We start from the raw sequence: 56909 nt of genomic DNA on the forward strand, positions 1-56909 counted from the left end.
AGGTTCATCCCCGTACGTGGTCACGGTCAGGCCGATGAGCCCCGACTTGCCGGTACGGAGGGTCCGGGCGGCGGCCGAGGGCCGGTAGCCCAGCCGGTCGGCGACTTCCCGGACATGGCGCCGGGTGGCGTCGGGGAGTCGCCCCTTGCCGTTGAGGGCATCGGAGACGGTCGTGATGGAGACTCCGGCGGCGGCGGCCACGTCTCTGATTCCGGCCCGGCCCGGCCGACTGCCTCGCCGTGAGGTTTCCGCGCGGCTCACCTGGTGCTTCCCTGCTGCTGTCATGGCGAGCCGATAGTAGGGCTCATGCGGTGGGGTAGTGCGGACGCATATGCACGCGTTGACAGGCACGTTTCTGCATGATCATTTAACATCAATTGCTTTGGAAACCAAGGGTGTTGAGCGCTCTCATGGCAGTACGTGTCTTGTCGGCGCGCATGAGCCTGCCAAGTGGTTGATGTTGCGAAGAGGTCTCAACTCACCTGCACGGGGGATGCGCGCCACGGCGTGCACCACCGGCGCATAGATATATGTGCAGCGCGCCCCTGGATTCGTACGCCTTGGTGCGGCGATGCCCCTGATGCCGTTGGGACGGGGGACGTCAGGGACGGCCGCCGCGGTCGTGGCTATACGCAGCGGCGCCGAATCCTCATAAGGTGAGGAGTATTGGATGTCGGCGGCGGTCATGGGCCGCCGGTCTTCACGAGGAGGACTGCGGTGAGCGAGACGAGCCCCAAGCTGCGCGCCGAGCTGGAGGGGATCCCCACCTACAGGCCGGGTAAGCCCGCCGCGGCAGGTGGTCCGGTGGCCTACAAGCTGTCCTCCAACGAGAACCCGTATCCGCCGCTGCCGGGCGTGATGGAGACCGTGACGGCGGCGGTCTGCACGTTCAACCGCTACCCGGACATGGCCTGTACGGCTCTGATGAACGAGCTGTCCGAGCGGTTCGGCGTACCGCTCTCCCACCTGGCCACCGGTACCGGTTCGGTCGGTGTCGCCCAGCAGCTGATCCAGGCCACCTCAGGCCCGGGCGACGAGGTGATCTACGCCTGGCGGTCGTTCGAGGCGTACCCGATCATCACGCAGATCAGCGGCGCGAGGTCGGTCCAGGTGCCGCTGACGCCCGGGGATGTGCACGACCTCGACGCGATGGCCGACGCGATCACCGACCGGACGCGGCTGATCTTCGTCTGCAACCCCAACAACCCGACCGGCACGGTGGTGCGCCGGGCGGAGCTGGAGCGCTTCCTGGACCGGGTCCCGCGTGATGTGCTGGTGGTCCTCGACGAGGCCTACCGCGAGTTCATCCGCGATCCCGAGGTACCGGACGGCGTCGAGATCTACCGTGACCGGCCCAACGTCTGCGTCCTGCGGACCTTCTCGAAGGCGTACGGCCTCGCCGGCCTGCGTGTCGGCTTCGCCATCGCCCACGAACCGGTGGCCGCGGCGCTGCGCAAGACAGCGGTGCCGTTCGGCGTGAGCCAGCTCGCGCAGGAGGCGGCGATCGCCTCGCTGCGGGCCGAGGATGAACTGTTCGGCCGGGTCGGCTCGCTGGTGTGCGAGCGCACCCGTGTGGTGGACGGGCTGCGCTCGCAGGGCTGGACGGTGCCCGAGACCCAGGCCAACTTCGTGTGGCTGCGGCTGGGGGAGCGCACGGTCGCCTTCGCGCAGGCATGCGAGCAGGCAGGTGTGGTGATCCGGCCGTTCCCGGGCGAGGGCGTGCGGGTGACGGTCGGGGAGGCCGAGGCGAACGACATCTTCCTGAAGGTGTCGGAAGGGTTCCGTAAGGAGCTGTAGGTCCGCGAGCCAGGTCAGGCGTCCAGGAGTTCCACGCGTACGGGGTCGCCGTCCCGCACGGTCGCGAGCAGACCGGGGTCGCCGTCGAGGCGGCCGAGGGCATTGCACGGGTCGGCGAGGCGGCGCTCGCCGTCCCGTGAGATCGGCGTGGGGTCCGTAGGGGAGGGTGAGGGCATCCCCCTCGGTCCAGAAGGCGACGGTGCTCGCCTTGTCGACCCCCTGGGTGCCTGTTTCACGTGAAACAGGCACTCCTGTGTCGCATGCCACCGATTCAACAATATGTTGAAGTTCGGGTCAAGGGGGCGATCGACTGTGACGGGGGAGACAGGGGCCCCCTCCAGGGCTCGAAAGTCCGTGCTGCATAATGGCTTGTGAATGTGAACGCTTTCACAAGCGTAGTGTAAGGAGCGGCGACGTGGACCTGGCTTTGGCGCCGGAGACCCTGGCGCGATGGCAGTTCGGCATCACCACCGTGTACCACTTTCTGTTCGTCCCCCTGACGATCTCACTGGCCGCGCTCACGGCCGGACTGCAGACGGCCTGGGTGCGGACGGAGAAGGAGAAGTACCTCCAGGCGACGAAGTTCTGGGGCAAGCTCTTCCTGATCAACATCGCGATGGGTGTGGTCACCGGCATCGTGCAGGAGTTCCAGTTCGGCATGAACTGGTCGGACTACTCACGGTTCGTCGGTGACGTCTTCGGTGCGCCGCTGGCCTTCGAGGCCCTGATCGCCTTCTTCTTCGAGTCGACCTTCATCGGCCTGTGGATCTTCGGCTGGGACAAGCTGCCGAAGAAGATCCACCTGGCCTGCATATGGATGGTCTCGATCGGCACGATCCTGTCGGCCTACTTCATCCTGGCGGCCAACTCCTGGATGCAGCACCCGGTCGGCTACCGGATCAACGAGGCGAAGGGCCGCGCCGAACTCACCGACTTCTGGCTGGTGCTGACCCAGAACACGGCCCTCGCCCAGGTCTTCCACACGCTCACCGCGGCCTTCCTGACCGGCGGCGCCTTCATGGTCGGCATCGCCGCCTTCCACCTGGTCCGCAAGAAGCACGTCCCGGTGATGAAGACCTCGCTGCGGCTGGGCCTCGTCACCGTCGTCATCGGCGGTCTCCTCACCGCGGTCAGCGGTGACGTACTCGGCAAGATCATGTACCAGCAGCAGCCGATGAAGATGGCCGCGGCCGAGGCGCTGTGGGACGGCGAGAAGCCGGCTCCCTTCTCGGTCTTCGCCATCGGCGACGTCGACAAGGGCCACAACAAGGTCGCCATCGAGATCCCCGGCCTGCTGTCCTTCCTCGCGAAGGACGACTTCACCTCGTACGTGCCCGGCATCAACGACGTCAACAAGGCCGAGCAGGAGAAGTACGGGCCCGGCGACTACCGGCCCAACATCCCCGTCGCGTACTGGGGCTTCCGGTGGATGATCGGCTTCGGCATGACGTCGTTCGCCATCGGTCTGGCCGGGCTGTGGCTGACCCGCAAGAAGTTCATGCTGCCGCAGCACCTGAGGACGGGCGACGACGAGGTGCCGCATCTCGCGCTGCTGCCGAAGAAGGCGCTCGGCCCGACCCTCACCAAGTGGTACTGGCGCATCGCGATCCTCACCCTGGGCTTCCCGCTGATCGCCAGCTCCTGGGGCTGGATCTTCACCGAGATGGGCCGCCAGCCGTGGGTCGTCTACGGACTGTTCCAGACGCGTGACGCGGTCTCCCCCGGTGTCTCCCAGGCCGAGGTCATCACGTCGATGATCGTCTTCACCACGCTGTACGCGATCCTCGCCGTCGTCGAGGTCAAGCTGCTGGTCAAGTACGTCAAGGCGGGTCCGCCGGAGCTCACCGAGGCCGACCTCAACCCGCCCACGAAGATCGGCGGCGACTCCCGTGACGCCGACAAGCCGATGGCCTTCTCGTACTAGGCCGAGGGAGCTGCACAGTCATGGAACTGCACGACATCTGGTTCGTCCTCATCGCCGTCCTGTGGACCGGCTACTTCTTCCTCGAGGGCTTCGACTTCGGGGTCGGCGTGCTCACGAAGCTCCTCGCCCGGAACCGGCCGGAGAAGCGGGTGCTGATCAACACCATCGGCCCCGTCTGGGACGGCAACGAGGTGTGGCTGCTCTCGGCGGGCGGCGCGACCTTCGCAGCCTTCCCCGAGTGGTACGCCACGCTCTTCTCCGGCTTCTACCTGCCTCTGCTGCTCATCCTGGTCTGCCTGATCGTCCGGGGCGTGGCCTTCGAGTACCGCGTGAAGCGGCCCGAGGAGAACTGGCAGCGCAACTGGGAGGCAGCGATCTTCTGGGCCTCGCTGCTGCCCGCCTTCCTGTGGGGCGTGGCCTTCGGCAACATCGTGCGGGGGGTGAAGATCGACCAGGACTTCAACTACGCCGGCGGCGTACTGGACCTGCTCAACCCGTACGCGTTGCTGGGCGGTCTGGTCACGCTGGCGCTGTTCACCTTCCACGGGACGGTGTTCGTCGGGCTCAAGACCGTCGGGGAGATCCGGGAGCGGGCGCGGAAGCTGGCGCTGCGCGTCGGGCTGGTGACCGCCCTGCTGGCGCTCGTCTTCCTGCTGTGGACGCAGGCCGACCTGGGTGACGGTTCGTCGCTCGTGGCGATGGTCGTGGCCGTGGCGTCGCTCCTCGTGGCCCTGGCCGCGGCACGGGCCGGGCGTGAGGGCTGGGCGTTCGCCCTGTCGGGGCTCACCATCGTGGCCACGGTGGCGATGCTCTTCCTGACGCTCTTCCCGAACGTCATGCCGTCGACGCTGAACCCGGACTGGAGCCTGACGGTCACCAACGCCTCGTCCAGCCCGTACACGCTGAAGATCATGACCTGGTGTGCCGGGATCGCCACTCCGGTCGTCCTGCTCTACCAGGGCTGGACGTACTGGGTGTTCCGCAAGCGGATCGGTACGCAGCACATCGCCGAGACCGCGCACTGAGGTGTGTTTCACGTGAAACCAATCGATCCGCGTCTGCTCCGGTACGCCCATGCCACCCGGGGCTTCCTTGTGGCGGTCGTGGCCCTGGGCGCCGTGGGAGCGGGGCTGGTCATCGCGCAGGCGATGCTCATCGCCGAGGTGGTGGTCGGCGCGTTCCAGCACCGCATGGCGGTGTCCGAACTCGGCACTCCCCTGCTGCTGCTGGCAGTCGTCGCGGTCGGACGGGCGCTGGTCGGCTGGCTCACCGAGCTCGCCGCGCACCGGGCGAGCGCGGCGGTGAAGTCCGAGCTGCGGCGGCGGTTGCTGGAGCGCTCCACCGAGCTGGGGCCGGGCTGGCTGAGCGGGCAGCGGACCGGTTCGCTGGTCGCCCTGGCCACCCGAGGCGTCGATGCCCTCGACGACTACTTCTCGCGGTATCTGCCGCAGTTGGGTCTCGCGGTGGTCGTGCCGGTGGCGGTGCTGGCGCGGATCGTCACCGAGGACTGGGTCTCCGCGGCCATCATCGTGGGCACCCTGCCGCTCATCCCGGTCTTCATGGTGCTGATCGGCTGGGCGACCCAGTCCCGGATGGACCGTCAGTGGCGGCTGCTGTCGCGGCTGTCCGGGCACTTCCTGGACGTCGTGGCGGGACTGCCGACGCTGAAGGTCTTCGGGCGGGCCAAGGCACAGGCCGAGTCGATCCAGCGGATCACCGGCGAGTACCGGCGGGCGACCATGCGGACACTGCGGATCGCCTTCATCTCCTCCTTTGCCCTGGAACTGCTCGCAACGATCTCGGTGGCTCTGGTCGCCGTGACGATCGGCATGCGGCTGGTGCACGGCGAGATGGACCTGTACATCGGTCTCGTCATCCTGATCCTCGCGCCCGAGGCGTATCTGCCGGTGCGGCAGGTAGGGGCCCAGTACCACGCGGCGGCGGAGGGGCTCGCGGCAGCCGAGGAGATCTTCGAGGTCCTGGAGACACCCGTCCCGGCGTCCGGCCACGAGGCCGTGACGGAGGATGCGCTGTGGTTCGAGGGGGTGACCGTCCGGTACCCGGGGCGGTCGGCGGACGCCGTCTCGAACGTGTCCTTCGGTGTGCAGCCCGGGGAGACGGTCGCGCTGGTGGGGCCGAGCGGTGCCGGCAAGTCGACGCTGCTGAGCGTCCTGCTGGGGTTCGTGCGTCCGGCCGAGGGGCGGGTGCGGGTCGGGGGAGTCGATCTCGCCGAAGCCGACCTGGAGCAGTGGCGCTCCCGGATCGCGTGGGTGCCGCAGCGTCCGCATCTCTACGCCGGGACGATCGCCGAGAACGTACGGCTGGCGCGGCCCGGCGCCGACGACGGCTCCGTACGGCGGGCGTTGCGGGACGCCGGGGCGCTGGAGTTCGTCGACGCGCTGCCCGAGGGCGTGGACACCGTGCTCGGGGAGGACGGCGCCGGGCTGTCCGCCGGGCAGCGGCAGCGGCTCGCGCTGGCCCGGGCGTTCCTTGCGGACCGGCCCGTGCTGCTGCTCGACGAGCCGACGGCGGCGCTGGACGGGGCCACCGAGGCCGAGGTCGTCGCGGCCGTGCGGCGTCTTGCGGCCGGCCGGACGGTGCTGCTGGTGGTGCACCGGCCGGCGCTGCTGGAGGTCGCGGACCGGGTCGTACGGCTGGCGGAGCCCGGGACCACCGCTGCCTTGCCCGTGGCGTCCGCCGCGGCCCGGGGGGCCGGAACGCGACCCGTCGAGATGGAACCGCCCCTCCCGGCCGAGCCTGCCGAACCGTCGGCTTCTGGCGGTGTCCTCGCACGCGTCCGCGCCATGTCCGCTGCCCGGCGCGGGCGGCTGGGACTCGCACTGCTGCTCGGGAGTCTCGCGCTGGGGAGTGCAGTGGGGCTCATGGCCACCTCCGGGTGGCTGATCTCGCGGGCCTCGCAGCAGCCGCCCGTGCTGTATCTGATGATGGCCGTCACGGCGACGCGTGCATTCGGGATCGGGCGGGCCGTGTTCCGCTACGCGGAGCGGCTGGTGTCGCACGACGCCGTGCTGCGGATGCTGGCGGACACCCGGGTCGCGGTGTTCCGCAGGCTGGAGCGGCTGGCGCCGGCCGGGCTGCGCCGGGTCCGCCGGGGTGACCTGCTCTCCCGGCTGGTCTCGGACGTGGACGCCCTGCAGGACTACTGGCTGCGGTGGCTGCTGCCGGCCGGGGCGGCCGTCGTCGTGTCGGCCGCGTCGGTCGGCTTCACGGCATGGCTGCTGCCCGAGGCCGGCGCGGTGCTCGCGGCCGGTCTCCTGGCGGCGGGGGTCGGCGTGCCGCTGATCACCAACGCGGTGGCGCGGCGGGCCGAGCACAGGCTGGCGCCCGCCCGCGGGGTGCTCGCGACGCGGATGGCCGATCTGCTCACCGGCACCGCGGAGCTGACCGTCGCCGGTGCCCTGCCCGTGCGGGCCGCCCAGGCCCGCGAGACCGACGGGGCGCTCACCCGGATCGCCTCGCGCGCCGCCACCGCCACGGCCCTCGGCGACGGTCTCACCGCGTTGATCTCCGGCCTGACCGTCACGGCCGCCGCCCTGGCCGGCGCGCAGGCGGTCGCCGCCGGGCGGCTCGACGGCGTGACCATGGCCGTCGTCGTCCTGACCCCGCTCGCAGCCTTCGAGGCCGTACTCGGGCTGCCGCTCGCCGTGCAGTACCGGCAGCGCGTGCGCCGGAGCGCGGAGCGGGTGTACGAGGTGCTGGACGCGTCGGCGCCCGTGAGGGAGCCGGAGCGGCCCCGGAAGGCGCCCGCGTCGCCGTTCCCGGTCGTTGTCGGAGGGCTGACCGCCCGGTACGCCGGGCAGGACCGGGACGCGCTCGCCGGACTCGACCTGGCCCTCGAGGAAGGCCGCCGGATCGCCGTCGTCGGCCCGTCCGGCTCCGGCAAGACCACGCTGGCGCAGGTGCTGCTGCGGTTCCTCGACGCGGAGACGGGTTCGTACACGCTGGCGGGCGTGGACGCGTACGGGCTGCACAGTGACGACGTACGGGAGCTCGTCGGGCTGTGTGCGCAGGACGCGCACCTCTTCGACAGCTCGCTGCGCGAGAACCTGCTGCTCGCCAGGAAGGACGCCACCGAGGCTCACCTGCGCGCCGCGCTCGGCCGCGCTCGGCTGCTGGACTGGGCCGACAGCCTGCCTGACGGGCTCGACACGCTCGTCGGCGAGCACGGGGCGCGGTTGTCGGGAGGCCAGCGGCAGCGACTGGCGCTGGCCCGGGCGCTCCTCGCGGACTTCCCCGTCCTGGTGCTCGACGAGCCGGCCGAGCACCTCGACCTGCCGACCGCGGACGCGCTCACCGCCGATCTGCTGGCAGCCACCGAGGGCAGGACGACGCTGCTCATCACGCACCGGCTGGCGGGCCTCGAAGCGGTCGACGAGGTGCTCGTGCTGGACCAGGGACGGGTGGTGCAGCGCGGTCCGTACGCGGAGCTGATGGCGGTGGACGGGCCGCTGCGCGGGATGGCCGAGCGGGAGGCGGCGGTGGAGTCGCTGGTGGCAGCGCGGTAGCGGCCGAGGACGGCACGCACTGGGCCGTTCGGCGCAACCGGTCCCCCAGGCGTACGACGTGAACAAGACCAGGCCGGCGGAGCTGGGCGACGATCGCTGACATGCGCTCATATCGCCGTCATCGGCTGCTGGTTCCGGTCCTGCTGTGCGCGCTGGCCGTGCTCGCGGCCCGGCCGACGGCAGCGCACAAGGCACCCGGGAACGGCACGGGGACCGACGCGGACACTGGCCTCAGCGCCGAAGTGGCGCGGCTGTACGAGGAGGCCGCGGTGGCGACACAGCAGTACGAGGCCGGCCGCAAGGAGGCCGAGGAGCAGCGGGAAGAAGCCCAGCGGGCGGAGGCACTCCTGGACGCGCAGCGGCGGCACATCGCCGCCCTGCACGAGGATCTGGGCCGGATCGCCCGGGCCCAGTACCGCGGCAGCGGTGGTCTGCCGGTGGCCGCGCACATGATCCTCGCCGACAACCCCGACGGCCTGATGCGAGGTCAGCACGCTTTCTCACAGGCGGACCTCGCCGTCAACAACGCGATCGCCAAGAACCAGCGCGCCGAGGCCCGGCTCGCGGCGGACGAGGCCAGGGCCGCGGCCCAGTGGCAGGCGCTGGACAAGCGCAACACCCAACTCGCGGGTCTGAAGGCGGACATCGAGCGGAAGCTGGAGACGGCCCGCTCGGAGCTCCAGGGGCAGGCGGACGCCGCGGTCTCCGCGGGGGCGTGCCGCGGAGCCGTCCGGCTCGACCAGCCGGAGACGGGCTTCACCGCCGGCGAGTGGGTCGCGCCGGTCGAGACGTACGAGCTGTCGGCGTCCTACGGCAGCGGCGGTGAGCGCTGGTCGAACCGGCACACCGGGCAGGACTTCGCCGTGCCGATCGGCACGCCGGTGCGGGCGGTGGGTGCGGGCCGGGTGGTGAAGGTGTCCTGCGGTGGTGCCTTCGGCATGGAGATCGTGCTCAAACACGCGGGCGGCTACTACACGCAGTACGCCCATCTCGCTTCCCTCGCGGTCGACCAGGGGGAGCACGTCAGCCCCGGCCAGTGGATCGGCCAGTCGGGCACCACGGGCAACTCCACCGGGCCGCACCTGCACTTCGAGGTCCGGGTCACACCGGAGTCGGGCTCGGCCGTGAACCCGGTTCCGTGGCTGGCGGCACGCGGGGTGTCCCTCTGAGACCCCCCTGCCCCCGACGGCTACGGCAGTTCCGTCAGCAACTGCTCGATCACGACCGCCACCCCGTCCTCGTTGTTCGCGACCGTCCGGCCCGAGGCAGCGGAGATCACGTCCGGGTGCGCGTTGCCCATCGCGTACGACCGGCCCGCCCAGGTCAGCATCTCCACGTCGTTGGGCATGTCACCGAAGGCGACGACCTGCTCGTGCGAGATACCGCGTTCGGCGCAGCACAGGGCGAGGGTGCTGGCCTTCGAGACTCCCGGGCCGCTGATCTCGAGCAGGGCGCTGGGGCTGGAGCGGGTGACGTTGGCGCGCTCGCCGATGGCGAGGCGGGCCAGGGTCAGGAAGGCGTCGGGGTCGATCTCGGGGTGGTAGGCCAGGATCTTCAGCACCGGCTCCGCGGCGGCCGGGTGGTCCGGGCCCAGCAGCTCCTCGGCCGGGGCGAGGCTGTCCGGTATCTCCATGTGCAGCTTCGGGTACGCCGGCTCCTGGTAGAAGCCGTACGTCTGCTCCACCGCGTACACCGTGCCCGGCGCCGCGTCTCGCAGCAGCTGTACGGCGTCCAGGGCGTTCCCCCGTGCCAGCTCCCGCACCTTCACGAACCGGTGGGCACCCGGGCCGCCGTGCAGGTCGACCACGGCGGCGCCGTTGCCGCAGATGGCCAGACCGTGGCCGTGCACGTGGTCGCTGACGACGTCCATCCAGCGGGCCGGGCGGCCCGTGACGAAGAAGACCTCGACGCCCGCCTCCTCGGCGGCGGCCAGCGCGGCGACCGTACGCGGGGACACCGACTTGTCGTCGCGCAGCAGGGTGCCGTCGAGGTCGGTGGCGATCAGCCGCGGCGGGAGGGTCTCGGCCGCGGTCTCGGGCTGTCGGGTCGCTGAGGTCACCCGGACATTGTCCCGCACACACCTGCACGGGCGTGCGGGGCTCCGCACAGGTGAGTGGATACCGCCCTCACCAGGGCCCCTCACCAGGGCCCCTCACCAGGGCCCCTCACCAGGGCCCCTCACCAGGGGCCCGTAGCCGGGAGCCCTGTCGAGGGAGCCCCTCACCAGAGGCTCCTCGGCACATCCGCCCGTGCTCAGTGCAGCTGCGCCGGCGCCTCCATCGCGATCTGCTCGAAGACCTTCTCCTCCGCCGCGAACGGCGAGTCGGGGATCGGCCAGTGGACCACGATCTCGGTGAAGCCCAGCTCCGCATGGCGTCCGGCGAAGTCCACGAACGCGTTCAGGGACCGGAGCGGGCCGCCCCGGTCCGGCGTGAAGCCGGTGAGCAGGACCCGGTCGAGGCCGGACATGTCCCGGCCGACCTCGGCGCAGATGTCGTCGAGCTTCTCCGCCTGCCCGCGAATGGCCTGAATCGACTGTTCGGACGTGCCGTTCTCGTACAGCTTGGGGTCGCCGGTGGTGACCCAGGCCTGCCCGTACCGGGCGGCGAGCCGCATCCCGCGCGGCCCGGTCGCCGCCACCGCGAACGGCAGCCGGGGGCGCTGCACACAGCCGGGGATGTTCCGGGCCTCGTGGGCGGAGTAGAAGTCGCCCTCGTACGACACGGAGTCCTCGCTGAGCAGCCGGTCGAGCAGCGGGACGAACTCGGCGAGGCGGTCGGCCCGCTCGCGCGGTGTCCACGGTTCCTGGCCGAGCGCGGTGGCGTCGAAGCCGGAGCCGCCCGCGCCGATGCCCAGTGTGATCCGCCCACCGGAGATGTCGTCGAGAGAGATCAGCTCCTTGGCCAGGGTCACCGGGTGCCGGAAGTTCGGCGAGGTCACGAGGGTGCCCAGCCGCAGCCGTTCGGTGACGGCCGCGGCGGCGGTCAGGGTCGGGACGGCGCCGAACCACGGCCCGTCCCGGAAGGTTCGCCACGACAGGTGGTCGTAGGTGTACGCGGTGTGGAACCCGAGCTGCTCGGCCCGCTGCCACGTGTCACGACCGCCCTCGTGCCAGCGGAGGTAGGGCAGGATCACGGTGCTCAGACGCAGGCTCATGCGTCGAGCGTAAGGGCTCTCGTCGGATGGTCCCGCCTCGCTGAACTGCGACGCCACCTTCGGGTGGGAACGCCCGGCCGATGAGCGATCAGCCCAGACTGATGTCTCCGTGATCGGTGACGGACTCAGCGCGCTAAGCGGAGGGACCGTGGTCAGGAATGGGCTGGGGACGGCCCGGTTGCGCGGCGACCGTGTCCGGCTCATCGGTATCTGAGCGGGCAACCGCGCTCTTCAGCCATGGGGAGTGTCCAGGCCGCGCGGTCGCCTTCGTGCCGACGGTGGTACGGGAGGGTCACGGTGCTCGGACGCGGACTCATGGCGTCGAGCCCGGGGGGCACCCGTGTTTCACGTGAAACAGCCGTCGTGAGCGTCTGGTCGCACCAGCAGGTCAGCGCGACCCGGGAAAGCGCAGGTAGCGCGGCGGTACAGCCGGGATCAGCCACACTCCGTTCGCGCTGACGTGGAAGACATGGCCGTCGGCGTGCATGGCGGCCGCGTCGACTCCCAGCACGACCGGCCGCCCTCGGCGGGCTCCGACGCGGGTCGCCGTCTCGCGGTCGGCGGAGAGGTGCACGGCGTGCCGGTTCATCGGCCGGAGGCCCTCGTCCTGGATCGCGTCCAGATTGCGGGCGACAGTGCCGTGGTAGAGGTGTGCGGGCGGGGTCGCCGTGGGCAGCCCGAGGTCCACCCCGACGCTGTGGCCCTGGCTGGCGCGGATCCGGGTGCCCTCGACGGCGAAACGCCGCTTGTCGTTGGCGGCGACGACATGGTCCAGTTCGTCCCGGGTGAACCGGAAGCCGTGCGTGGCGGCCGCGGCGATCAACGTGTCGATCTCGGCCCAGCCGGCCTCGTCGAGCGTGAGCCCGATGCGTTCCGGCTGGTGACGCAGATGCTTCGACAGGTACTTCGACACCTTCACGGTGCGTCTTTCGTCCATGCCCTCAGAGTGCGGGAGAGACGTGAATCACGCGATCGAGTTTCACTTCCCAGGTTTGATCCACAACCAAGTGGTGTTATCCACAGAGAGAATGGGCGTCTCTGTGGACAACTAGCCTTGCTGGAGCGGACTTTGGTGGCCCGTCACACCGGTGGCTTCACCCGCGCGATGCCCCGCAGTGCCCCCGGCGCCCACCGCGACAGCCACCGCGCACCCCGCGCCTCCGGCGTGACCGGAACCACCGCCTCGTTGCGCGTCACGGCCCGCAGGATCGCCCGAGCCACCTTTTCCGGCGGGTAGTTGCGCAGACCGTACAGACGGGCGGCGCGCTTCTGCAGCAGCTTCTCCTCCCGGGTGTCGACCCCCGCGAAGTGCGCCGTCGACGTGATGGCCGTGTTGACGAACCCGGGGCAGACCGCCGTCACGCCGATCCCCTGCCCGGCCAGCTCCGCCCGCAGGCACTCGCTGAGCATCAGCACGGCCGCCTTGGAGGTGCTGTACGCGGGCAGCGCCCGGGACGGCAGGTAGGCCGCGGCCGACGCCACGTTGACGATGTGGCCGCCCTGCCCGCGCTCGGCCATCCGCCGGCCGAGGAGCCGGCAGCCGTGGATGACACCCCACAGGTTGACGTCGAGGACCTTCTTCCAGTCCTCCGGCGTGGTGTCGAAGAAGGAACCGGACAGTCCGATCCCGGCGTTGTTCACGAGGACGTCCACCACTCCGTACTCGGTGGTGACCTTCTCGGCGAGCTTCTCCATGGCCTGCTCGTCGGAGACGTCGACCGTCTCCGCCCAGGCCTCGGGGGCGCCCAGCAGGCGGGACGACTCGGCGGTGCGGGCCGCAGCCTCCGCGTTCCGGTCGACGGCCACCACGCGCGCCCCGGCCCCGGCGAAGGCGAGCGCCGTCGCCCGCCCGATACCGCTGCCCGCCCCGGTGACCAGCACGAGCTGCCCGCCGAACCGCTCGGCGTGCGCGCCGCTCACCGCCACCGGAGACCGTCCGCTCCCGACCGACATCACGAATTCCTCGATCCATGAGGCCAGTCGGTCAGGACGGGTCCGCGGGACCCAGTGCCCCGCCCGGATCGTCCTGCGGGTCAACTGCGGAACCCACTGGTCCAGTTCGTTGTGGAGCCGCTCCGAGAGGAACCGGTCCTCCAGGGGCGTGATGATCTGCACGGGCGCGTGGGCGTGCGCGTCCGGGCGTGGCCTGCGCAGCCGGGGCCGGACGTTGTCCCGGTACAGCCAGGCCCCGTGCGCAGCGTCCGACGGCAGGGACGAGGTGGGGTAGTCGCCCCGGGGCACCTTCTCGACCCGCTCCAGCACCCGTGGCCAGCGCTTGCCGAGCGGGCCGCGCCAGGCCAGCTCGGGCAGCACGGGAGTGTGCAGCAGGTAGACGTACCAGGACCGGGCGCCCTGCCCGAGAAGCTGGCCGGCCCGGCGCGGGGTCGGCCGCTTCACGCGCCGGCCGATCCAGTGGCCGTAGTGGTCGAGGGACGGCCCGGACATCGAGGTGAAGGACGCGATGCGTCCCTCGGTGCGCCTCACGGTGGTGAACTCCCAGCCCTGCACCGAGCCCCAGTCGTGCCCGACGAGGTGCACCGGCGCGTCCGGACTCACCGCGTCCGCGACGGCCAGGAAGTCGTCCGTCAGCTTCTCCAGCGTGAACCCGCCCCGCAGCGGCCGCGGCGCCGTCGACCGCCCGTGGCCGCGGACGTCGTACGCCACCACGTGGAAGTGCCCGGCGAGCCGCTCGGCGACCTCGGACCACACCTCTTTGCTGTCGGGGTAGCCGTGCACCAGGACGACCGTCGGCCGCTCCGGATCACCCAGCTCGGCCACGCACAGCTCGACTTCGCCGGTCCGCACCCTGCGCTCCCGCGCACCCGTGAGCAACGTCATCCGGCGAATCTGGCAGTTGTTAGAGAGTTCGTCAACAGGGAGCTTCCCCGTCGTGGTAACCCTCGAGAACCAGCTCCCCTAGGGGCCCGTAATACTCAGGGCTGACCCGAAGACAGCTCTGCGGAGTGATGACCACCACGCGCACGGCCCCTACCTTCAAAGGGTGACTGTGATCGCGACCGAAAGCCTGAGCAAGCGGTTCCCCCGGGTGACCGCGCTTGACCGGCTCTCCGTGGACGTCGGGCCCGGTGTGACCGGACTCGTCGGAGCCAACGGAGCCGGCAAGTCCACACTGATCAAGATCCTGCTGGGTCTGTCCCCCGCCACCGAGGGCCGCGCCGAAGTGCTCGGTCTCGACGTCGCCACCAAGGGCGCCGCCATCCGCGAGCGGGTCGGCTACATGCCCGAGCACGACTGCCTGCCGCCCGACGTCTCGGCCACCGAGTTCGTCGTCCACATGGCGCGCATGTCCGGCCTGCCGCCCGCGGCCGCGCGCGAGCGCACCGCCGACACCCTGCGCCACGTCGGCTTGTACGAGGAGCGCTATCGCCCCATCGGCGGCTACTCGACCGGCATGAAGCAGCGCGTCAAGCTCGCGCAGGCCCTCGTCCACGACCCGCAGCTGGTCTTCCTGGACGAGCCGACCAACGGCCTCGACCCGGTCGGCCGCGACGAGATGCTCGGCCTGATCCGCCGCATCCACACCGACTTCGGCATCTCGGTCCTGGTCACCTCCCACCTGCTGGGCGAACTCGAGCGCACCTGTGACCACGTCATCGTCGTCGACGGCGGCAAGCTCCTGCGCTCCAGCTCCACCACGGACTTCACGCAGATCACCACCACCCTCGCGATCGAGGTCACCGACACCGACGAGCACCCGGACGGTACCCGCGCGGTCCGCGAGGCGCTGCACGCGCGCGGGGTGAGTGCCGAGGACGGCAGCGGCCTGCCGGGCGCCGGGCACGTCCTGCTGCTCACCGCTCAGGGCGAGGAGACGTACGACCTGGTCCGGGACGTGATCGCGGACCTCGGACTCGGCCTGGTGCGCATGGAGCAGCGCCGGCACCACATCTCCGAGGTCTTCACCAGCAGCGACGAGCGCGAGCAGCGGAAGGAGGCGGTCGGCCATGGCGGTTGAGCACGCCACGGGGACACCCGCCCCGGCACCGGGTGACCAGACCCGCATCCACAACATCGGCTACCGCAACTACGACGGGCCGCGCCTCGGCCGCGCCTACGCCCGACGCTCCCTGTACTCGCAGTCCCTGCGCGGCTCCTACGGCCTCGGCCGCTCGGTGAAGTCCAAGGTGCTGCCGATGCTGCTCTTCGTGGTGATGTGCGTGCCCGCGGCCATCATGGTCGCCGTCGCGGTCGCCACCAAGGCCAGTGCCCTGCCCCTGGACTACACGCGCTACGCGATCGTCATGCAGGCGGTCATCAGCCTGTACGTCGCCTCGCAGGCACCCCAGTCCGTCTCACGGGACCTGCGCTTCAAGACCGTTCCGCTGTACTTCTCGCGGCCCATCGAGACCGCCGACTACGTCCGCGCCAAGTTCGCGGCGCTGGCCTCGGCGCTGTTCGTCCTCACGGCCGCTCCCCTGCTCGTGCTCTACGTGGGCGCGCTGCTGGCCAAGCTCGACTTCGCCGACCAGACCAAGGGATTCGCTCAAGGACTCGTCTCCGTGGCACTGCTCTCACTGCTCTTCGCCGGCATCGGCCTGGTCATCGCGTCCTTCACCCCGCGCCGCGGCTTCGGCATCGCCGCCGTGATCGCCGTGCTGACCATCACCTACGGCGCGGTCTCCACCCTGCAGGCCATCGCCGACGCCCAGGGCAGCGGCGACGCCGTGCCGTGGATCGGGCTGTTCTCGCCGATCACGATCATCGACGGTGTGCAGTCCGCGTTCCTGGGCGCGACCTCCGCCTCCCCCAGCGGGGTGGGCCCGGACAACGCCGAGGGCGTCGTCTACGTCCTCGTCGCACTCGGCCTGATCGCGGCGAGCTACGGCCTCCTGATGCGCCGCTACAAGAAGGTGGGCCTGTGACCACGCTCAACATCGACCACGTCTCCCGCTGGTTCGGCAACGTGGTCGCCGTCAACGACATCACCATGACCATCGGCCCCGGCGTCACCGGCCTGCTCGGCCCGAACGGCGCCGGAAAGTCCACCCTCATCAACATGATGGGCGGCTTCCTGGCACCCTCCACCGGCACGGTCACCCTCGACGGCCAGGCCGTGTGGCGCAACGAGCAGATCTACCAGCACATCGGCGTCGTCCCCGAGCGGGAGGCGATGTACGACTTCCTCACCGGCAGGGAATTCGTCCTGGCCAACGCCGAGCTGCACGGTCTGGGCGCCAAGGCGGCCCAGAAGGCCCTGGCCACGGTCGAGATGGAGCACGCGCAGGACCGCAAGATCCAGACGTACTCCAAGGGCATGCGCCAGCGCGTGAAGATGGCGAGCGCCCTCGTCCACGACCCCTCGCTGCTGCTGCTCGACGAGCCCTTCAACGGCATGGACCCGCGCCAGCGCATGCAGCTGATGGACCTGCTGCGCCGCATGGGCGACGAGGGCCGCACGGTGCTGTTCTCGTCCCACATCCTCGAAGAGGTCGAGCAACTCGCCTGGCACATCGAGGTCGTCGTCGCCGGCCGGCACGCCGCCAGCGGTGACTTCCGGAAGATCCGCCGCCTGATGACCGACCGGCCGCACCGCTACCTGGTGCGTTCCAGCGACGACCGCGCCCTCGCGGCCGCGCTGATCGCCGACCCGTCGACGGCCGGCATCGAGGTCGACCTCGCCGAGGGCGCGCTGCGCGTCCAGGCCGTCGACTTCGGCCGCTTCACGGCCCTGCTGCCGCGGGTGGCCAGGGACCACGGCATCCGGCTGCTCACGGTCTCGCCGTCCGACGAGTCCCTCGAGTCCGTCTTCTCGTACCTCGTCGCGGCGTAGGAGGCCCTGATGTACGACCCCACAGTCGCCCGGCTCACCTACCGGGCCCTGCTCGGCCGGCGCCGGGCCCTCATCCTGGGCGCTCTGCCCCTGCTGCTGATCGTGATCGCCGTGGCGGTGCGCGGCCTGGCCGGGGCGGACGACCAGACGGCGTCCGACCTGCTGGGCGGACTCGCCCTCGCCACGATGGTGCCGATCATCGGCGTCATCGCCGGAACGGGCGCGATCGGCCCGGAGATCGACGACGGCTCGGTGGTCTACCTGCTGTCCAAACCGATCAAGCGGCCGTCCATCATCTTCACCAAGCTGATCGTCGCGATCGCGGTGACCATGGTGTTCTCCGCGGTGCCGACGCTCATCGCCGGATTCGTCCTGAACGGCAACGGACAGCAGGTCGCCGTCGCCTACACCGTGGCCGCACTGGTCGCGTCCATCGCGTACGCGGCACTGTTCCTGCTGCTGGGTACGGTCTCCCGGCACGCGGTGGTGTTCGGTCTCGTCTACGCGCTGGTCTGGGAGGCCCTGTTCGGCTCCCTGGTGCCGGGGGCGCGCACGCTGAGCGTCCAGCAGTGGTCGCTGGCGGTGGCCCAGAAGGTGTCCGGTGGGGACCTGGTCTCCTCGGACGTGGGCCTGACCACGGCGACGGTCCTGCTGGTGGCCGTCACGGTGCTGGCCACCTGGTTCGCCGGACAGAAGCTGCGCTCCCTGACACTCGCCGGCGAGGAGTGACGTGCCCCGGCCTTGACGGAGGCTTCACCTCTGCCAGGGCACACTGGGCGGACGGACTGTAAGGAAACACAACGGGAGTTGGACGGCTGGGAGGGGCGGCGATGGCGGGCGAGAGGGCTCAGTACGACGACCGCGGAGACGAAACCCGGGGCGACCTCGACGGTGTCGTACTGGACGAGGACTTCATACGCTCCGCCGGGGCCTCCGAGCCGTCCGCCCGTGCCCGGATGCTCGCCGCGAAGTGGCGCCGCGAGGAACCGGAGCCGCAGCCCTGGCGCTCCGACGAGCCGCCCGCGGGCTGGTTCTTCAGCAAGGCCCGGCGGCGCAGGTGGCGCAGGAAGTAGCCGGACCGCCGCCGGTCGGACCGCCGATTTAATCGGTGGCGTCCCCATCGCCCTGAGGGCAGAGTGGTTGTCGTCACGGCCGGGCCAGGAGCCCGGCGCCACGGTCTGGGAGAGGAGCGGGACGATGTCCATGCACGGCAGTACGTCCAGCTCCCTTCAGGGCAGCCCGCGGCGGGATCCGGAGTAGTCACTACCCTCCGTGGAACCCGCCCCACACGGGGAGCTGCCCGGGGCGGCCGCTTCGAGCACGCGAGTCGCACATCGCGTGGGTCGCCCACCCGGAGGATTGGCCGAGTGGTAAGGCACTGGCTTGCTAAGCCAAGGTCGGGCCTGAAAAGCCCGCGCACGTTCGATTCGTGCATCCTCCGCCGAGCACCATCCCGCGACGGGCGACAGGCCCGACGCTCAGCCCAGCAAGCGCTCCAGCACCACCGCGATGCCGTCCTCGTCGTGAGAGGACGTCACCTCGTCGGCCACCGCCTTCAGTTCCTCGTGGGCGTCCGCCATGGCGACGCCGTAGGAAGCCCAGGCGAACATCGGTATGTCGTTGGGCATGTCCCCGAAGGCGATCGTGTCGGCCGCCTTCATACCGAGCCGGCGGGCCGCCAGGGACAGGCCCGTCGCCTTGGACAGGCCCAGGGGGAGGAGCTCGACGATGCCCTCACCCGCCATCGTGACGGTGACGAAACCGCCGGCGGTCCGCGTCGCCGCCTCGCAGAGCTCGTCGTCGGTCAGCGTCGGGTGCTGGATGTACAGCTTGTTCAGGGGCGCCGACCACAGATCCGACGCGTCCGTGAAGGGCGTGGCAGGCAGGGTGCCCTGGACCGCGTAGCCCGGGCCGACCAGCACCGCGCCGTCGAGGCCGTCGCGGCTCGCCGCCAGGTACAGCGGGCCGACCTCCGCCTCGATCTTGGCCAGCGCCACCCCGGCCAGCTGCCGGTCCAGCGTCACCGACGTCAGCAGGCGGTGCGCGCCGGCGTCGTAGACCTGCGCGCCCTGGCCGCAGACCGCCAGGCCCTGGTAGCCGAGTTCGTCGAGGATGTGCCGGGTCCACGGAACCGCGCGGCCGGTGACGACGATGTGCGCGGCGCCCGCCGCGGTGGCCGCGGCGAGCGCGTCACGGGTGCGCGGCGACACCGTCTCGTCGGAGCGCAGCAGCGTCCCGTCGAGATCGGTGGCGACGAGCCGGTACGGGAAGCCGCCCGGGGAAGCCGTGTCGCTCACTTGGCCACCGGCTCCAGGACCTCCCGGCCGCCCAGGTACGGGCGCAGCACCTCGGGCACGCGCACCGAACCGTCGGCCTGCTGGTGGTTCTCCAGGATCGCCACGATCGTGCGCGGGACGGCGCACAGCGTGCCGTTGAGCGTGGCGAGCGGGCGGACCTGCTTGCCCTCACGGACACGGATCGACAGGCGGCGGGACTGGAACTCGGTGCAGTCCGAGGTCGAGGTCAGCTCGCGGTACTTGCCCTGGGTCGGGATCCACGCCTCGCAGTCGAACTTGCGGGAGGCCGAGGAGCCCAGGTCGGCGCTCGCCACGTCGATCACGCGGTACGGCAGCTCCAGCGAGGTCAGCCACTGCTTCTCCCATTCCAGCAGGCGCTGGTGCTCGGCCTGCGAGTCCTCGGGAGCGACGTAGGAGAACATCTCGACCTTGTCGAACTGGTGCACGCGGAAGATGCCCCGGGTGTCCTTGCCGTGCGAGCCGGCCTCGCGGCGGAAGCAGGGCGAGAAGCCCGCGTAGCGCAGGGGGAGGCGGTCGGCGTCGAGGATCTCGTCCATGTGGTACGCCGCGAGCGGCACCTCGGACGTGCCGACCAGGTAGAGGTCGTCGTCGGCGAGGTGGTAGACGTCCTGCGCGGCCTGGCCGAGGAAGCCCGTGCCCGCCATCGACTGGGGGCGGACCAGCGCCGGGGTCAGCATCGGGGTGAAGCCGGCCGCGGTGGCCTGCGCCATCGCCGCGTTCACCAGGGCGAGCTCCAGGAGTGCGCCCACGCCCGTCAGGAAGTAGAAGCGCGAACCGGAGACCTTCGCGCCGCGCTCGACGTCGATCGCGCCGAGGATCTGGCCGAGCGCCAGGTGGTCCTTGGGCTCGAAGCCCTCTGCGGTGAAGTCGCGGATCGTGCCGTGCGTCTCGAGGGTGACGAAGTCCTCTTCGCCGCCCACGGGCACGTCCGGGTGGACGAGGTTGCCGAGCCTCTGGAGCAGCTCCTGGGTCTCGGTCGCCGCCGCGTCGCGGTCCGCGTCGGCCGCCTTGACGTCGGCGGCGAGCTGGCTCGCCTTCTTCAGCAGCTCGGCCTTCTCGTCCCCGCTCGCCTTGGGGATGAGCTTGCCGAGTGCCTTCTGCTCGGCGCGCAGCTCGTCGAAGCGGACGCCGGACGACCTGCGCCGCTCGTCGGCAGACAGGAGGGAGTCGACGAGCGCGACGTCCTCTCCACGGGCGCGCTGCGACGCACGCACACGGTCGGGGTCCTCACGGAGCAGGCGAAGGTCAATCACGCGCTCAAGGCTACCGGTGTGGGCTGACCGCCCACGACTCACTATGACCGCCGCGGCATACATACCGTTATGTGCGAATGACGTGCGGTGTCAATGAAGCGGCCCGTCGTCCCTGGCGCGAGGCATCCGAAGGGCGCCGAGTTGACGTGAATCCCTTGCGGGGAGCGGAACTTGGGCGTGAGTTGTCCACAGGGATCCACGCGCCCAGAAAAGTTATCCACAGGCTGTGTGGAAGATCTGTGGACTCCGGAATTGATCACTCCGGAAGGCTCGATCACCCCCACGAATTCCCCGCGCAAACCCGCTTTACCCTCACTTTCGAGTAGAAAGAGGTCACCCCGAAGAGTTACGCAAGGGGAAACAGTGGACGAAGGGTGACCTGCCCGTCGATGGACGCATCGGGGGTCCGTAGGGTGATTTGTCGACTGACTCATGGTTCGTTGTCGACTTGTCCCCAGGTCGAGAAGCGGACCTGTGGATAACTTCTGTGGACAACGAATATCAGCAGGTACGACGGGCCTAGAAACGGCCGTCCTGGCACCGCGCGACCCAGTCCGCCGCCCCCGCGAACTCCTCGTCGGAGGTCCCCAGCCGTGGCGGCTGCACATCCCCCGGCTGCATGTCCGCACGCGGGTAGGAGCCGAGGTAGCGCACCTGGAGGCAGATCCGCTTCAGGCCCATCAGGGCGTCGGCCACCCGGCGGTCGGAGATGTGGCCCTCGGCGTCGATGCAGAAGCAGTAGTTGCCGATGCCCGCACCGGTGGGCCGGGACTGGAGCAGCATCAGGTTGATACCGCGGGTGGCGAACTCGCCGAGCAGGTCGCGCAGGCCGCCGGGGTGGTCGTCGCGCTGCCACAGCACGATCGACGTCTTGTCCGCGCCGGTCGGCGCCGCGGGCCGGGCGGGCCGGCCGACCAGGACGAACCGCGTCTGGGCGTTCTCCGCGTCGTGGATCCCGGTCTCCAGGGCCTCCAGGCCGTAGCGGGCAGCCGCGAACTCACCGGCGAAGGCGGCGTCGTACTGGCCCTCCTGGACCAACCGGGCGGCATCCGCGTTCGAGGCGGCCGACTCCCAGTGCGCGTCCGGGAGGTGCTTCTTCAGCCAGTTGCGCACCTGCGGCTGCGCGGCCGGGTGGGCGGAGACGGTCTTGATGTCCGACAGCTTCGTGCCGGGGCGGACCAGCAGTGCGAAGGTGATCGACAGCAGCACCTCGCGATAGATCATCAGCGGAGCGCCGGCGACCAGCTCGTCGAGGGTGGTGGTGATGCCGCCCTCGACGGAGTTCTCGATCGGCACGAACGCGGCTTCGGCCTCGCCGGCCCGTACCGCGTCGAGCGCGGACTGGACGGACACGTACGGGATCAGCTCCCGGGTGGCGGCCTCGGGAAGCGTGCGCAGGGCGACTTCGGTGAAGGTGCCCTCGGGGCCGAGATACGCATAGCTCGCTGGCATGACCTCACCCTAATGGGCCCACGGAAGCGCTATCCCCCACAAGCCCGCACAGGGATGAAGTCTCACCCCTCCAGCAACTTCTGCCCCACGTATTCGCCCTCCGCGGCCCCGCCCGGCACCGCGAACAGCCCGCTCGACTCGTGCCGGATGAACTGTGACAGGGCGTCGCCCCGGTCGAGCTTGCGCTGCACCGGCACGAAGCCGCGCAGCGGGTCGGCCTGCCAGCAGATGAAGAGCAGCCCCGCGTCGGGCACCCCGTCGGTGCCGATGCCGTCGTGGAAGGAGAACGGGCGGCGGAGCATCGCCGCGCCGCCGTTCTGGTCGGGCCGTGTGATGCGGGCGTGTGCGTTGATCGGGACGACCAGGTTGCCCTTGGCGTCGGTCTTCTCCAGGTCCATCGCGGTCGTCTCCGTGCCCCCGGACAGCGCCGCCCCGTCGGACTTGCGGCGCCCGATCACGTCCTCCTGAGCTTTGACGGAGAGCTTCTCCCAGTCGTCGAGGAGCATGCGGATCCGGCGTACGACGGCGTAGGAGCCGTTCGCCATCCAGGCCGGTTCGCCCTTCTCGGGGACGAAGATGCGCTGGTCGAAGTCGGTTTCGCTCGGCTTCGGATTGCGGGTGCCGTCGATCTGGCCCATCAGGTTGCGGGCGGTCATGGGATGGGAGGTGGCGCCCGGTGAGCGGTTGAAGCCGTTCATCTGCCACCGCACCCCGGCGGCCCGGCCCGCGTCCTTCTGGATCGCGCGCAGGGCGTGGAAGGCGACCAGGGCGTCGTTGGCGCCGATCTGCACCCAGAGGTCGCCGTTGCTGCGGTTCTTGTCGAGGTGGTCGGAGGAGAACTCGGGCAGCGGGTCCAGGGCGGTGGGACGTTGCTTCTCCAGGCCCGTTCTGGCGAAGAAGCTGTGACCGAAGCCGAAGGTGATCGTCAGTGACGAGGGTCCGGCGTCGCGGGCCACGTCGGTGTCGCCGTGGGCACTCGGCTCGCCCGCCATCAGCCGCCGTGCCGTCTCCGACCAGCGACGGAGCAGGGCGGCGGCCTCCTTGCGTCCGGCTCCGGCCGACAGGTCGAAGGCGACGACGTGGCCGCGTGCCTGGAGGCCGTCGGTGATGCCGGGCTGATGTTTCCCGTGAAACATCGCCCGGTCCGTGCCGAGCGAGGTGAGGGGAGCGGCGGCCTCGGAGGGAGCGGCGGCGTATCCCACGGCGGCGCCCGTCGTGCCGAGGACGAGACCGGTGGCACCGGCGGTGCCGAGCAGCCGCCGTCGTGAGATGCCCTCGTGGACGGGGGCCGCTTCGCTCTCCCCTGTGGTGACCTCGGAGGTGCGGGCTTTCGGAAGGAACTGGTCAGGCATGGTCTTTCAGCCGATCTGCGCGTTCTTGGTGACGGTCACCTCGTCGATGTCGGAGGTCCGCACGGTCACGTCGACCTGCCAGTCGCCGGCCATGGGGATCTGCACTCCGTTCGCCGACCAGTGTCCGGTAGCGATGTGGTCGGGGACGACGGGCAGGGGCCCGATGTCCTTGGCTTCGAGGGTGAACTCGACCTTCACCTCGGGGATGTCGAAGGCCCGGCCGTTGGGCCGCTCCACGTAGACGTGCATCTCGTTGTCGCCGACGCGTGCGGGGTCGATGTCGATGGTGACGATGCCCTTGCCGTCCTCGCCGCCGGTGTCGAACGGCATGTTCAGGGTCAGCGCCCCGGAGGCGCCCGTGTCGGTGGAGGGGGATGCGGAGGACGAGGTGGCCGCCTTGGCCTCCTGCTCGGTGCGTCCCGGCTCGGTCTGCGTCAGTACGGTGGTGACGGCGAGCAGCACGACCGCGATGCCGGCCTCGGCCAGGACGGAGCGCCGCAGCCCGAAGAGGTTCGGGTCCGCGTCCCGCATCCGCTTCTGCCGTGCGGCGTCCCGGGCGGCCTGCTGCCGGGCGAGCTGCGCGGCACGTTCGGCGTCGGCGGGCTCGGAGTCGGACTGCCGCTCGTCGGGGTCTGGGCCGGTGCCGGTGTCACTGCCGCCATCACCGTCACTTTCGCCCTCACCGGAGTCGTCCCCCGGGCCGGTGGCAGTGGCGTCCACGTCCCCGGCGGCATCCGCCCCCGCGCCGACCCGCTCCTTCTCCCGTACCGCCGATGCCTCCACCGGGACCGTCTCCGCGAGCCGTCCCGTCCACCGGCGCGAGATCCACGCGACGCCGACCAGGACGGCCACGAGGGCGATCTTGGCCAGGAGGAGCTGGCCGTAGCGGGTGCCGGTGAAGGCCGACCAGGAGCCGAGCTGGCGCCAGGACTGGTACGTCCCGGTCGCGATCAGGGCGAGGACGCTGCCGAAGGCGACCTGGGAGAAGCGGCGTACGGCCGGGGCGTCGACGGGCGTGTCGGCGGGGGCGCGGTACAGGGCGGCCAGCAGCGCGCCCAGTCCGCCGAGCCAGGCGGCCACGGCCAGCAGATGGAGCACGTCCACCGGCATGGCGATGCCCGCCTGGAGGCCGACCGAGGCGTGCTCGGACATCGCCCAGCTCGCCGCGAGCCCGGCCGCCACGACGACGCCGCCGATCGAGAGCCCGAAGGTGAGGTCCCGCTTCTCCTGGGCGTCCTCACTTGGATCAGGCTGTCGGCGCGTAGCGCCGCCGTTCAGGGTGGTGGTGGGAGACGGGCGGGCATAGGCCCCGAACAGCACGGCGATGAACAGGGCCGCCGCGGCGAGCAGCAGCAGCCGGGACACCAGGGCCGCGCCGGTCTTGGTCTGGAGCACCTGTCCGAGCAGGGACAGGTCGAAGATGTCGGTGACCTTCCCGGAACCGGTGAAGGAGCCGCGCAGGAGCAGGAGGGCGAGGGTCGCCGCGGTCAGCGCGACCCACCCGGAGACGACGAACCGCTGCACCGGCCGCACCCCGGCACCGCGCCGCCAGCAGGCGAGCACGAAGGCGGCGCCACCGGCCATCACGATGAACCCGGTGTACGAGACGTATCGCCCGAAGCCGTACAGCCAGCCCACGACCCCGTCGTCGGCCGACTGCCCGGCAACCGACACGGACGTCTTGGAGGGGGCGCCGATGGAGAACGTGTAGGCGCCGGCGACGGGATGGCTGTCCGCCGAGACGACCTGGTAGGCCACGGTGTACGTGCCGTCGGGCAGGCCCGGGTGCAGGGGCACGGCGTACGTCGTGCCGCTGACGTTGGCCGGTTTGCCCGTGTCGACGCGCTTGCCGTCGGGGTCGAGCACGCGCAGCGAGTCGTCGGACAGCGCGACCTGCTCGGAGAAGGTGAGCGAGATCCGGGCCGGGGCCTTGTCGACCACCGCCCCCTGCCCGGGGTCGCTGCCGGTCACAGCGGCGTGCGCGGAGGCCGGGCCGGCCCCGGCCAGGAGTGCGCAGGCCGCGGCCAGGAGCAGCAGCACCAGTGTCCGGACGCGGGGGGCGATGGTCTGCGTCACAGTGGTCCCTCCCTCAGTGTCCGGTCTTCGGGGTGTAGGTCGCAGGCTTCACCGGCATCTCGACCTTCACGGGGCCGGAGTGGGCGAAGTGCAGCTCGACGGAGACCGTCTGACCTTCCTTCGGCTTGCGCTTGAGCTGTTCGAACATCAGGTGGTCGGCGCCGCTCTTCAGCTCCAGCCGCCCGCCCGCGGGGACTTTCAGGCTCTTGACCTCCTGCATCGCCCCGTCGACGGTCTGGTGCACGGTGACCTGCCCGGCGATGTCGCTGGTGACCGAGGTCAGCGCGTCGGCGGCACCGCCCTTGTTGGTGACGGTGAGGAAGCCGGCCGCCATGTCGTCGGACACCGGCTGCGGCATGTACGCGGAGCCGACGGAGAGTTCCGCCTTCCCCGAGTCGCTCTCATCGCTGGAGTCCGAGCCGCCGCAGCCCGCCAGGGCCAGTGCTCCGGCTATGACGAGGGCCGCTGGGCCGAGCCGTCGCCTCACGGCTTCTCCCCCTTGACGATCTTGGGAAGGTCCTTGATGTAGTCGTCGACGCTCGCGTCCTCGCCGTAGAGCACATAGCCGCCGTCGGTCTTCGGGGAGAACGCGATCACCTGGGTGCCGTGCTCGGAGACGCGCTTGCCGTTCTTGTCCTTCCGCGTCGGCTCGATGGAGATGCCGAGGGTGCGTGCGCCGGCCTGGATGGTCGCGAAGTCGCCGGTGAGGCCGACGAACCGGGTGTCGATGCCCTTGAGCCACTTGCCGAGTTCGGCCGAGGTGTCGCGCTGGGGATCGGTGGTGACGAACACCACGCGCAGCTCGTCCTGCTCGGCCTTGGGCAGCTGCTTCTTGGCGACGGCGATGTTGTTCATCGTCAGTGGGCAGACGTCGGGGCAGTGGGTGTAGCCGAAGTAGATCAGCGTGGGCTTGCCCGCGGTCTCCTTGCGGAGGTCGTACTTCTTGCCGTGCGTGTCGGTGAGGACCAGGTCCGGCTTCTCGAACGGCTTGTCGAGGACGGTGGCGGCCTTGTCGGCACCGGCCTCCTCCGACACCACGGCGACGGGCTTGTTGCTGTCGCCGTTGCCGCAGGCGGTCAGGGTCAGGGAGGCGGCGGCGAGCAGTGCGGCCGCGGCGAAGGTCTTGGTGCGCATAGAAAAATGTCCCAGATGTCGGTGACCCGGCGCGCACCGGGGTGTCCCGCCCCGAGGCGGGGATCCGGTGCGCGCCGTCAACGGAAGCAGGCTCAGGCGCTGGTGCGCCGACGCCCGGCGAGCACGCCGTAGGCGACACCCGCCGCGCCGACCACGATGCCGACGATGCCCAGGACGCGGGCGGTGGTGTCGGTGTCGTCGGAGGAGGCGGAGTCGGAGGCGGCGGTGTCGGCGGAGGCCTTCTCGGCCGACTTGGCGTCGGAGTCCTCGTCGGCCGCCGAGCCGTGGTGCCCGTCCTCGGAGGCCGCGGACAGCTCCAGCACCGGGGCCGGGTTGTCAGGCTCCTCCTGACCCTTCTGCGGCACCTCGATCCAGCGGACGACCTCCTTGTTGGAGTACGTCTGCAGGGCCTTGAAGACCAGCTCGTCGGTGTCCTCGGGCAGCTGGCCGACGGAGAGCGGGAACTTCTCGAAGTACCCGGGCTCGATCCCCTTGCCGTCGGCGGTCCAGGTGACCTTGGTGACGGCCTCGGTGATCTTCTTGCCGTGCATCTCCAGCGGCTTGTCCAGCTCGGACGTGGTGACCTGGACCTTCCAGCCGGGCATGGGCTCCGGCATGACGGAGGCCAGCGGGTGGTCGGTGGGGAAGTTGATCTCGAGCTTGGTGGTCGAGGCGTCGTCACGCTCGTTCGGAACCTTGAAGTTCACGACCGCGTAGCCGCCCTTGGCGGCCGTGCCCTCGGGCTGCACGCTGACGTGCGCGAAAGCGGGGGTGGACAGGGCGAGAACGGTGACACCGGCGGCGGCACCGGCCGCGACGATACGGGAAGCCTTCATGGAAGGAGCACTCCGCTGTGAGTCGGTCTGGATGTGGAAGGAGGGGTGCGCGCACACGTGCGTGCCGCACGACGGCGGCCCCTCTTCCGCGGGAGCGGAGTGGTGGTGGTCGCGTCGCGTCAGGCGGCGAGAACGAGTGCGGCCGCGGAAGCCGTGGTGGCCGGCGGGCCGCGCCGGATCACCGTGTGCTGGAGCGCCATGGTGCGGGGCATCGGGGGCGCGGGGCGCGCGGCGTGCGCCGGGTGCGGGCGGGCCTCCGGGGCTCCCGGGAGTCCGGCGCGCAGGGCGCGTACCAGCGAGAGAGCAGCGCGCAGTGAGCGCACGAGCGCCCCCTCGGCGACTCCCTGCGCCGACAGTTCGGTGAGCCGCAGGAGGGCCAGGTCGCCGTGGCGCAGCAGCCAGCCGGCGGCGAGCGCCGCGAGGACGTGACCGAGCAGCATCGGCAGGGACGGCCACAGGGAGGCCTGCGCCCCGGCCACGGCATCCGCGGGCAGATGCGTGTGCGCCCCCGTGGACGGCTGGATCCGGGCTTCGGTGAGGATCCTGTGGGCCTGCGCCGGACTGATCGCCGCCGCCGTCGTGCCGCACACGAACCGCGCGGCCTGCTGGATCAGCGCGGCGTCGCTCCCGCCCGCGGGCACCGAGGACGTGACGGCGGCCGTACCGTGCTGGCCGAGGCCGAACAGCGTGTGCAGCACCGTCTGGCCGACCGCGAGCAGCGCCGTGATCCCCGCCAGCGAGCGAACGCGCCCGGCGAGCGGAGCCGCCACCAGGGCCGCCCCGAGGAACCCGGCGCCCAGCGTCCACAGCGGAATGGCGTCGCAGGAGGCGAGCGCGTGACCTGCCCCGGCCAGCACGACGCAGACCGCGGCGAACACCGCGGCCCGCAGGATCCGGAGTGTGTGTCCGGAGCGCGTCGCGCGCGTGTGGGGGGCAGACATGGCGGGCTCATCATCGCACTGGATCCGCAGGCCCCGTGCGGCAGGTCCACAAGATGCCGTACGACCGGAACGTCACGCTCTGGTCCCGCGCGCCCTCGGATGCGCCTGTGCCTGCCCCTACATACACCGATCAGGACCAGCGCGCATCCGCCGTATGGGCGGCATCACGTCAACTTCACGCTTACACCCGGGCACTCAGGGCAATACGTAACGGTATGTCGAGCCGCAGCCAGGAGGCTGGAGCATGAGCATCTGGTGGTCACTCCATCTGCGGCGCGAAGCTGCGAGCGTGCCGCTCGCCCGCCGCCTGCTGATCGGCACGATGGAGACCGCGGGCGTCGACCCGGACATCTCCTACGACCTCTCCGTCGCCCTCAGCGAGGCGTGCGCGAACGCCGTGGAGCACGGCGGGGACACGGGGCGCGGTCCCGGTTCGGAGGCCTACCGGGTCACCGCGTACCTCGACGGCGAGAAGTGCCGGATCGAGGTCGCCGACGCGGGTCCGGGGTTCCCCGCGGCCTCTGCCGGACGGTCCCGCCCGCCGATCCGTCCCGCGCACTCCGACGCGGAGAACGGCAGGGGACTGTGTCTCATCGAGGAGCTCGCCGACCACGTCCACATCGGCAACAAGCCGGGCCGGGGCGGAGCCGTGGTGAGCTTCGACAAGGTTCTGAAGTGGCGCTCCGACGCACCGCTGATGGCGGTCTGACCCTCGTGGGTCGGTGTTTCACGTGAAACACCGACCGTGACCGGCCGCCCTACAGCGCGCCCCAGTCCAGCGTCGTACGCGCCAGCCCCGCCACCTCCGTCAGCAGCGCCAGCCGCGCTGCCCGGACCGCCGGGTCGGGGTCCATCACCAGCACCTCGTCGAAGAAGGCGCCGATCGCGGCAACCAGCGGGGCGGAGACCTCGATCAGCGCACCTAGATCGTCCTCCCGCCCCTGCAACGCCTGTCGTACGGCCTGCGCGCTCTCGGCGAGACGCAGTTCGGCGGGCGCGGTCAGCAGGGACACGTCCGCCGCCTCGACACCGCCCTCGGGCAGGATGCGCACCACCCGCTGGAAAGCGGCGGCGAGGGCCTCGAACGCCTCGCTGCCGACATGCCGCTCCAGTGCGGCCAGCGTGCGATCGCCATGGGCGGGCCGGTCGGCCCACACCAGGACGGCCTGGACGAGCCGGTGTTCGTGCCCCGCGTCCGTGAGTTGCTGCTCATAGCGCCTGGTGATGAGCTCGGCTGCCTCGGCGACCCGCTCGGCGGGGACCTCGACGCCCTGCGCGGCGTACCGTACGGCCGCCGCGCGCAGCCCTTCGCTCACCCGCACCCCGGCCACCGCGGGCAGGCTCCGCAATACGTTGAGCAGCCCGATCGCGGCTCTGCGCACGCCGTACGGGTCGGAACTCCCGGTCGGCGCGGCGCCGATCAGGAACATGCCCGTCACCAGGTCGAACCGGTCGGCCAGGGACAGTACGGCCCCCGCGTCCCCGGCCGGCAGGGCGCCACCGGCGGAGCGGGGCAGCTCCATTTCGGCAAGCGCCCGGGCGACCTCGGCGGACTCGCCGGCCCGGCGGGCATACTCCTCCGCCATGACCCCGGCCAGCCCCGAGAACTCGATCACCATCTGCGACGCCAGATCGAACTTGGCCAGCGCACCGGCCCGCCGCACGACCTCCACCGACTCCTTCGGAAGCCCGGCCCGTCCGGCCAGGTCCTGGGCGAGGGAGGCGAGCCGGACGGCCCGGTCGGCAACCGTACCGAGCCGGTCCTCGAAGGTCAGCTTGTCCAGCCGCCGCCGGAACTCCTCCGGCGCCACCTTCAGGTCCGCCCGCCAGAAGAACGCGGCGTCCTCGTAACGGGCTCGCAGCACCGCCTCGTTGCCCGCCCGCACCACGTCGTCGTCGCACAGGGCGTTGGCGAAGGTCACGAAGTGCGGCATGAGCCGCTCGCCGTCCAGCACCGGCAGATAGCGCTGGTGCTTGCGCATCACGGTGGTCAGAACGCTCGCGGGCAGTTCGAGGTAGCGCTCGTCGAACGACCCCCGCACGGCGTACGGGAACTCCAGGATGTCGGTGATCTCGTCGATCAGCCCGGTCTGGCCCTCCACGTCGATGCGCCCGCCCACCTCGGCGGCGGCCTCCAGGGCACCGCGCACGACCGCGCCGCGCCGGGCCTCGCGGTCGAGCAGGATGCCGTGCATGTGCAGGAAGTGCGGATAGCCCTCGGCGGAGGTCACCCGGACCTCCGGGTAGGGAGCCTGTCGCTGCACCCGCGTCGTGTCGCCGGACGACAGCGAGGAGACCACCACGGGCAGGGGAGTACGGCCCAGCAGCGCGAGCAGCCAGCGCACGGGGCGCGAGAACGACAGCCCGGGATCGCTCCAGCGCATGTTGCGCCCGGCCCGCAGCCCGGAGACGACGTCAGCCAGCAGCTCGCTGAGCACCTCGACGGCCGGGCGCCCCTCTTCGTGCCGGGTGACCGCCACGTACTCGACCCCGTTGGCCTCGACGACCCGCACGTCGGCCGGTTCGGCGCCCTGGCTGCGCGCGAAGCCGAGGAGCGCGGGAGTGGGCGCGCCGTCCTTGTAGGCGGCGGCGACCTTGGGCCCGCGCACCGTCCGCATGGTGTCCCGCTCGCGCGGCTGCACCCCGTCGACGGTGATCACGATCCGGCGTGGCGTGGCCATCACGGTGATCGCGCCGTGCCCCAGCCGGGTCGCGGCGAGCTTGGCGGTGACCGACTCGCGCACCGCTTCGGTGGTGGCGGGGACGTCGGCGTAGGGCAGTTCCTCCACGCCGATCTCGAACAGCAGCGTCTCGACGCCGGGCACCTTGGGCAGCATGGCCCGCTCGGCCGGAGCGGGCCATGCTGCCAGTCCGAGCGGATGCTCCAGCGCGGCCCGCCGCCGTTCCCACAGCTTGGCCGTCTCGTGCGTCAGGCCGCGCATCAGCGAGAAGGCCTTGGCCCGCTCGGTGGTGCTGATCGCGCCGCGCGCGTCAAGCACGTTGAAGGTGTGACTGCACTTGAGCACGTACGTGTACGCCGGGACCGGCAGCTCCAGATCCAGCAGGCGCCTGGCCTCGGCGGCGTACGACTCGAACAGCCGGTGGTTGGTGTCGATGTCGGCGTCGTCGAGGTAGTAGCGACTCATCTCGTACTCGTTCTGCCCGAACACCTCGCCGTACGTGATGCCCGGCGCGTAGGCGATGTCCTTGAAGTGGGACACGCCCTGAAGGTTCATCAGGATGCGTTCGAGGCCGTACGTGATCTCCACCGACACCGGGTCCAGGGCGACGCCGCCGACCTGCTGGAAGTAGGTGAACTGGGTGATCTCCATGCCGTCCAGCCAGACCTCCCAGCCCAGCCCCCAGGCGCCGAGCGCGGGCGAGGCCCAGTTGTCCTCGACGAACCGCACGTCGTGCGCGTTCAGGTCGACACCCAGGGCGCGGAGACTGCCCAGATACAGCTCCTGCGGGTTGCCCGGGTCGGGCTTGAGGATCACCTGGAACTGGGTGTGGGTCTGGAGCCGGTTGGGGTTCTCGCCGTAGCGCGAGTCGTCCGGCCGCACGCTCGGCTCCACGTAGGCGACGCTCCACGGCTCGGGGCCGAGTACCCGCAGTGCCGTGGCCGGGTTGGCCGTACCGGCTCCGACCTCGGTGTTCAGCGGCTGCGTGATCATGCAGCCGTTGTCGCTCCAGTACTTCTGCAGGGTGAGGATGGCGTCCTGCATGGTCAGCGCCGTCTGAACGTTCTTCATGATGATGATCGCGCCTGTTCCCCGAGTCGGACCGGCAAGGTCGGCCATGATCTCACACGTCAACTACCGCTGACCTGCTGTTTCTTGACCGACCGGTCGGACGCTCCGCTCCCTGCCGGTTCACATGACGCCCACAGCCGGGCCTCATGCCCCTGACGGGTGGCGCCCCTGCGTTCCCGGTCCCATGACGGGAACGCGGCACGGCAACGGCCGCGAGGACGAGGCGCTCGCCCGGGCCGCCGTCGACGCATTGGTCGGCCGGCTGGCCCTGGCGCCCAAGCCGGGCCTTCCCGACCCGTGCGACCTGACGGTCCGGGCCACCCGCCGGGACCACAGCGCCCCTGCGCTGGTCGGCCCGGGCACTGCTCCCCGGCCTCACGGCGATGGCCGCCACGGCCCGCCGCACGGGCGAGCCCGGTCCACCCCTCAGGGCGGACCCGGGCGCGATCGGCCGCTCCACGGAACACACGGTGGCACTGACGCAGGGCGGCCACCGGGCGCCCTGTGGCCGCTGGGCCTGCTGGTGGCGGCGGCACTGCGACCGGGATCCGGGCCAGCCGACACCACGGCCCCGGCGAAACAGCCGGCCGCCCACCCGGACCGCCGTGCGCCGCGCCGCCCCTCCCGCGGTTCCACGATGTCGGTCCGCCACGGCGCGGCCGGCGCGAGAGGAGAGGCCAGGGCCGGCCTCCCCCACGTGCGGCGGGCCCTGGCCGCCCTCACCACGGCCCGCGACCGGGGCGTCACCGAACCCCAGGCCCGCCTGGTGGACGCCCTGCTCACGGTGATGTCCACACTCCAGGACACGGAACTGCTCCATACGGCGGGCCCGAGGGCCTGCGGCAGGTCCAGGCGGGAGCGCGCGGGGTCCTGGAAGCGGGCGGTACGGCGACGGAGCGCGGTGCGGCGGCGCTGGCGGCCCTGGACACCGACTCACCGACCGCGCCTGGGCCCCGAGCGGCAGCGGGGCCCTCCTGGCGGGCGCCTTGTTCCTGGACGCCGTCAGCCCTTGACGGACGCCATCCAGGCCTCGACCTCGTCCGAACGCCGCGGCAGCGCGGCACTCAGATTCCGGTTGCCGTCCTCCGTCACGAGGATGTCGTCCTCGATCCGCACACCGATACCCCGGTACTCCTCCGGCACCGTCAGGTCATCGGCCTGGAAGTACAGCCCGGGCTCCACGGTCAGGCACATCCCCGGTTCGAGGACACCGTCGACGTACGCCTCGACCCGCGCCGCCGCACAGTCGTGCACGTCCATGCCGAGCATGTGCCCGGTCCCGTGCAGCGTCCAGCGCCGCTGAAGCCCCAGCTCCAGCACCCGCTCCACGGGCCCCTCGACCAGGCCCCACTCGACCAGCTTCTCGGCCAGTACCCGCTGGGCGGCGTCGTGGAAGTCCCGGTACTTGGCGCCCGGCTTCACGGCCGCGATCCCGGCCTCCTGGGCCTCGTACACGGCGTCGTAGATCTTGCGCTGGATCTCGTCGAACCGGCCGTTGACCGGCAGGGTCCGCGTCACGTCGGCCGTGTAGTACGTGTGCGTCTCCACACCCGCGTCGAGCAGCAGCAGCTCGCCCGAGCGCACGGCCCCGTCGTTGCGCACCCAGTGCAGCGTGCAGGCGTGCGGGCCGGCGGCGGCGATCGTGCCGTAGCCGACGTCGTTGCCCTCGACGCGCGCGCGGAGGAAGAACGTGCCCTCGATGTACCGCTCGGAGGTCGCCTCGGCCTTGTCGAGGACCTTCACCACGTCCTCGAAGCCGCGCACCGTCGAGTCGACCGCCTTCTGCAGCTCGCCGATTTCGAACTCGTCCTTGACCAGTCGCGCCTCGGAGAGGAAGACCCGCAGCTCCTCGTCGCGCTCGGCGGTGACCTTGTCGGTCAGTGCCGCCTCGATGCCGGCGTCGTGGCCGCGCACGACCCGCACCGGTCCGGTGGCCTCGCGCAGGGCGCCGGCCAGCTCGCGCACGTCGGAGGCGGGGATGCCGTACAGCGTCCCGGCCTCGGTGAGGGAGTGCCGGCGGCCGACCCACAGCTCGCCCTGGCCGTCCAGCCAGAACTCGCCGTTCTCGCGGTCGGAGCGCGGCAGGAGGTAGATCGTCGCCTCGTGGCCCTCGTCCTTGGGCTCGAGGACCAGGACGCCGTCCTCGGTCTGGTTGCCGGTGAGGTAGGCGTACTCGACGGAGGCGCGGAAGGCGTACTCGGTGTCGTTCGAGCGGGTCTTCAGGTTGCCCGCGGGGATCACCAGACGCTCGCCCGGGAAGCGCGCGGACAGCGCGGCCCGGCGGGCGGCGGTCTCGGCGGCCTGGGGGATGGGCTCGAGGTCGCGCAGCTCGGTGTCGGCCCAGCCGCTCTTCATGTTCTCGGCCAGTTCGTCGGACACGCCCGGGTACAGTCCGTTCTTCCGCTGCTTGATCGGCTCTTCGCTCTCGTCCGGGCCCGCTGCGTCAGCAGCGGAATCAACGGCTGCCGGTGTGAGCTCCTCGGCCACGGTCATCCTCCTCGATACGGCACTGGACCACCGTCCACTGTACGGCGGCGCGGAAGCGGCCCCAGGGCGATGACGAGGAGCGTTACTCGAACCGGACCGCCAGCAGGACGACGTCCTCCGCACCCTCCGCCGCGTCCAGTCCGTCCGGCAGCACGCTCCGCAGGACGTGGTCGGCGATCGCGCCGGGGTCACCGCGCAGTGCCCGGGGGACTCCGGCCGCCGCCGCGTGCAGCCGTGCGAAGGCGCGGTCGGTGGCCTCGCCGGTGTGGTGCAGCAGTCCGTCGGTGTAGAGCAGAACCGTCTCTCCGGGCTCGGCGAGGATCTCCACGCTGGGCGCCTCCCAGCAGGCGAGCATGCCCAGCGGGGCCGAGACGGAGGTCTCCACGTACTCGGTGCGGCGCTGTCCGATCAGCAGCGGCGGGCTGTGCCCGGCACCGGCCAGCGTGATCTTGCGTGCGGCCGGTTCGCAGTAGCCGAACAGGGCGGTGGCCGAGCGGGCCGGTTCGGTCAGCCGCAGGAGCAGCTCCAGGTCGGACAGAACGGCGACCGGGTCCTCCCCCTCCATCACGGCGTACGCGCGCAGCGATGCCCGCAGCCGGCCCATCGCGGCGACCGCGCTGGGGCCCGAACCGGTGACGGATCCGACGGCGAGGCCGAGGGCGGCGTCGGGCAGCGGCAGAGCGTCGTACCAGTCGCCGCCGCCGCGCGGGCCGGTGCGGTGCCGGGCGGCGAGCTGGACGCCGGCGACCCGGGGCAGCCGCGCGGGCAGCAGTTCGTCCGACATCGTGGCCATGGAGGCGCGGGTGCGTTCCAGTTCGAGGAGGCGGGCCAGGTGCTCGGCGGCGTAGCGCGCGTAGAGGCCGGAGAGGTGGCGCTGCCGGTCGCCCGGCTCGGCGGGCTCGTCGTAGAGCCACACGGCGGCGCCGAGGCGGCCGGCGGTTTCGGTGGCCAGGGGGAGCGCGTAGCTGGCGGCGTAGCCGAGGCGGGCCGCGACCGCGCGGTGGCGGGGGTCGAGCCCCTCCTCGGCGAACAGGTCGGGTTCGGCGATACCGCCCTCGCCGACCGGCAGCCCCTCGAGGATCCGGCCGTGGGACAGGGCGCTGCGCGGCACGGTCTCGATGTGGCCGAGGTCGGCGCGGGCGAGGCCCAGGCCGATGGTGGTGTCCGGGCCGAGTCCGTCGCCGGGTTCGAGGACGAGGAGGCCGCGCCGGGCGCCCACCAGGGCGGCGCCGGCCCGCAGCAGTTCCTGGAGCGCCTCGTCGAGCGTGGCCGTGCGGGCCAGTCGTTCGGTGAGCTCGTGCAGGGTGGTGAGGTCGGAGACCCAGCCGGCGAGACGGTCCTGGAGCACCGCACCGGCAGGGGTCGGGGGGTGGGCGGGGGCGGCCGGGGACGCACCCGCCGTGACGGGCGCGACAGTGTGTGCGGGCGCCGGAACCGTTGAATCGATTCCAGCCACTTTCGGAGGGTGCGGAGCGTTCATGGTGTCCGGCCTTCCAACCGGTACGTACTGCTCAAAAGCATCGCAAACCCCCATGTCATTCTGCGTCGCTAGCAGTGTCTCCACATGTACACGCACTCGTGAGGAGATGTCCAGCATTGTCCTGCCGGGATTCCTGGTGTCCGTGAGGTCCGAGGGAACAACTCTCCTTCCTCTTGCGGAAATGCGAAGTTGGCTTAAAACTGCCTCAGGGGACGGCTTATTGCGGTCGACTGGGCTTGCTCGACGGAGCGTCACAACGGTCGTGATGGGTACCTACTCGGTAAAGGCCAGGGGTGGTTGGGAACCACCCGGAACCTGGTGACGGAACCGGGCGTCCTATCCACCGACGACCGTGCCCCATCCTCCCGTGGCGGAGGCGGAGAGAAATACGCGCGACGGCAAACGCCATACTTCGCCACCCCTACGCCACGCCTGTGCTTTCGACCGACGCAGTATGGGCGGGCAGCCGCGGAGGCAGCCCAGAGTTCGACCCATAGGGGTTCCCCTTGCTTCAAGCAGGGGTGTGATGCGCCAACAGGTACGCACAGTGAAGTGATCGACACATGATGTGATCTGGACCACGGTGTTGCCAGGCGTGCAACGGAAAGGAACGAGCGCTCATGCGCGAGATCCTCGGAAGGCGACGCAGGCTCCTGTCCAAGCGCGGTGACGGGACGCCTGAGCTGATCGGCGCGGCCCTGACCTACGCGACGCAATGGCAGTGGCCCGTACTCCCGGGTGTGGCGGCGGACCCGCAGGGGCACTCCCGCTGCAGCTGTCCCGACCCCGACTGCACGGTGCCCGGCGCGCATCCCTTCGACCCCGGCCTCCTCGCGGCCACCACCGACGGACGCATGGTGCGCTGGTGGTGGGGCAACCGGCCGACGGCGCCGATCGTCCTGGCCACCGGCGGCCACGCGCCCTGTGCGGTCTCCCTGCCGGCTCTGCCGGCCGCGCGCGCCCTCAAGGCACTCGACCAGATGGGCATGCGGCTCGGCCCGGTCGTCACCTCCCCTGCCCGCTGGGCGATCCTCGTCAAGCCGTACTCCATGGAGCAACTCGGCGAGCTGCTCTACGCCAAGGACTTCGTGCCCGGTTCCCTGCGCTTCCACAGCGAGGGCGGCTACCTGGCCCTGCCCCCCTCCGAGACGGGCCGGGGCGAGATCCGCTGGGAGCGTGCGCCGCTGCCCGGCTCGGCCTCGCCGTGGGTGCCCGATGTCGAGGCCGTGGTGGACGCCGTGGTCGAGGCCCTCACTCGTACGGGTGTGAGCGCGCCCGAGTTCTAGGGCCGTCGGGCGCGCCGAGCCCGGCGCCCGCCCCGGCACGTTAAGTTCCGGAACCATGCGGCGTCACGCCCGGGGCCGCTCCCGGGACTCCCGAAAGACCAGACTGCTCGCCCTCGCGGGCGTCGCCGTGGCGTGCGCGGCCGCACTGCCGCTGGCCGTGGCGTCCGCGGGGCCTGTGGGGTCCGTGGGGTCCGAGGACGCTGTGGGCTCGGTGCGTGCCGACGGCCCTGCGTCCGGTTCCGGTGCTCTGCGTTCCTCCCCGCGCGCCGACGGCAAGGCGCCCGGTGCGTCCTCCGCCGCCCCTGGCCCTCCGGCGCTCGGCCAGGGCCTGTCGACCGCTGTGCGCTGCGGTCCCGGACTCTCCTCGCCCGAGGGCATCGAGGCGCAGACCTGTGTGGTGACGCGGGGCGCGGAGACCTGGGCGCGGACCTACTTCCGCAATGCGACGGGCGAGGCGCTGGACGCCGTGCTGAGCCTGATGGGGCCTGGTGACCGGAGCGTGCGGATGACGTGTGCCGTGGGGGCGGGGGACGAGCCGGGGACGTGTGAGACGCCGCGGGAGCCCGCGCGCGGCGATCCGTCGGCGTACACGGCCGTCGCGGAGTTCGCCGAGCGGGGCGGGCTCGGGCCGCTACTGCTGCGCTCGGGGAGCAACTCGCCTGTGGGAACGGGCGGTTGACGAGCGGCCGCGTTCCGTGAACGGAAGCGGAGACGAAAAGACCCGGTTGCTGGCGACGGGGGATGCACCAGCAACCGGGCTACAGGAACGGTAACAAGAGATCGGCGGTTCGCAAATTCGAACTCGCCTTTCCGGTCACCGACTGGCTTGTCCGCGCCGGGAGTTGTGGTCCGGTGAGGGCGCGACGACCCGGCCGGCCGGCGGACCGGCCGGCCGGGTGCCGAGGCGGGCGTCAGCTCAGTGTGACCTGCCGGTTGGTGAGGCCGCCACGGGCACGGCGCTCGTCCGCGGTGAGCGGCGCGTCCGTCGCCAGGGCTGCGGCGAGGCGCTCGGCGAATTCCGCCGCGGGCTTCTCCACGTCCTCGGCGGTGACCCCGCTCGGCAGGTCCCACACCGGCACCGTGAGCCCGTGAGCGCGGAAGGAGCCGACCAGGCGGGTGCCCTCGCCGAGGCTGGAGCGGCCCGCGGCGTGCAGCCGCGCCAGGGCGTCCAGAAGCAGCTCCTCGGCGTGCGGCATGACCCACCGCAGGTGGTTCTTCTCCGGTGTCTCGCACCAGTACGCGGCGTCCACGCCCTGGAGCTTGACGGTCGGGATGGCGGCGGCGTTGGCCCGCTCCAGGGAGGCGGTCACGTCGGGCGTGGCGTTCTCCGGGTCCGGCACCCAGAACTCGAAGCCGCCGTGCACTTCTGGCTCGAACGCGCCCTCGGGGTCGAGCAGGTCCTGCAGCCGCGGGCTGTCGGCCGGGGCGCGGCGGCCCTGGACGGGCGTGCCGGGCTGGGCTTCCAGGGCGCGCTGGAGGGTGTCGGCGAGGTCGCGGCTGATGTCGCCGGAGGAGGTGTCGTTCTGCAGGCCGAGCAGGACCGAGCCGTCGTCGCGGCGCAGGGCGGGCCAGGCCATCGGCAGGACCGTGGCGAGCGTGACCGCCGGGACGCCCTCGGGCAGGCCGTCCTTGAGGGGCAGCTCGACCGTGGCCGCCGGGACCAGCTCGCGCAGGGCCACCCAGTCGCACTCGCCGGGCAGGCCCTCGAAGGGGCGGTGCACCAGCTCGGTCGCGGCGTGGGAGGCGGCCCGGCCGTGACAGGCCTTGTAGCGGCGGCCGCTGCCGCAGGGGCAGGGCTCACGGGCGCCGACGACCGGAACGTCTCCCTCGGCACCTGCGGTGCGGGCCCCGCCCGTGGTCTGCGGGCGCTTGGCCTTCGTCTGGGGTCGCTTCTTGGCCATCGATGGGTCTCCCGGTTACGGCTGGTCTCGTACGGTCGCGAGCCTAGCCGTTCGTCCTCCCGGCCACGGGGTCCTGTGGACAACACCCGGTCCAGCGCGGCGTATGCGCTCAGTCCATCTCGTCGAAGGCGTCCGCGAAGTCCAGCCCGGGTATCCGGGAGACGGCGGGGGCGGTGACGCGCGTCGCGAAGTCGTCGCGGCGGTGGCCCGCGTCCGGGTCGTGGACGTCGCCGTGGACGATGACCCACACGGTGACCTCGCCGCGGATGTCGTCCCGCACGCCCCAGTCGTCCGCGAGCGCGGTGATGATGTTCAGCCCGCGGCCGCCGTGCGCCGTGACCGACGGCGTCGCGGGGGCGGGGCGGGTCGGCCCGCCGCCGTCCGTGACCTCGACGATGAGCCGGCCGGCCGGGTCCACACGCCAGGCGGCACGGACGTCACCGTCACCGGACAGCGCGTCGCCCAGGGGTCTGCCGTGCTTGCACGCGTTGCTCAAGAGTTCGGAAAGGATCAGTACGGCGTCGTCGATGACCGATTCCGCGACTCCACCTCTGCGCAACTGCACGCGCATCCGGCGCCTCGCTTCCCCCACGCCCGCAGGGCCATGGGGTACGGCCATGCTCGACGACGTGGGCACCTCCTGTGCCACCACCAACGCCACCCCCGAGACCTCCTTCGCCCCACGCCACGGTGTGGATGCCCCATTGGCCTGTACCGGAAACCGGCCAGTCCACGTCCGATGACGCGTTCGCCACGACCGAACACGGACCGAACACGCCGGAGCACTCCCTGTCATTGCATGGCTGGAAACCATCGGTGTGGCCGAGATGGGAGGATCCCGCCGCCCAAGGGGTGAGGTCAAGGGGTGTGCGTGGGTCTGGTGGGACTTGAGAGGTTGGCGGCGCGGGCGTACGTCCTCAGCGGCCGAGCTGGTCCAGCACCGCGCGCGGGCGGTTGGTGATGATGGCGTCGACGCCCAGCCCGACGCAGTGGGCCACGTCCTCGGGCTCGTTCACCGTCCACACGTGCACCTGGTGCCCGGCTTGCTTCAGGCGCTCGACGTACACGGGGTGGTTGCGCACGATCCGGATGGAGGGGCCCGCGATCCGCACGCCCGGGGGCAGGCGTCCGTCGCGCAGCCGGGGTGAGGGGAACTGTGTCAGGTGGACCGTCGGCAGCGTCGGCGAGGCGGCGCGCACGCGCTGCAGCGAGCGGGCCGAGAAGCTCATGACCCGTACCTGTGACTCCGTCGCGGAGGCCGGGGCGTCGAGACCGAACCGCTTCAGCAGTTCCAGCAGCCGGTCCTCGACCTGCCCCGCCCAGCGCGTGGGGTGCTTGGTCTCGACGGCCAGTTCCACGCGGCGCCCGGCGTCGGCGACGAGCTCCAGCAGCCGTTCGAGGGTGAGGACGGAGGTCGCCTCGCGGTCCTCCGGGCGATGCTCCCAGTCGGGTTCCTCGTCGCGTCCCTTCCAGGCCTCGCCCGTCTTCCAGGAACCGAAGTCCAGGGCGGCGAGGTCGGCGAGCTCCAGCGCGGAGACCGCTCCGCGGCCGTTGGACGTACGGTTGATCCGGCGGTCGTGTACGCACACCAGGTGGCCGTCGGCGGTGAGGCGCACATCGCATTCGAGGGCGTCCGCGCCGTCCTCGATCGCCTTGGTGTACGCGGCCAGGGTGTGTTCCGGGGCGTCCTCGGAGGCTCCGCGGTGGGCGACGACTTGAATCACATGCTGTCGTGCGTGGGTCACCGCGTCATGGTGCCACCGACTGCGGGTACGCGTCCGGTCGGACGGACTCGACGGAGGTACCGGTCCGGACGGAGGCACTGGAATTGCATCCTTTTCGCCGTTAATGACCTATATAAAGAATGGCCTCGGACGCACAGCAACCGCTTATGGTGCTCTGACGGCCGGTGGGAAAAGCTGACGGCATACAAAGGGACGAGCACAGCTCCATCGCGCCGACCCGTCGACCGGCGTGAAAAGCGTGACCGAGTGCGACCCGGAGAACAGCCGTGGATCTAGGAGAGAAGCTGTGAGCACCGAGAACGAGGGCACCGCGGTACCCCCCGCCCCGTCCGCACCCCCCGTGCCGGTGGACGCTCCCGCTGCTCCGGCGCCCCAGGCACAGGCTCCCCAGGGGCCGTACGGGCAGGACCCCCAGGGTCAGGCCCCGCAAGGACAGGGCGCCCCAGGAGACGCAGGCCGGCCCGGCGTCTCCTCTTCCGCCCCCGACCCGTCCTGGCCCCCGCCCCCGCCGCCGACCTCCCCGTACGGCGACGGCGGATCCGGGTCCGGTCCGGGCGGCTGGGGTTCGTCGTACCAGCAGCCGGCGCCGAAGTCCGGCCGCGGGCGCGGTGGCCTGGTCGCCGCGATCCTGGCGGCCGCGCTGATCGCGGGCGGCGTGGGCGGCGGGCTCGGGTACGTGCTGGCGAAGGGCAACGACGAGAGCACCGGCTCGACGACGGTCTCCGCTCCCGCCAATGGCGGTGACGTCAAACGCGACCCCGGCACGACCGCGGGCGTCGCCGCCAAGGCACTGCCGAGCACGGTCACCATCGAGGCCGAGAGCACCAGCGGCGAGGGCGGCACCGGCACGGGCTTCGTCTTCGACAAGCAGGGCCACATCGTCACCAACAACCACGTGGTGGCGGACGCGGTGGACGGCGGCAAGCTCACGGCGACCTTCCCCACCGGCAAGAAGTACGACGCCGAGGTGGTCGGTCACGCGCAGGGCTACGACGTGGCGGTCATCAAGCTCAAGGACGCCCCCTCCGACCTGAAGCCGCTCACCCTCGGTGACTCGGACAAGGTGGCCGTCGGCGACTCGACCATCGCGATCGGCGCCCCGTTCGGCCTGTCCGACACGGTGACGACGGGCATCATCAGCGCCAAGAACCGCCCGGTGGCCTCCAGCGACGGCAGCGGCAGCCAGGCTTCGTACATGAGCGCCCTGCAGACCGACGCCTCGATCAACCCGGGCAACTCCGGCGGTCCGCTGCTGGACGCGCGCGGCAATGTCATCGGCATCAACTCCGCGATCCAGTCCACCGGCAACGGCGGCTTCGGCACCGGACAGTCCGGCTCGATCGGCCTGGGCTTCGCCATCCCGATCAACCAGGCCAAGTACGTCGCCCAGGAGCTGATCAAGAGCGGCAAGCCGGTCTACGCGAAGATCGGCGCGTCCGTCTCCCTGGACGACGGTTCCGACGGCGCACAGATCACCAACCAGGGCGCGGGCGGCGCGGCACCGGTCGAGCCGGGCGGCCCGGCCGCCAAGGCGGGACTCAAGCCGGGCGACGTCATCACCAAGCTGGACGACCGGGTCATCGACTCCGGGCCCACCCTGATCGGCGAGATCTGGACCCACCAGCCCGGCGACAAGGTCACCATCACCTACGAGCGCGACGGCAAGCAGCACACGGCCGACGTCACGCTCGGCTCCCGCGTCGGCGACAACTGACCCCCACCCGCCCGCACCGACCCGTTACCCTTGTCCCCGCGCCGCCGATCACGGCCGGCGCGGGGAGGCGTGCCCGAGCGGCCGAAGGGAACGGTCTTGAAAACCGTCGTGGCAGCGATGTCACCGTGGGTTCAAATCCCACCGCCTCCGCGTGATGAGCAGTGAGAACGGCCCCTGACCTGGTAGTTGGTCGGGGGCCGTCGCCGTGTGCTCGTGCCTGTGACTGCCTCGTGTTTCCCCGTGGCTTCCCGTCGTACCGGGCACGGAAGGGGCACGGTCGTACCGCATCCCCGGCTGTCAGTGCTGCATGGCACTGTGCCGCCATGACGACAACGACAGAGCTCACCCTCTTCGCTGACTACTTTCAGATACACGTATCCGATGCGGATTCGGACGGTGATCTGAGCGACGCGTGGACGGGCCAGGCCGCTGCCGATCACCTCGCGGTCGCACCGGATGCGCTGGGCGTCGGCACGGCTGTCAATGTCAACGTATCCGTCACTGTTGTCGTGCTGCCTCAGGAGCCGAGACATGACAGCTCGGAATTCGATCACGTGGTTGAGGCCGGTCTCGATGTGTCGTTGGGTCACCTGGTGGTTCTGGGCTGCACGGATTACGCCCCCGATGCGGCTACGTTCGAGGTCCCGCCAGGCTGGAACCGTGTCCGCGTGGCCCGGAGCAACTTGGCTCGGGCAGTTCAGGCCGACATCGACTCCGACGAGAGCCCCGAAACCACCGAGCAGATCCGTATCCAGGTGTGGCCGGCCCCGGAATCGCCCGCAAAGGTCATCAAGCGCTGGTCGCAGCCCGGCGACCAGTGCCGCGACAGGCAGCGTTCGCCCCGTCGCGACGCCCGGCACGCTCCCCCAAGCTCTTCGAGCAGGGGGGACCCCCACTCGCCGCACCGGCCGAAAGCCCGGGTACAACCAGTCCGAGGACTTCCGGCCGGCACGCCGAGAGCACGCACCGGACGCCGCTCCTTGACGGGCAGACGTTGCCTGCCGCGGCACCAGCTCGACGCATAGGTCGGGCCCGGAAGCTCGGCCGGCATCTTGAGGCCCTGCCCGGAGGGGATGACGCTCTCCAGTTCACGACGCCCGGTGGCAAGCCCCTGCGCTGCAACCAGTGGCGCAAGGCCTACTTCGCCCTCCGCTGTCTCGGCGGCCGGGCTGACCGACGTGACCCCGCATGACCTCCGGGCCCCGCACGGGACCTGGGTCGCCGACCGGTACGGCGTGATGACCGCCGCCCACCGGCTCGGCCACTCGAACGCGAGTGTCACGACCCGCCACTACGCCCGGCCGGTCGCCGGTCGAGCGACCAGGTGGCCGAAGCTGCGGACTACCGGCTCAGCGGCCACGGCGACGACGACCACGGCTCCGCTGAGGCGCCTACCCCTCCGTGACCGGTAACCGGCCGGGGCTCAGGGCACGCGGTATCTCCCGCTTTCCGAGGCAGCGTCCCCTGACCAGAAAAATCGGTTAGGGGGCACCTCCCACGGAACACCGAAGCTGCTGCCTGCTGTGATGGTCGGGCGGCATGCTGTGCCTATGACAAAGCGGCGAGGGCGCGCGATCACCGGCTACAGCCTGCTTGCCCTGCTGGGTACCGCAGTGTTGGCCTGGACTGTGATCACCGGCCTCGCGCGGCTGGAGCTGTGGGGAGACGCCGTTCACGTGCGACTCGCAGAGTGCCACAGCGAGAGCGCAGGGCGCGCGGGAAGCCGCTCCATATGCAGTGGCCCGCAGGTGGGCAATGAGACGCACACGGTGAAGGTCCAGTACGAAGGCCACCCGGGAGAGATCGTTCGAGTAGTGCGTAAACCGTGGGGCAGTTACGAACCCGTGGAAAGGGGTCTCGTCGCGTGGGGGATCTGGGTGCTGCTTCCGGTTCTCCCTGCCATGGGGACGGCCACTGCCGGAGCACTCACTGTGAGAGAGCTACGCCGGGCTCAGCGCGAGGCGCGTCGGGCATGATGGTGGTTCTGAAAACCGTCGTGGCAGCGATGTCACCGTGGGTTCACATCCCACCGCCTCCGCGCAGGTCGTAGACGTGCTGTCCGGGAGGGGTGCCCCTCGCCGAGGGGTGCCCCTGCTGCGTGGGCAACGGTGACCGGCTCTGCGCCGTCTTCAGCCGTGAGCCCCCACGACCGAGGAGGGTCATGACGAACACCAGAGCGCGAACGGCCGCGCTCATCACCCCCGTCGGGCAGGAAGCCCAGGAGGAGGCGAGGGCTCTGGCCGTGGACGGTCGCACGGGCAAGGCCGTCCGCAGGCTGCGCAGGGGCTCCTGGCTGAAGCGGGGCCCGGCCCGGGAGGCTCTGGAGTTGCTGGTCGAGGGGCAGGTGCTGCCCACCAGCAGCGGTCAGGCGCTGGACGCCCTGCGCCGGCTCGATGCTCCGCTGGTCGTCGAGCTGACCGCTCTGCTCGACGACGGTCAGCAGATCGCCGCGGTCAAGCTGCTCCGCGAGCGGACCGGTATCGACCTGGCCGGCGGCTATCACCTCGTCGTGGAGCTGGGGAGCCGACCGGGCACGGACTGAGCACTACGATCACCAGGGCGTGCCGGTCGGAGAAGGGTGGGTGAACGCCGCCGTGAGTCGGCGCATCGTCGTCGTCACCGCCGTGCACGGCCCTCATGCCCGGTTTCTGCCGGAGGCCTACGCGTCGTTGTGCGCGCAGCGGCTTCCCGGGGGCTGGGAGTGGCACTGGGTCGTGCAGGAGGACGGGGAGAGCGAACGCGTCAGGCCGTATGTGCCGAGGGACGCTCGCGTGACGTTCCGGCAGGGGCGGGCCGGGGGGCCCGGCGTCGCGAGGACCATGGCGCTGGCCCACGGGGACGGTGCGTACGTGAAGGTCCTGGACGCCGACGACCAGCTGGCGCCGGGCGCGCTCGCGCGGGATCTCGCCGTGCTGGAAGGGGATCCGGAGCTCGGGTGGGCCACGTCGCGGGTGCTCGACCTCATGCCCGACGGCTCGACCGTCGGCTTTCCCGGCGATCCGGACCAGGGGCCGGTCGAGCGCGGGGCCGTGCTCGCGCACTGGAAGGCGAACGGTTTCCTCGCGCAGGTGCATCCCGCCTCGCTGTTCGTGCGGCGGGAGTTGCTGCTCGCCCTGGGCGGATGGATGGCGCTGCCCGCCTCGGAGGACACGGGGCTGCTGCTGGCGCTGAACGCGGTGAGCCGGGGCTGGTTCTCGGGGGAGGTGGGCCTGCTGTACCGGAAGTGGGACGGGCAGGTGACCGGGCAGGCGGCCCACGGGGACCTGGCCGAGCGGGAGGTGCGGATGGCCGTCGTGGAGGCGAGGGCCAGGGCGTTGTCCCGGCTCCGGTGGGGTGTGCCGGCCACTCCGTGAGAGCAGCTCGGTTCTGTGCGAGCAGTTCGGTTCGCGTGGGGGACGTCGGTGCCAGGTCGTGGCGGGTGTAGTACTCCGTGCCGAGCAGCCGTTCCCCTTCGGTCACGGGGAGGGAGGCGACGAGGCCCGGGGCGGCTCCCCGCGCCACCTCCGTGCGGTGGGCCAGGACGGCCGCGACCTTCCGGCCCGGCCAGGGGGTGACGTCGACGGTGGCGGTGACGTGTGCGTCCGGGACCGTGCGCATCGCCTTGCCCTGGGGGCCAGGTGCACGCCCCATGCCCGGGCGGCCGAGTGCGGGTGTGTGGCCAGGTACAGGGCGCTCGGCTGCCAGGGCTCCCCGGCGTCCGGGCAGAGGCGTTCCAGGCCGGCGGCGTGGACCGCGAGCGTGGTCACTCGGTGGGTGTGCACATGGCCCTCGTGGCCGGTCAGACCGCCGTAGGCGTCGTGGGTGACGACGATCTCCGGGCGGAAGTCCCGGAGGTGCGCGACCAGTTCCCGCGCCGCCTCGTCCAGCGGGGCGTCGCACCAGCGCGGGCTGCCGGGGGCCGAGTGCGGGACGCGGGAGTCGGCGTGGCCGAGCATGCGTGGCGGGCCGGCGCCCAGGATGTGAAGCGCGCCGGCCAGTTCCGTGGCGCGCGGGCTGTCCGCCGACCAGGTCGCGGTGACGACGGCCGTGCGTGCGCCCGCGGACGCGTGGCGGGCGAGGACGCCGCCCGCCGACAGGGACTCGTCATCGGGGTGGGCGAAGACCGCGAGCAGGCTCGGTACCGGCATCCGCCCTCGCTACGGCCCGTCCGGCGCCGGCGGCGGTGCCTCGGTGATGCTGATCGCCTGGCTCGGGCACTTCTCCACCGCCTCCAGGACCTCCGGATCCTCGCCCGCCTGCTCGCGGCCCGGACGGACGACCCCGTAGCCGTCGACGAACTCGAAGACCGTCGGCGCCCGGTGGGCGCATTCGGCGGAGCCGTAGCAGAGATCGCGGTCTACGGAGACCTTCATGTCCTCTTGTCCCCCTCCTGACGGCATCGGGACCCGGTGGCCGTCGGGAGTTGACTGCCCAGCGGGCCGCCGGCTGAACCGGCCCGGCTACCGCGCGGCCCCGGCGGTGGCCAGCCAGTGGGCGACCCGGCGTACGGCGGCCTCGTCGAGCCGTTCGACCAGGGCCCGGACGGTCGTGTCGTCCTCGGGGGAGAGGTCGTGGAGGCCCGCCTGGGTCAGGCCGGCCATGAGGACCTGGTGGCGGCGGCCGGTCATCCGTTCCGCCAGTCCGGTCGGTTGGCCCGGGGCGGGTTCGGGATCCGGCTGAGACACGGCGGTCCGATGCTGCGGGGTGTCGTACCGGTGCCACGCGCCGTCCTTCGGCCCCCAGAGGGCGACGGTCACCTCGTCGCCCCGGGCGCGCACGGTCCGGGTCATCTCGCCGAGGGCGTACAGCACGGGCGAGCGGTGGGGCGACTGCGCGGCGGTCCGCCAGGAGCCCGCGGCCGGCCGGTAGAACATCGCGACCCAGCGCGGAGCACCCTGCGGTCGTGGGCTCTCGGGACGTGACTCCACTGCGCTCACCCCTGTACATCGCTCCGGAAGCGGTACGGCAGGCCGACCATAGCTGACGGGTCGTCAGTTATCCAGGTCGGTGGGCACAGTCCGCCGGGGTTGCGGGCGGGGTCCGGCTGGGTCGGCGGGTACGGTCCGGCAGGGTCCGACGGGGTTGCGGGGCGAGGCCCGCCGGGGAGGATCACCACGTCGTCCGGCACCGGTCCCTCCCCTCGTGGGGACCGGTACCGAACGGTGGAGCTGCCGTCGTCCGGCTCGGACGGAAGCTGGCCGGATGGGTCCGCCGCTGCGTCCGGATCCTGCCATTTCCGGCCACGGACGAGGAGGTTCCGGCGCCCGGCGGACGGTATTACCGCAGGTCAGCCATATAGAGTGAGTTTTCCGGTCCGGACGTCCAGGCGTGGGAAGTAAGGAGCTGAGACCTTGAGTTCCGACTCGGGGGCACGCACCGCCTTCGCGGAACGCCTCGCATTGCTGTACAAGGAAGCCGGCAACCCTCCTCTCAAACGTGTGTCCGAAGCGGTCGTCCGGCTCCAGCGGGTCGACGAACGCGGGCGGCCCGTGCGGGTGTCCGCCCAGCGCATCAGCGACTGGCGGCGGGCCCGGAACGTACCGGCCCAGTTCCCCGCCCTCGCGGCCGTGCTGCACGTGCTGATCCCCGACGCGCGGCGCTCGCGGCCCACGCCGGTCTCCCCCGGTCTGTACGACCTCGGCCAGTGGCAGCGGCTGTGGGAACGCGCGGTGGCCGACCCGGTCGGCGAGCGTCCCGGGGCGTCCGCGGCCGAGGAGCGGCCCGCGGAGGAGGCTGCGTCCGCGCCCGGCGGGGTGTGCCCGTACCGGGGGCTGGCCTCCTATCGCCGCGAGGACGCCCGGTGGTTCTTCGGCCGGGAGCGCAGCACGGAGGCGCTCGTCACCCAGCTCGGGGCCGTCGCGGGGACGGGCGGCCTGGTCATGCTCGTGGGCGCGTCGGGTGCGGGGAAGTCCTCGCTGCTGAACGCCGGCCTGGTGCCCGCCCTGCGGGACGGCGCGCTGGGCGACGGCGGCGAGGGCGGCGGCGACGGCGGCCGGGCACGAGAGGTCGTGCAGCTCGTACCGGGGGGAGATCCGCTGGCGGAGCTGACCCGGTGCATCCCCGAGCTGGCACCGGTCGTCTCGGCCCCGGTCCCGCCCGGGGAAGCCTCGCCCCGGCCGGAGACGGACGGATCCGACGCCTCCCCCGAGGGCCGCCCCGGGCCCTTGCCCGCGGGGGGACCTGGGGTCTCGCCCGCGGGGGGACCTGGGGTCTCGCCCCTGGGCCGTCCCGGGCTCTCGCCCGCACGGGGACCCGGGCCGCGATCCTCTGCCGCGGGAGAATCCGCACCTCAGGAGCCTGCCGACCCACCGGCGCGGGCACCCGGCGCTGCGCCCTTCGCCGACGCCGTCCGCGCCGCCGTCGCCGCCTGGGCCCGGCGCGCAGCCCCCTCCGGAGTGCGTCCGGTCGTCATCGTGGACCAGTTCGAGGAGACGTTCACCCTCTGCCCCGACGAGGCGGACCGGCGCACCTTCATCGAGGCCCTGCACGCCGTCTGCTCGCCAGCCGGCCCCGGCGAACCGGCCCCGGCCATCGTGGTGCTGGGCATACGCGCCGACTTCTACGACCGCTGCCTGAGGTACCCCGAACTGGCCGACGCGCTCCAGCACCGGCACATGGTGCTCGGGCCGCTGACCACCGCGGAGCTGCGCGAGGCGGTGACCGGACCGGCCAAGGCCGTCGGTCTGGAGCTGGAGCCGGGACTCGCGGAGCTGATCGTCCGGGAGGTCAGCGCCGACGGTCCGCGCGGGGCGCATGACGCCGGCGTGCTGCCGCTCCTCTCGCACGCCCTGTTCGCCACCTGGCAGCGCAGGAAGGCGGGCCGGCTCACGCTGGCCGGCTACCGGGCCTCCGGCGGCATCCAGGGAGCGGTCGCGGCGACCGCCGAACGGGCCTGGACCGGCCTCGACCCGGCCGCGCGGACCGCGGCCCGGCTGCTCCTGCTCCGCCTGGTCCGGCTGGGCGAGGACACCCAGGCCACGCGCCGCCGCGGGGCCCGGCGGCAACTGGCCGAGGAGTCGGCCGACCCCTGCAAGACGGAGGAGTCCCTCGAAGCGCTGGTCCGGGCCCGGCTGGTGACGCTCGACGCGGAGAGCGTGGAGATCACCCACGAGGCGCTGCTGCACGCCTGGCCACGGTTACGCGACTGGATCGACGAGGACCGGCAGGGCAATCTGCTGCGCCAGCGCCTGGAGGAGGACGGCCGGGCCTGGGAGGAGTCGAGCCGCGACACCGCACTGCTCTACCGGGGCTCCCGGCTGGAACAGGCCCACGGCTGGGCGAGCTCGGCCGGGGACACGTTCCTGACCCGCAGCGCGGTGGAGTTCCTGGCCGCGTCGGTCCGGCTGCGCCGGCGGATCATCTGGATCAGCCGGAGCGCGGTGGCGGCGCTGGTCGTACTGGCGGTGCTGGCCGTCGGGTCGGCCGTCGTCGCCTGGAAGCAGCGGGACGAAGCCGTCTTCGAGCAGGTGCTCGCCCAGTCCGACCGCGTGCAGGACACCGATCCGTCGCTGTCCGCGCAGCTCGACCTGGTGGCTCACGGGCTGCGGCCGGACGACAAGGGCGCGAAGAGCCGCCTGATCTCCATCGTGAACGCCCCGCTCTCCACGCCCCTCACCGGCCACACGGGCGCCGTCTACCTCACGACCTTCAGCCCGAACGGCCGGGTCCTGGCCACCGCCAGCTACGACCGGACGGTGCGGCTGTGGGATGTAGCCGATCCCAGGCGCCCGAAGCCCTTGGGCACGCCCCTCACCGGTCACACGAGCTGGGTGAGCAGCGCGGTCTTCAGCCCGGACGGCCGGACGCTCGCCAGCGCTTCCGACGACGGCACGATCCGGCTGTGGGACGTGACCGACCCCGAGCACCCGAAGTCGCTCGGCGAGCCCCTGACCGGCCATGACGGCACGATCTACCTGATCGCCTTCAGCCCGGACGGACGCACGCTGGCCTCCGCGAGCGACGATCGCAGCGTCCGGCTGTGGAACGTGGCCGACCCGCGCCGGCCGCGGGCCCTGGGCGAGCCCCTGACCGGGCACACGGCCGCCGTGCGGTCGGTGGCGTTCGGCCCGGACGGCCGGACGCTGGCCGCGGGGGGCGACGACGGCACGATCCGGCTGTGGGACGTGTCCGACCCCGGGCGCCCGGAGCCGGCCGGGGCGCCGCTGACCGGCTACACCGCCACCGTGCACTCCGTGGCCTTCAGCCCCGACGGCCGTACCCTCGCCGGAGGCAGCGCGGACGGCACCGTACGCCTGTGGAACATGGCCGGTCCGGGCCGCCCGGCCGCGATCGGCACGCCGCTCACCGGCCACACCGGGCCGGTCTGGTCCGTGTCCTTCAGCCCCGACGGGAACATGCTCGCCGCGGCCAGCGCGGACAGCACCGCGAGCCTGTGGAAGGTCAACGACCCCGCCTACCCGTCGCAGGTCGGCGGGCCCCTCGCGGGCAGCAGCGGCGAGATGTACGCGCTCGGCTTCAGCCCGGACGGGCGCACCCTCGCCACCGGGGCGGGCGACAACAAGGTCCGCCTCTGGTCGCTGCCGACGTCGGACATGACCGGCCGGACCGGGGTGTTCCGGCCGGACGGGCGGCTGCTCGCGACGGCGGCACGGGACGGGCGGATCCGGCTGTGGGACGTGCGGACGCCCGGCAGGCCGGTACGGATGGGCGAACCGTTTCGCCCGGGCGAGGGCGACGTGCGCTCCCTGGAGTTCTCCCCCGACGGCCGCACCCTCGCGGTCGTGACGGGCGACCGGACGGTGGAGCTGTGGAACCTCAGGGATCCCGAGCGCCCGGTCCGCCACGGCTCTCCCGTCCCCCTGCGCATCCGGTACGCCGACCCGCTGGCCTTCAGCCCGGACGGGAAGGTCCTGGCCACCGCCTACGACGACCGCACCGTCCAGCTGTGGAACGTCGGCGACCCGGCCCGCCCGCGCCCGCTCGGCACCCCCCTCACCGGCCACAAGGGCTACGTCAATCACCTCGTGTTCAGTCCGGACGGCCGGACACTCGCCAGCGGCAGCGCGGACGGCACGATCCGGCTGTGGAACGCGACCGATCCCGGCCGGGTGACCCTGATCGGGGCGCCCCTGCGCGGGCACCTGGGAGCGGTCAACGCGCTCGCCTACAGCCGCGACGGCCGCACGCTGGCCAGCGCCGGCGACGACAACTCGGTCCGCCTCTGGGACACCACGGACCCCGCCGAGGCCTCCGAGGAGGCGCGGCTCACGGGCCACACGGAGGCGGTCGTGTCGCTGACGTTCGGCCGGGACGGTGACACCCTGGCCAGCGGCGGCAACGACAGCACCGTCCGGCTGTGGAACGTCTCCGACCCCTCGCACGCCACCGCGATCGGCCAGTCGATGAGCCCCAACGCCACGACGGGCACGTTCCTGGCGTTCAGCCCGAACAGCCACATGCTGGGGGTGTCCAGCGGCGCGGACACCATCCGGCTGTGGGATCTCGACGTCGACACGGCCGTCCGCCGCATCTGCTCCATGACCCGGGGAGTCCTGACGCCCGACACCTGGCGGGAGTACCTGCCCCGGCTCTCCTACGATCCGCCGTGCGACGGCTGAGCGGCCGTGGCACAACAGGCCCGTCAGCAAAGGGAGTTGCGTGATACCAGTCACAACCGGGCTTTCCTGACGGCCAGTCGGCTCGCGGTGGACAAGCGCTTGTTACCCTTGGCCATGGCTCGACCGCTGGTGCATCCCCCGTCGCCAGCGGTCGGGCCTTCTTCAGCGCAGGCCGAGGCGCATCAGAATCCGGGGATGACCGGCCAGGACCGACGTCGTGTCCGCCGCGTGGACGAAGCCGGCGCGTTCGAAGTTCTTCCGCAGACCCGCGTACGCCATCGTCAGGTCGACCTTGGCGTCGCCGTTGTCCAGGGGGTACGCCTCGATCGCCGGTGCGCCCCGGTCGCGGGCGAACCCGATGGCGCCGGCGATGAGGGCGTGCGAGATGCCCCGCTTCCGGTGCCCGGGGCGGACCCGGACGCACCAGAGCGACCACACCGGCAGGTCGTCGAGGTGCGGGATCTTCCGGTTGCGGGCGAAAGAGGTCTCCGCGCGCGGGGCGACGGCGGCCCAGCCGACCGGTTCGTCACCGTCGTAGGCGAGGACGCCCGGGGGCGGTTCCGCGCGGCACAGCCCGGCGACGTACTCACCGCGGGCCGGGCCGCGCAGTTCGTTGTTGAGCCGGGAGGGGATCCGGTAGCTCAGGCACCAGCAGACGCTCGCCCCGGGCGACTTCGGCCCGAGCACGGCCCGGACGTCCTCGAAGTCCGTGGCCGGCCGAACGTCGATGCTCATACCCCCACGATGTCACGCGCCGGGCGCCCGCGCCCCGGAAGCCGGGCACCCGACCGGGCCGTCCCGCCGAGCACCGGGGTGTGCTGCGGGAACGGGTGAGCCGCTCGATCGCCCCGGGGCCGGACGTGCCGACACGCTCCCGGCACGGACATCCGCATCGGGACATCCCGTGAGCCCGGCGAGGAACCCGTCGGCACCTTCGAGAGGCCGCTCCCGCAGCTGTCCGCGACGGCCCGGCCTCTGGACCGCGCGGTGGCCGGGCGGCCGATGGGCCGTGACGTGAGGAACGTGCTCGTGGCCCGCGTCGGCGGTGTGATCGACGCACCCTGCCGCTCAATCTGCCGTCCGGCGTGCGTCGCGTGTGGGCAGGCCATCGCGGAGCCGCTCGCCGGGGAAGCCCTGCGCCGTACCGCACCCCACGTTCCAGGCGCCGCGTTCTAGACGGACACCGCCCGCAGCAGGCGCAGTTGGCCGATCTCGGACGTGTTCTTCATCAGCTCCGCGTTCACCCAGGCCACCATGTGCGCGACGGTGTGCCGGGGATCGTTCGGCCAGGGGAACGGGGCCGTGGCGTCCAGGTCCTGGTCGGTGAGGCCGTCCAGGACCTCGAGCCACTGTGTGCGCAGGCCGCGCAGCCACTCGGTCGTCGGGGCGCCCTCGCCGGGCCAGACGATGTCCGCGCGGTCGCGGGGCGGGCGGCCCTGCGCGTGGTCGAGGGTGACGCTCCACCACCATCCGATGTGCCAGCTCACCCAGGCGAGGGTCGGGACGGGGACCGGGTCGGGTTCGGTGTCCGCCCAGTCCGGGACCCAGGCGCCGTCGGGTCCCGGACGCATCGTCCAGCAGTGCGCCACGGGCTCCCAGAGGAAGTCCTCCGGCTCCAGCCGCTCCAGGTGGTACTCGAACAGCGACCAGGTCAACTCGAACTGCCAGCGCAGCAGTTCCGTACGGCAAGCGCTCATCGCACGACCCTATGGGGGCGCCGGGGCGTCCCGGGCCAGTACCGCCCAGTCGAGGTCCCGCAGCGCGGGCTCGGCGTCGCAGCCCGAGGGCAGGCGGGGCGTGGACTGGAACCAGACGACGGTCAGGCGCGAGCGGTAGGCGACCGGGTCGCGGGCCGGGTCCAGGGCCGCCGAGTGGAACGTGCCGAGGCAGGCCACGGCGGGCAGCACCTCGACCGGCCCGAGGCCGCCCGCGTACTGGTCGGGGTACTCCCGCCGCGGTGGGACGAGGTGCACCGGCGTGCCCGGCCGGGACCGCTCGGCGGCGTGCAGGAGGCCCCGGATCCGCACGTCGTTCAGCGGCTTGCAGGGATAGCCGTCCTGCAGATCGCCGTAGGTCGACGAGAACCGCAGCTCGGCGAGGTCCACCGAGCGGCCGGAGGCCAGGACGAGGCGGGCGAGCGCCAAGGCCGGCGTCTTTGCGTGGTGTTGCATCGAGGTCTTTCGGTGGTGGTCATGGGCGGGGCCTTGCTCACGGCCGGTGCCCCGTCATCCGGGCCGCCGACGCGATCGTCGCGCGGGCCTCCCGTTCGGAGAGGCCGGTGCCCCGGGCCGCGTCGACCAGGGGATCCACCAGCGCCGGGCCGATGCCGTCCTCGTAGGCCCGGCAGGCCGCCCAGAACAGGCGGGTGTTGCGCTGGCCCTCGTGCGCGGCCAGGACGAACTGGACCAGGCCCTGGCCGTGCCCGCCGGCCGCCGGGGGCACCGGGTGGTGGGCGCGGGGCGGCGGGAGCAGCAGCCGCAGGAGGGAGCGCGGGCAGGGGGCGGGGGCCAGGTGCGCGGTGCCGGGGGCGGCGGCGTACACACCCTGGCCCGTGCGGGAGCCGGGGCCGACCAGGTAGCCGCCCGCGCCCCGGATGTCGATGCCGGGGGCGAGCCGGCCCGCCGAGTTGGGGACGACCACCTCGGGCGGGCCGCTCAGCCACAGATGCCGCCCGCCGGACGGGGTCACGACGACCACGGTCGGCGGGATCGTGAACAGGTGCCGCAGCGCCAGCTCGCGCAGGGCGGCCGAGGAGTCCGTGCCGGTCTTCACGTCCAGGTCGAGGCCGATCAGGTGGTGCGGGGGCAGCCCGCAGGCGATGCCGTAGCCGGTCGCCCAGGGCGCGGCGGCGAACAGTTCGCGGATGCGGTCCGGGTCGCTGGAGGCGTCGTAGACCCCGTGCCCGAGGCGTCCGCACGCGCCGTGGCAGGGGGAGGGGGCGGGGTCGTCGCGGTGCGGGGAGCGCAGTGCCGGGAGCTTGGAGCGGGACAGGGGGATGACGGCCAGTCCGCGTTCGGCGGCTGACAGGGCGTGCGCGAGGGCCAGCGTCGTGGCCTGCCGGTCGGTGGTGGCCATGACTCTATTTTCGTACGTACGTTCGAAAAAGGAAAGAGGGAACGGGGGCGACGCGCCGGGGCCGGGCGCCGGCCGGGAAAGCTGCTGGAACGCTTCGCCCCTTGCGGCACCTGGGTTCGAACGCCCTCTGCCACTCCCATCTGGGACTGAAGTGACACATAGGGGTTTATCGACTTGTCCTCACGCTTGCGTGCGAATAGCGGCTTCCGGTGTGGTTCGCCGGGGATTCGGTGGGCAACTCTGGACTCGCGACGTCGAGCACCGCACCGGGGCGGTCGGCCAACTTCCCTGGTGACAGCAGTGGTTCACGCACGAAACGGCCATGAGCCGGTGCGTCCTCGGTTCGATCAGTCCTGGAGGGACAAGAAACATGGCAAGCATCCGTACCGCCCGCGTCATCGCAGCCGTCTCCGCCCTGCCGCTCGCAGCCGCCCTCTTCACCGGCGTCGCGACGGCGGACAACGGCGCCTTCGCGGACAACGGAGCCATCGCATCCGTCACGGAGGCCGAACAGGGCATCCTCGGCAGCGGCGTCGGCGGCGACAACTTCGGCACCGTGGCCACCACCCAGCAGCAGGCCGTCGGTGACGGCGCCTCGAACCAGAGCAACACCGCCCAGGTCAACGGCTCGGAGTTCGCGGCCGTCAACCAGGGCAACGCCAACACCGCCGTCAGCTTCTCCCCGCTGTGGTGGTGAGCTGAGCGGGCCGGCGCGGCGGCATCGGCCCGGGTGCTGTGGGGGTGTGCTTCGTGGGGTGACAAGCGTCTGAGCGGCGGTACTCCGGTACCGCCGCGCAGGCGTTCTCGCGTTCTGCGGGGTCTTGACGGACCATCGAATCTGACGGACAGTCAGAAATTGTGAGTGGTGAGCCGGAGGTCCACGAGGAGTTCGAGGCGCGCCTGAAGGCCTACGAGGGCCGGCCGGCCGCCGCCACCGGGGTCGGCCGCGACCCCGTCAACGAGCCGATGATCAGGCACTGGTGCGAGGCCATGGGCGACACCAGCCCCGCGTACAAGGGGCCGGACGCCATCGCCCCACCCACCATGCTCCAGGCATGGACCATGGCCGGCCTCACCGGCCGCCCGGAACGCACGGCCGCCTACGACGAACTCCTCACCCTGCTCGACGAGTCGGGTCACGACGCGGTCGTCGCCACCGACTGCGAACAGGAGTACCTGCGCCCGCTGCGCCCGGGCGACGAGATCACCTTCGACTCCGTGATCGAGTCGGTGTCCGGCCGCAAGACCACGAAGCTCGGGGCGGGCTACTTCGTCACCACCCGCACGGATGTCCGGGCCGGTGGCGAACTCGCCGGCACCCACCGTTTCCGCATCCTCAAGTACGCTCCCGCACGC

Annotated in this window: 47 protein-coding genes, 3 tRNA genes and 3 pseudogenes (2 of these 53 cut by a window edge); 25 read left to right on the forward strand and 28 right to left on the reverse strand. The window is 71.6% G+C overall.

Features of this window, described 5'->3' with window-relative positions:
- Positions 1 to 285, reverse strand: the beginning of a protein-coding gene (locus ACFU3E_RS06045) for a LacI family DNA-binding transcriptional regulator (protein ID WP_384152709.1). 828 nt of this gene lie to the left of the window's left edge; the window shows 285 of its 1113 coding nt (coding positions 1-285); it begins with the start codon at positions 283 to 285; its stop codon lies beyond the left edge, outside the window.
- Between the two features lie 432 nt (positions 286 to 717).
- Here ACFU3E_RS06045 and hisC point away from each other — a divergent pair, with 432 nt between their 5' ends.
- Positions 718 to 1797, forward strand: a complete 1080-nt coding sequence (gene hisC, locus ACFU3E_RS06050) for a histidinol-phosphate transaminase (protein WP_384152712.1) — start codon at positions 718 to 720, stop codon at positions 1795 to 1797.
- A 14-nt stretch (positions 1798 to 1811) separates the two neighbouring features.
- On the opposite strand, the pseudogene ACFU3E_RS06055 reads toward hisC, so the two are convergent.
- Positions 1812 to 2070, reverse strand: a pseudogene (locus ACFU3E_RS06055) (cyclophilin-like family protein); the annotation flags it as partial.
- A 142-nt stretch (positions 2071 to 2212) separates the two neighbouring features.
- On the opposite strand from ACFU3E_RS06055, the gene ACFU3E_RS06060 reads away from it, so the two are divergent.
- The 4 genes from ACFU3E_RS06060 (at position 2213) to ACFU3E_RS06075 (ending at position 9416) form a co-directional block, all read left to right on the forward strand.
- A complete protein-coding gene (locus tag ACFU3E_RS06060; RefSeq protein WP_384152715.1) occupies positions 2213 to 3721 on the forward strand; it encodes a cytochrome ubiquinol oxidase subunit I in 1509 nt (502 codons plus the stop codon).
- 20 nt (positions 3722 to 3741) lie between these two features.
- Positions 3742 to 4746 (forward strand): cytochrome d ubiquinol oxidase subunit II, encoded by a 1005-nt coding sequence (gene cydB, locus ACFU3E_RS06065; protein WP_384152718.1) that lies wholly within the window; start codon positions 3742 to 3744, stop codon positions 4744 to 4746.
- A gap of 12 nt (positions 4747 to 4758) precedes the next feature.
- Entirely contained in the window at positions 4759 to 8247 is a 3489-nt protein-coding gene (gene cydD / locus ACFU3E_RS06070) for a thiol reductant ABC exporter subunit CydD (protein ID WP_384152721.1), read from the forward strand.
- Between the two features lie 101 nt (positions 8248 to 8348).
- A complete protein-coding gene (locus tag ACFU3E_RS06075) occupies positions 8349 to 9416 on the forward strand; it encodes a M23 family metallopeptidase (protein ID WP_384152724.1) in 1068 nt (355 codons plus the stop codon).
- A 20-nt stretch (positions 9417 to 9436) separates the two neighbouring features.
- On the opposite strand, the gene ACFU3E_RS06080 is transcribed toward ACFU3E_RS06075, so the two are convergent.
- The 4 genes from ACFU3E_RS06080 to ACFU3E_RS06095 form a co-directional block, all read right to left on the reverse strand.
- A complete protein-coding gene (locus tag ACFU3E_RS06080; RefSeq protein ID WP_384152727.1) occupies positions 9437 to 10306 on the reverse strand; it encodes an HAD hydrolase family protein in 870 nt (289 codons plus the stop codon).
- 194 nt (positions 10307 to 10500) lie between these two features.
- Positions 10501 to 11403, reverse strand: a complete 903-nt coding sequence (locus tag ACFU3E_RS06085) for an LLM class flavin-dependent oxidoreductase (protein ID WP_384152730.1) — start codon at positions 11401 to 11403, stop codon at positions 10501 to 10503.
- A gap of 388 nt (positions 11404 to 11791) precedes the next feature.
- Positions 11792 to 12340 carry an RNA 2'-phosphotransferase gene (locus ACFU3E_RS06090; protein WP_384152733.1) on the reverse strand — a complete coding sequence of 183 codons (549 nt, stop codon included), beginning with the start codon at positions 12338 to 12340 and terminating at the stop codon, positions 11792 to 11794.
- Between the two features lie 143 nt (positions 12341 to 12483).
- A complete protein-coding gene (locus tag ACFU3E_RS06095; protein ID WP_384152736.1) occupies positions 12484 to 14241 on the reverse strand; it encodes an SDR family oxidoreductase in 1758 nt (585 codons plus the stop codon).
- A 169-nt stretch (positions 14242 to 14410) separates the two neighbouring features.
- On the opposite strand from ACFU3E_RS06095, the gene ACFU3E_RS06100 reads away from it, so the two are divergent.
- From ACFU3E_RS06100 to ACFU3E_RS06125, 6 genes are all read left to right on the forward strand, one after another.
- Positions 14411 to 15379 carry an ABC transporter ATP-binding protein gene (locus tag ACFU3E_RS06100; RefSeq protein WP_384152924.1) on the forward strand — a complete coding sequence of 323 codons (969 nt, stop codon included), beginning with the start codon at positions 14411 to 14413 and terminating at the stop codon, positions 15377 to 15379.
- Positions 15369 to 16286: an ABC transporter permease gene (locus ACFU3E_RS06105; RefSeq protein WP_384152739.1), complete on the forward strand. Its 918-nt coding sequence runs from the start codon at positions 15369 to 15371 to the stop codon at positions 16284 to 16286. The genes ACFU3E_RS06100 and ACFU3E_RS06105 overlap by 11 nt, the downstream gene beginning before the upstream one ends.
- A complete protein-coding gene (locus ACFU3E_RS06110; RefSeq protein ID WP_384152742.1) occupies positions 16283 to 17194 on the forward strand; it encodes an ABC transporter ATP-binding protein in 912 nt (303 codons plus the stop codon). The genes ACFU3E_RS06105 and ACFU3E_RS06110 overlap by 4 nt, the downstream gene beginning before the upstream one ends.
- Positions 17195 to 17203: 9 nt before the next feature.
- Positions 17204 to 17923, forward strand: coding sequence for an ABC transporter permease subunit (locus tag ACFU3E_RS06115; protein ID WP_384152746.1), 720 nt, complete (start codon positions 17204 to 17206; stop codon positions 17921 to 17923).
- A gap of 101 nt (positions 17924 to 18024) precedes the next feature.
- Positions 18025 to 18267 (forward strand): hypothetical protein, encoded by a 243-nt coding sequence (locus ACFU3E_RS06120; RefSeq protein ID WP_384152749.1) that lies wholly within the window; start codon positions 18025 to 18027, stop codon positions 18265 to 18267.
- Between the two features lie 280 nt (positions 18268 to 18547).
- Positions 18548 to 18635, forward strand: a tRNA-Ser gene (locus ACFU3E_RS06125).
- 37 nt (positions 18636 to 18672) lie between these two features.
- On the opposite strand, the gene ACFU3E_RS06130 is transcribed toward ACFU3E_RS06125, so the two are convergent.
- From ACFU3E_RS06130 to ACFU3E_RS06170, 9 genes are all read right to left on the reverse strand, one after another.
- Positions 18673 to 19491 (reverse strand): HAD family hydrolase, encoded by an 819-nt coding sequence (locus ACFU3E_RS06130; RefSeq protein ID WP_384152752.1) that lies wholly within the window; start codon positions 19489 to 19491, stop codon positions 18673 to 18675.
- Complete coding sequence (serS, locus tag ACFU3E_RS06135) at positions 19488 to 20765, reverse strand: serine--tRNA ligase (RefSeq protein WP_384152755.1); 1278 nt, start codon at positions 20763 to 20765, stop codon at positions 19488 to 19490. Before serS ends, ACFU3E_RS06130 begins: the two co-directional genes overlap by 4 nt.
- 519 nt (positions 20766 to 21284) lie before the next feature.
- Entirely contained in the window at positions 21285 to 22217 is a 933-nt protein-coding gene (pheA, locus tag ACFU3E_RS06140) for a prephenate dehydratase (protein WP_384152758.1), read from the reverse strand.
- A gap of 62 nt (positions 22218 to 22279) precedes the next feature.
- Positions 22280 to 23569, reverse strand: coding sequence for an iron uptake transporter deferrochelatase/peroxidase subunit (efeB, locus tag ACFU3E_RS06145; protein ID WP_384152761.1), 1290 nt, complete (start codon positions 23567 to 23569; stop codon positions 22280 to 22282).
- A gap of 6 nt (positions 23570 to 23575) precedes the next feature.
- Entirely contained in the window at positions 23576 to 25645 is a 2070-nt protein-coding gene (locus ACFU3E_RS06150; RefSeq protein ID WP_384152764.1) for a copper resistance CopC/CopD family protein, read from the reverse strand.
- A 13-nt stretch (positions 25646 to 25658) separates the two neighbouring features.
- Entirely contained in the window at positions 25659 to 26132 is a 474-nt protein-coding gene (locus tag ACFU3E_RS06155; RefSeq protein ID WP_384152766.1) for a copper chaperone PCu(A)C, read from the reverse strand.
- Positions 26129 to 26779, reverse strand: coding sequence for an SCO family protein (locus tag ACFU3E_RS06160; RefSeq protein WP_384152769.1), 651 nt, complete (start codon positions 26777 to 26779; stop codon positions 26129 to 26131). The genes ACFU3E_RS06155 and ACFU3E_RS06160 overlap by 4 nt, the downstream gene beginning before the upstream one ends.
- Positions 26780 to 26871: 92 nt before the next feature.
- Positions 26872 to 27615, reverse strand: coding sequence for a YcnI family protein (locus ACFU3E_RS06165; protein ID WP_384152772.1), 744 nt, complete (start codon positions 27613 to 27615; stop codon positions 26872 to 26874).
- A gap of 119 nt (positions 27616 to 27734) precedes the next feature.
- Positions 27735 to 28556 carry a hypothetical protein gene (locus tag ACFU3E_RS06170; RefSeq protein WP_384152774.1) on the reverse strand — a complete coding sequence of 274 codons (822 nt, stop codon included), beginning with the start codon at positions 28554 to 28556 and terminating at the stop codon, positions 27735 to 27737.
- A 244-nt stretch (positions 28557 to 28800) separates the two neighbouring features.
- Here ACFU3E_RS06170 and ACFU3E_RS06175 point away from each other — a divergent pair, with 244 nt between their 5' ends.
- Positions 28801 to 29265, forward strand: a complete 465-nt coding sequence (locus tag ACFU3E_RS06175) for an ATP-binding protein (RefSeq protein ID WP_384152777.1) — start codon at positions 28801 to 28803, stop codon at positions 29263 to 29265.
- A gap of 49 nt (positions 29266 to 29314) precedes the next feature.
- Here ACFU3E_RS06175 and ACFU3E_RS06180 read toward each other — a convergent pair whose 3' ends face one another.
- Positions 29315 to 32308 (reverse strand): glycine--tRNA ligase, encoded by a 2994-nt coding sequence (locus ACFU3E_RS06180; protein ID WP_384152779.1) that lies wholly within the window; start codon positions 32306 to 32308, stop codon positions 29315 to 29317.
- Positions 32309 to 32492: 184 nt separating this feature from the next.
- Between ACFU3E_RS06180 and ACFU3E_RS06185 the strand changes: the two are divergent.
- Positions 32493 to 33321: pseudogene (locus ACFU3E_RS06185) on the forward strand (triphosphoribosyl-dephospho-CoA synthase).
- On the opposite strand, the gene ACFU3E_RS06190 reads toward ACFU3E_RS06185, so the two are convergent.
- Both ACFU3E_RS06190 and ACFU3E_RS06195 read right to left on the reverse strand, forming a co-directional pair.
- Positions 33311 to 34795: an aminopeptidase P family protein gene (locus ACFU3E_RS06190; RefSeq protein ID WP_384152782.1), complete on the reverse strand. Its 1485-nt coding sequence runs from the start codon at positions 34793 to 34795 to the stop codon at positions 33311 to 33313. The pseudogene ACFU3E_RS06185 and the gene ACFU3E_RS06190 overlap by 11 nt on opposite strands.
- Positions 34796 to 34877: 82 nt before the next feature.
- The gene (locus tag ACFU3E_RS06195; protein ID WP_384152785.1) at positions 34878 to 36392 is read right to left on the reverse strand and encodes a PP2C family protein-serine/threonine phosphatase; all 1515 of its coding nucleotides are present in this window, start codon (positions 36390 to 36392) and stop codon (positions 34878 to 34880) included.
- Positions 36393 to 36895: 503 nt separating this feature from the next.
- On the opposite strand from ACFU3E_RS06195, the gene ACFU3E_RS06200 reads away from it, so the two are divergent.
- Positions 36896 to 37561 (forward strand): bifunctional DNA primase/polymerase, encoded by a 666-nt coding sequence (locus tag ACFU3E_RS06200; RefSeq protein WP_384152788.1) that lies wholly within the window; start codon positions 36896 to 36898, stop codon positions 37559 to 37561.
- A gap of 55 nt (positions 37562 to 37616) precedes the next feature.
- Positions 37617 to 38240, forward strand: a complete 624-nt coding sequence (locus ACFU3E_RS06205) for a hypothetical protein (protein WP_384152791.1) — start codon at positions 37617 to 37619, stop codon at positions 38238 to 38240.
- 232 nt (positions 38241 to 38472) lie between these two features.
- Here ACFU3E_RS06205 and ACFU3E_RS06210 read toward each other — a convergent pair whose 3' ends face one another.
- The 3 genes from ACFU3E_RS06210 to ACFU3E_RS06220 all read right to left on the reverse strand — a co-directional run bounded on the left by ACFU3E_RS06210 (position 38473) and on the right by ACFU3E_RS06220 (position 41207).
- Positions 38473 to 39462 carry a DUF5926 family protein gene (locus ACFU3E_RS06210; protein WP_384152794.1) on the reverse strand — a complete coding sequence of 330 codons (990 nt, stop codon included), beginning with the start codon at positions 39460 to 39462 and terminating at the stop codon, positions 38473 to 38475.
- A gap of 109 nt (positions 39463 to 39571) precedes the next feature.
- Positions 39572 to 40123, reverse strand: a complete 552-nt coding sequence (locus tag ACFU3E_RS06215) for an ATP-binding protein (RefSeq protein WP_384152796.1) — start codon at positions 40121 to 40123, stop codon at positions 39572 to 39574.
- A gap of 256 nt (positions 40124 to 40379) precedes the next feature.
- A complete protein-coding gene (locus tag ACFU3E_RS06220) occupies positions 40380 to 41207 on the reverse strand; it encodes a glycerophosphodiester phosphodiesterase (RefSeq protein ID WP_384152799.1) in 828 nt (275 codons plus the stop codon).
- A gap of 286 nt (positions 41208 to 41493) precedes the next feature.
- Here ACFU3E_RS06220 and ACFU3E_RS06225 point away from each other — a divergent pair, with 286 nt between their 5' ends.
- From ACFU3E_RS06225 to ACFU3E_RS06255, 7 genes and pseudogenes are all read left to right on the forward strand, one after another.
- The gene (locus tag ACFU3E_RS06225) at positions 41494 to 42921 is read left to right on the forward strand and encodes a S1C family serine protease (RefSeq protein ID WP_384152802.1); all 1428 of its coding nucleotides are present in this window, start codon (positions 41494 to 41496) and stop codon (positions 42919 to 42921) included.
- A 63-nt stretch (positions 42922 to 42984) separates the two neighbouring features.
- Positions 42985 to 43071 (forward strand) — tRNA-Ser (locus ACFU3E_RS06230).
- Positions 43072 to 43244: 173 nt separating this feature from the next.
- Positions 43245 to 43946, forward strand: a complete 702-nt coding sequence (locus ACFU3E_RS06235; protein WP_384152805.1) for a hypothetical protein — start codon at positions 43245 to 43247, stop codon at positions 43944 to 43946.
- A gap of 5 nt (positions 43947 to 43951) precedes the next feature.
- Positions 43952 to 44326, forward strand: a pseudogene (locus tag ACFU3E_RS06240) (tyrosine-type recombinase/integrase); the annotation flags it as partial.
- 553 nt (positions 44327 to 44879) lie between these two features.
- Positions 44880 to 44959: transfer RNA gene (locus ACFU3E_RS06245), tRNA-Ser, on the forward strand.
- A gap of 123 nt (positions 44960 to 45082) precedes the next feature.
- Entirely contained in the window at positions 45083 to 45463 is a 381-nt protein-coding gene (locus tag ACFU3E_RS06250; RefSeq protein WP_384152808.1) for a hypothetical protein, read from the forward strand.
- Positions 45464 to 45515: 52 nt separating this feature from the next.
- The gene (locus tag ACFU3E_RS06255; protein ID WP_384152927.1) at positions 45516 to 46274 is read left to right on the forward strand and encodes a glycosyltransferase family 2 protein; all 759 of its coding nucleotides are present in this window, start codon (positions 45516 to 45518) and stop codon (positions 46272 to 46274) included.
- 102 nt (positions 46275 to 46376) lie between these two features.
- Here the strand turns inward: ACFU3E_RS06255 and ACFU3E_RS06260 are convergent, their stop codons facing one another.
- The 3 genes from ACFU3E_RS06260 to ACFU3E_RS06270 form a co-directional block, all read right to left on the reverse strand.
- Positions 46377 to 47048, reverse strand: coding sequence for a PIG-L deacetylase family protein (locus ACFU3E_RS06260; RefSeq protein WP_384152811.1), 672 nt, complete (start codon positions 47046 to 47048; stop codon positions 46377 to 46379).
- Positions 47049 to 47057: 9 nt separating this feature from the next.
- Positions 47058 to 47273 (reverse strand): ferredoxin, encoded by a 216-nt coding sequence (locus tag ACFU3E_RS06265; RefSeq protein WP_384152814.1) that lies wholly within the window; start codon positions 47271 to 47273, stop codon positions 47058 to 47060.
- Between the two features lie 87 nt (positions 47274 to 47360).
- Complete coding sequence (locus ACFU3E_RS06270) at positions 47361 to 47828, reverse strand: hypothetical protein (RefSeq protein WP_384152817.1); 468 nt, start codon at positions 47826 to 47828, stop codon at positions 47361 to 47363.
- 423 nt (positions 47829 to 48251) lie between these two features.
- Between ACFU3E_RS06270 and ACFU3E_RS06275 the strand changes: the two genes are divergently transcribed.
- Positions 48252 to 52478, forward strand: a complete 4227-nt coding sequence (locus tag ACFU3E_RS06275; RefSeq protein ID WP_384152820.1) for a hypothetical protein — start codon at positions 48252 to 48254, stop codon at positions 52476 to 52478.
- Between the two features lie 162 nt (positions 52479 to 52640).
- Here the strand turns inward: ACFU3E_RS06275 and ACFU3E_RS06280 are convergent, their stop codons facing one another.
- From ACFU3E_RS06280 to ACFU3E_RS06295, 4 genes are all read right to left on the reverse strand, one after another.
- On the reverse strand, positions 52641 to 53213 hold the full coding sequence (locus tag ACFU3E_RS06280) for a GNAT family N-acetyltransferase (protein WP_384152823.1): 573 nt from the start codon (positions 53211 to 53213) through the stop codon (positions 52641 to 52643).
- 437 nt (positions 53214 to 53650) lie between these two features.
- Complete coding sequence (locus ACFU3E_RS06285; protein ID WP_384152826.1) at positions 53651 to 54175, reverse strand: DinB family protein; 525 nt, start codon at positions 54173 to 54175, stop codon at positions 53651 to 53653.
- A gap of 9 nt (positions 54176 to 54184) precedes the next feature.
- Positions 54185 to 54649: a hypothetical protein gene (locus ACFU3E_RS06290; RefSeq protein WP_384152829.1), complete on the reverse strand. Its 465-nt coding sequence runs from the start codon at positions 54647 to 54649 to the stop codon at positions 54185 to 54187.
- 37 nt (positions 54650 to 54686) lie between these two features.
- Complete coding sequence (locus ACFU3E_RS06295) at positions 54687 to 55553, reverse strand: bifunctional DNA primase/polymerase (RefSeq protein WP_384152832.1); 867 nt, start codon at positions 55551 to 55553, stop codon at positions 54687 to 54689.
- A gap of 370 nt (positions 55554 to 55923) precedes the next feature.
- Between ACFU3E_RS06295 and ACFU3E_RS06300 the strand changes: the two genes are divergently transcribed.
- Positions 55924 to 56250: a hypothetical protein gene (locus ACFU3E_RS06300; RefSeq protein ID WP_384152835.1), complete on the forward strand. Its 327-nt coding sequence runs from the start codon at positions 55924 to 55926 to the stop codon at positions 56248 to 56250.
- 161 nt (positions 56251 to 56411) lie between these two features.
- Positions 56412 to 56909 carry the 5' portion of a bifunctional MaoC family dehydratase N-terminal/OB-fold nucleic acid binding domain-containing protein gene (locus tag ACFU3E_RS06305; RefSeq protein WP_384152839.1) on the forward strand. It continues 417 nt past the right edge of the window, so only the first 498 of its 915 coding nucleotides appear in the window; the start codon lies at positions 56412 to 56414; the stop codon falls past the right edge of the window.

It is taken from the genome of Streptomyces sp. NPDC057424 (assembly GCF_042803315.1).
GTDB lineage: Bacteria > Actinomycetota > Actinomycetes > Streptomycetales > Streptomycetaceae > Streptomyces.

What these genes read in the sequence shown, in the direction of transcription:
- ACFU3E_RS06205 (WP_384152791.1), top strand. Translation starts at nt 37,617, where the DNA reads ATGCGGCGTCACGCCCGGGGCCGCTCCCGGGACTCCCGAAAGACCAGA.
- ACFU3E_RS06115 (WP_384152746.1), top strand. Translation starts at nt 17,204, where the DNA reads ATGTACGACCCCACAGTCGCCCGGCTCACCTACCGGGCCCTGCTCGGC.
- pheA (WP_384152758.1), bottom strand. Translation starts at nt 22,217, where the DNA reads ATGCCAGCGAGCTATGCGTATCTCGGCCCCGAGGGCACCTTCACCGAA.
- ACFU3E_RS06210 (WP_384152794.1), bottom strand. Translation starts at nt 39,462, where the DNA reads ATGGCCAAGAAGCGACCCCAGACGAAGGCCAAGCGCCCGCAGACCACG.
- ACFU3E_RS06085 (WP_384152730.1), bottom strand. Translation starts at nt 11,403, where the DNA reads ATGAGCCTGCGTCTGAGCACCGTGATCCTGCCCTACCTCCGCTGGCAC.
- cydB (WP_384152718.1), top strand. Translation starts at nt 3,742, where the DNA reads ATGGAACTGCACGACATCTGGTTCGTCCTCATCGCCGTCCTGTGGACC.
- ACFU3E_RS06265 (WP_384152814.1), bottom strand. Translation starts at nt 47,273, where the DNA reads ATGAAGGTCTCCGTAGACCGCGATCTCTGCTACGGCTCCGCCGAATGC.
- ACFU3E_RS06075 (WP_384152724.1), top strand. Translation starts at nt 8,349, where the DNA reads ATGCGCTCATATCGCCGTCATCGGCTGCTGGTTCCGGTCCTGCTGTGC.
- efeB (WP_384152761.1), bottom strand. Translation starts at nt 23,569, where the DNA reads ATGCCTGACCAGTTCCTTCCGAAAGCCCGCACCTCCGAGGTCACCACA.
- ACFU3E_RS06260 (WP_384152811.1), bottom strand. Translation starts at nt 47,048, where the DNA reads ATGCCGGTACCGAGCCTGCTCGCGGTCTTCGCCCACCCCGATGACGAG.
- ACFU3E_RS06165 (WP_384152772.1), bottom strand. Translation starts at nt 27,615, where the DNA reads ATGAAGGCTTCCCGTATCGTCGCGGCCGGTGCCGCCGCCGGTGTCACC.
- ACFU3E_RS06175 (WP_384152777.1), top strand. Translation starts at nt 28,801, where the DNA reads ATGAGCATCTGGTGGTCACTCCATCTGCGGCGCGAAGCTGCGAGCGTG.
- ACFU3E_RS06180 (WP_384152779.1), bottom strand. Translation starts at nt 32,308, where the DNA reads ATGAAGAACGTTCAGACGGCGCTGACCATGCAGGACGCCATCCTCACC.
- ACFU3E_RS06105 (WP_384152739.1), top strand. Translation starts at nt 15,369, where the DNA reads ATGGCGGTTGAGCACGCCACGGGGACACCCGCCCCGGCACCGGGTGAC.
- ACFU3E_RS06170 (WP_384152774.1), bottom strand. Translation starts at nt 28,556, where the DNA reads ATGTCTGCCCCCCACACGCGCGCGACGCGCTCCGGACACACACTCCGG.
- ACFU3E_RS06160 (WP_384152769.1), bottom strand. Translation starts at nt 26,779, where the DNA reads ATGCGCACCAAGACCTTCGCCGCGGCCGCACTGCTCGCCGCCGCCTCC.
- ACFU3E_RS06095 (WP_384152736.1), bottom strand. Translation starts at nt 14,241, where the DNA reads ATGACGTTGCTCACGGGTGCGCGGGAGCGCAGGGTGCGGACCGGCGAA.
- ACFU3E_RS06090 (WP_384152733.1), bottom strand. Translation starts at nt 12,340, where the DNA reads ATGGACGAAAGACGCACCGTGAAGGTGTCGAAGTACCTGTCGAAGCAT.
- ACFU3E_RS06300 (WP_384152835.1), top strand. Translation starts at nt 55,924, where the DNA reads ATGGCAAGCATCCGTACCGCCCGCGTCATCGCAGCCGTCTCCGCCCTG.
- ACFU3E_RS06280 (WP_384152823.1), bottom strand. Translation starts at nt 53,213, where the DNA reads ATGAGCATCGACGTTCGGCCGGCCACGGACTTCGAGGACGTCCGGGCC.
- ACFU3E_RS06235 (WP_384152805.1), top strand. Translation starts at nt 43,245, where the DNA reads ATGACGACAACGACAGAGCTCACCCTCTTCGCTGACTACTTTCAGATA.
- ACFU3E_RS06120 (WP_384152749.1), top strand. Translation starts at nt 18,025, where the DNA reads ATGGCGGGCGAGAGGGCTCAGTACGACGACCGCGGAGACGAAACCCGG.
- ACFU3E_RS06285 (WP_384152826.1), bottom strand. Translation starts at nt 54,175, where the DNA reads ATGAGCGCTTGCCGTACGGAACTGCTGCGCTGGCAGTTCGAGTTGACC.
- ACFU3E_RS06290 (WP_384152829.1), bottom strand. Translation starts at nt 54,649, where the DNA reads ATGCAACACCACGCAAAGACGCCGGCCTTGGCGCTCGCCCGCCTCGTC.
- ACFU3E_RS06195 (WP_384152785.1), bottom strand. Translation starts at nt 36,392, where the DNA reads ATGCTGGACATCTCCTCACGAGTGCGTGTACATGTGGAGACACTGCTA.
- ACFU3E_RS06250 (WP_384152808.1), top strand. Translation starts at nt 45,083, where the DNA reads ATGACGAACACCAGAGCGCGAACGGCCGCGCTCATCACCCCCGTCGGG.
- ACFU3E_RS06295 (WP_384152832.1), bottom strand. Translation starts at nt 55,553, where the DNA reads ATGGCCACCACCGACCGGCAGGCCACGACGCTGGCCCTCGCGCACGCC.
- ACFU3E_RS06200 (WP_384152788.1), top strand. Translation starts at nt 36,896, where the DNA reads ATGCGCGAGATCCTCGGAAGGCGACGCAGGCTCCTGTCCAAGCGCGGT.